We start from the raw sequence: 57,234 nt of genomic DNA, 5'->3' as shown, positions 1-57,234 counted from the left end.
CCGCGTGCCATCTCCGGAGTCAGCACCTCCTGCGCGCCGGTCCCGTACGGGCGGTACACCGGCATCCGGACCAGCAGTTCGCACAGGGCGAGCCGCAGTGCCCACGGGGCGTGGTCCCGCAGCCGCGGGGTGCGGGCGCACAGCCGTGCCGCCGCGCGCGTCAGGCGGTCCACTTCGGCGGCCAGGTCATGCGTGACCACCTCGTACGCGGCACGGCGGGCGGTCGGCTCCCAGTGCCCGCCCCGGTCGCCGTCCTGGCCTGTGAACTCCCGGTAGTGGCCCAGAAGTTCCCGATGACCGACCGGATCGGTGAAGAGGCCGTCGATCCGACGGAGCGCGTCGTAGCCGGTCGTCCCCGCGACCGTCCACCCGGACGGCAGCGGCTCGGTGCGGGCGAGGATCTTCTCCACCACCGTCCAGGCGCCTCCGGTCGCCGTGCTCAGGCGCCGCAGATACGTTTCGGGATCGGCAAGCCCGTCCGGGTGGTCCACCCGCAGCCCGTCCACCACCCCGTCCCGGACCAGCTCCAGCACCTTGGCGTGGGTGGCGGCGAAGACGTCCTCGCCCTCCACCCGGACGCCGATGAGCTCCGAAATGGTGAAGAAGCGGCGGTAGTTGAGCTCGGTGCGGGCGAGGCGCCACCAGCCGATCCGGTACCACTGGGCGTCGAGCAGCTCGGGCAGCGGCAGCCCCTCCGTACCGGCGCGCAAGGGGAACTCGTGCGCCTCTCCGTACGCCAGTACCCCCTCTTCCCTGTCCACCGTCAGCCGGTCCAGCTCGCCCCCGAGCGGCCCGGCGAGGACCGGCAGCAGCACCTTGCCGCCGCCCGCCGCCCAGTCGATGTCGAACCACGCGGCGTACGGCGAGTCGGGACCCTCGCGCAGCACCTCCCACAGCTGCCGGTTGTGGCGCGGCGCCGCCGCCATGTGGTTTGGGACGATGTCGAGCACCAGGCCGAGCCCGGCCGCCCGTGCGGTGCGGGCGAGCCGCCGCAGCCCGTTCTCGCCGCCGAGCTCTTCGCGTACGCGCGCGTGGTCGACGACGTCATAGCCGTGCGTCGACCCCGGCACGGACTCCAGGACCGGCGACAGATGCAGGTGCGACACCCCGAGCGAGGCCAGATACGGCACGGCGCGCTCGGCGGCACGGAAGGGGAAGTCCGGCTGGAGCTGCAGCCGGTAGGTCGCAGTGGGTGTCATGCGAACGTACGTACCCCGCAACGCGGCTTCTGTGCCTTCGGCCCATGCGTCCGCACCCGTCTGCCGCGTTAGCTTCGCCTGATGTCCGGAGCCCTGCACACGTATCGCAAGGTCATCGCTCTCACCGGGCCGCTGCTCCCCGTCGTCTCGTTCCTCGGGCGGCTGCCGACGGCCATGTGCCAGCTGGGCAGCGTGCTGCTGGTCGCCGAGACGAGCGGCAGCCTGGCCATCGCCGGGCTCGCGGGCGGCGCGCTCGCCCTCGGACAGACCGCCGGCGGCCCGCTCCTGGGCCGCGCCGCCGACCGGCACGGCCAGCGGGGCGTGGTGCTCGCCGCGGCGCTCGTCGACGCGGCCGCCGTCACCGCCCTCGTCCTGGCCGCGCTTGCCCACGCGGCGACCGGCTGGCTGGCGCTCCTAGGGGCGCTCGCCGGGGCGAGCGTGCCGCAGGTCGGCCCGCTGGCCCGGAGCCGGACCGTGTCCCTGGCGCGGCGCGCGGGGGCCGACGAGCGGACCGTGGCGGCGGCGCTCTCCTTCTCTGCGGGCTGACCGAACGGCTCGTCCCCGCCGCCCGGTTGGCCGAGTCCATGGCGTTCCTGACCAGTGGGATCGTCGGCGGTCAGGCGCTCGCCCTCGCGCTGTCGGGGCGGCTGGCCCAGGACCACGGGCCGGTGGCGGCCTTCGCGGTCATGGTGGTCGCGGCGGCCCTGTGCGCGGCCCTCTCGTGGTCCGTACGGGGCCTGGAAGGTCCTGGGCGCTCCGAGGGGTCCGCAGGCCCGCAGAGGGCCGCCGCGCGCCCGCTCAGGCCGGGCGCCGCAGCACCGACAGACTCCGCCCCACGAGGGTGACCCGCTCGCCCGCCGTCACCTTGGCGCCCTCGCCCGGCGGCACCCCCTCGCGGCGGCCCGTGTCGACCACCACCTGCCACTGCCTGCCGTGGTTGACCGGGACCAGGAAGTCGATGGTCTCCGCGCTCGCGTTGAACATCAGCAGGAACGAGTCGTCCGCGATGCGCTCGCCGCGCGGGCCCGGCTCCGAGATCGCCTTGCCGTTGAGGAAGACCGTCAGCGCCTTGGCGCTCGCCGCCTGCCAGTCCTGCTGGGTCATCTCTTCACCCTCAGGGGTGAACCAGGCGATGTCCGACAGCTCGTCGTGGGTGCCCTCCACCGGCCGGCCGTGAAAGAAGCGGCGGCGCCGGAACACCGGGTGGTCGCGCCTGAGCCACACCATCGTCCGAGTGAAGGCGAGCAGCGTCCCCTCCGGGTCGCTGCCCGGGTCGGGCCACTTCACCCAGCTCAGCTCGCTGTCCTGGCAGTAGGCGTTGTTGTTGCCGTGCTGGGTGCGGGCGAACTCGTCGCCGTGGCTGAGCATCGGCACGCCCTGCGACAGCATCAGGGTGGCGATGAAGTTGCGCATCTGGCGCTCGCGCAGCTCGACCACACCCGCGTCCTCGGTGTCGCCCTCGACGCCGCAGTTCCAGGACCGGTTGTGGCTCTCGCCGTCCCGGTTGCCCTCCTTGTTGGCCTCGTTGTGCTTCTGGTTGTACGAGACGAGGTCGTGCAGGGTGAACCCGTCGTGGCAGGTGTGGAAGTTGATGGAGGCCAGCGGCCGCCGCCCGTCGTCCTGGTAGAGGTCGGACGAGCCGGTGAGCCGCCCGGCGAACTCGGCGAGCGTGCGCGGCTCGCCCCGCCACAGGTCCCGCACGGTGTCGCGGTACTTGCCGTTCCACTCGGTCCACATCGGGGGGAAGTTGCCCACCTGATAGCCGCCCTCGCCGACGTCCCACGGTTCCGCGATCAGCTTCACCTGGCTCACCACCGGGTCCTGCTGCACCAGGTCGAAGAACGACGACAGCCGGTCCACCTCGTGGAACTGCCGGGCCAGCGTCGCCGCGAGGTCGAAGCGGAAGCCGTCCACGTGCATCTCGGTCACCCAGTACCGCAGCGAGTCCATGATCAGCTGGAGGACGTGCGGCGAGCGCATCAGGAGCGAGTTCCCGGTGCCGGTGGTGTCCTCGTAGTAGCGCGGATCGTCGGCGAGCCGGTAGTACTGCGCGTTGTCCAGGCCGCGGAAGGAGAGCGTGGGACCCAGGTGGTTGCCCTCGGCCGTGTGGTTGTAGACCACGTCCAGGATGACCTCGATCCCGGCCCCGTGCAGCGCCCGTACCGCCTGCTTGAACTCCAGGACCTGCTGCCCCCGGTCGCCCCAGGAGGCGTAGGTGTTGTGCGGGGCGAAGAATCCGATCGTGTTGTAACCCCAGTAGTTGGACATCCCCTCGTCCGCGAGCCGGTGGTCGTTGACGAACTGGTGCACCGGCATCAACTCCAGGGCGGTGACCCCAAGTTCCGTCAGATGGCCGATGACCGCCGGGTGCGCCAGGGCCGCGTAGGTGCCGCGCATCTCCGGGGGCAGCTCCGGGTGGAGCATCGTCAGGCCCTTCACATGGGCCTCGTAGAGCACCGTGCGGTGGTACTCGGTGCGCGGCGGCCGGTCGTCGCCCCAGTCGAAGTACGGGTTGACCACCACGGATGTCATGGTGTGCGGGGCCGAGTCCATGTCGTTGCGGGCGTCGGGGCGGTCGAAGTAGTAGCCGTACACCGCCTCGCCCCAGTCGATGCTTCCGCTGATGGCGCGCGCGTAGGGGTCGAGGAGCAGCTTCGCCGAGTTGCAGCGGTGGCCCTTCTGCGGCTCGTACGGGCCGTGCACGCGAAAGCCGTAGCGCTGCCCCGGCATCACCCCGGGCAGATAGGCGTGGCGCACGAACGCGTCGCTCTCGCGCAGTTCCACGGCCGTCTCCGACCCGTCGTCGTGCAGGAGGCACAACTCGATCCGGCGGGCGGCCTCCGAGAAGACCGCGAAATTGGTCCCGGCGCCGTCGTACGTGGCGCCGAGTGGGTACGCCTGTCCCGGCCACACCTGCATGGGCAAGACTCTTCCACTTCTGATCCGGGTACTGAGGGGCACTTGACGCAGATCCTCCCGGAAAAGAAGTCCGTCCCCTAGGACGCCGGAGTGCTCCGGAGGGTGATCCCCACAGCGGTTACCCCCGTGGGGATGCCGGTACCCGGGGCGATCCGGACGGCCTGCGCCGGACGGATCAGGCCAGCGTCCGGGGCCGGCCGGGGTCCCGGCCCAGGTGGAACCGCTATGAATCAGCTCACTCCCCCCGAACGCGCCGCACGGAACGGATCACGTCAACAGGGGAGTTGAGAAACAGCCTTTCCATCCGGCTGCACCGCCTCCTGCTCGCGGAGTACTCTTCCTTGATCGTTGGAGGGGGACCGGAAGGCGGTGCGCGGGTGAGCTCGGGAGGGCTGGAGCTGCCCCCTGGTGACACGGGTCACGAGGGGGAGTCCGGCGACATCCCGCCCGGCGCGGTCTCCGTGGCGCGTCCGGTGGAGATCGGGGCGGAACTGGACTGGGGCGCGGACGCCTGGAGCGAGGTGCGCACGCGCGCACAGCGGGCCGGCCGGGCGTACATCTGGCTGAACCTGGTGGAGCAGCGGCTGCGGGCCGTGGTGGCGGCCGTGCTGCGCCCCATCTACGAGCCGGTCCACGGCGACGACTGGGTGGTCGCCGCGGCGGGCCCGGCCGGGCAGGAGTGGGTGCAGCGGGCCGTCGCGGTACGGGAGGTCTCGCGCCGCAAGGGGTATCTGCTCGACCCCGCCGACGACAACGTCCTGAGCTTCCTCACCCTGCCGCAGCTGCGCGAGCTGATGGTGCAGCACTGGCCCTGCTTCGAGCCGTACGTGGACGACCGGCGCGACGTCGAACTCGCCCTGGACGAGCTGGAGGTCGCGCGGAACGTGGTCTCGCGCAACCGCGCGCTCAACGAGGCGGTCCTGGCCCAGGCCGAGCGTGCCTCGGCCCGGCTGCTCGACGTGCTGGGCGGCGGCGCGGGCGCGCCCGCCGCGCACCGGCTGCCCATCGACGCCGTCGAGGACCTGGTGGGCGACCGGTACGCGGACGTGGTCTCGGTCCACTCCGACAGGGTGCGGCTGCAGCGCCAGCTCCCCGCCGAGGACCTGTTCAGCCACGCCCGCCGGCTCGACGCGATAGGCATCGGCCTCAATCTGCTGGTCCAGAACTACTCGGGGCGCCGGCTCGTGCGGCTCGCCGAGTCGGGCTGCCGGGTCCGGCTGCTCTTCCTCAACCCGGCGAGCAGCGCGGTCAAGCGGCGCGAGCGCGAACTGGGGCTGAAGAAGGGCGAACTGAGCCGTTCGGTCGAGATGAACATCCTCCACATGCGGCGGGTGCGGGCCCGGCTGCGCGACCCCGGGGCCTTCGAGATCCAGGTGTTCGACGAGACCCCGCGCTTCACCGCGTACCTGGTCGACGGGGACGGCACCGACGGTCTCGCGGTCGTCCAGTCGTATCTGCGCCGGGCGCGGGGGATGGAGGCGCCGGTGCTGGTGCTGCGCGGGGGAGCGCGGCGGGACGTCGTGCGCCCCGACCAGGACACCGAACACGGGCTTTTCGAGACATACCGTGAGGAATTCGAGTCGGTGTGGGCCGACTCGCGGCCCGTTTCCTGACCGGCCGTCGGGCGGTCCGGGTCCCGTTGTCAGTGGGGCGTGCGAGGCTGGTCGTCACTGGGGGAGAGCACCAAAAGGGAGGGCCAAGATGGGGTGGCACCGCGAACCGCTGGTCGGATTCGATCTGGAGACGACCGGTACGGACCCGCTGGAGGCACGGATCGTGACGGCCGCGGTCGTCGGCGTCCGGGGCGGCGAGGCGGTCCGGCAGCGGAACTGGCTGGCGGACCCGGGCGTCCGGATTCCGGCACAGGCCTCGGCGATCCACGGCATCAGCAACGAGCGGGCGGCGTCGGAGGGCCGCCCGGTGCGCGAGGTCGCCGACGAGATAGCGGAGACGATCACGGGCTACTGGGCGCAGGGCGTGCCGGTCGTGGCCTACAACGCGGCCTTCGACCTGACGCTCCTGGCGGCCGAACTGCACCGCCACGGACTGCCGTCGCTCACCGACCGGCTGGGAGGCGCGGCCCCGGGCCCGGTCGTCGACCCGTACACGATCGACCGTGCGGTCGACCGCTACCGCAAGGGCAAGCGGACGCTGGAGGCGGTGTGCGTGGAGTACGGAGTGGTGCTCGACGGCGCCCATGAGGCGGGCGCGGACGCGCTGGCGGCGGTCCGGGTGGCCGTGGCGATAGCCGACCGCCATCCGCAGGTCGCCCGGCTGCTTCCGGCGGAGCTGCACGAGCAGCAGATCGAGTGGTACGCCGCGTGGGCGGCCGACTTCCAGCGCTTCCTGCGCCGGAAGGGCACACCGGACGCGATAGTCGACCCGGCCTGGCCGGTACGGGAACTGGTCCCGGCCCAGGGCTGACGGCACGCGGCGCGGGGCGAGGCACGGGGGTTCAGAACGGGTACCAGCGGACCTCGGGATCCCCGTCCCGCAAGGAGGCGACCCGGCGGCGGAACTCGTCGAGCGCCTTGGGGTTGGCCGGTGCGTGCTGGGCGACCCAGGCGCAGCTGGCCGTCTCCCGGGCGCCGCGCAGCACCGCACACCCGTCCCACTCCCGCACGTCCCACCCGTACGCCTCGGTGAACGCGGCGTACTGCTCGTCCGGCAGCCCGTACCGGTCCCGGGAGAGAGTCATGACCACCAGGTCGTGCTCCCGGAAGTCGGCGGAGAAGGTCTCCAGGTCGACCAGGACCGGGCCGCCGGGGCCGACATGGACGTTGCGCGGCAGCGCGTCGCCGTGGATCGGGCCCGGCGGGAGGTGGGGGGTGAGGGCGGCGGCCGCGTCGGCGAAGCCGTCCCGGCGGGCGCGGAGGTAGGCCGCGTCGGCGGGGTCGATCGCGTCCCCGGCCAGCCGCAGCCAGCGCTCCACTCCGCCGAGCAGTTCGCGGCGGGGCAGGGCGAACGGCGGGGCGGGCAGGGCGTGGACGACACGCAGCAGCTCGGCGAGGTCGTGCGGGCCCGCGGGGCGGACGGCGGCGGGCAGCCGGTGCCAGAGCGTCACCGGGTGGCCGTCGACCAGCCGGGGCGAGGGCTCGGCGGCCCGCACCGCGGGGACGCCGCACTCCGCGAGCCAGCCCGCGATGGCGACCTCGCGCTCGGCGCGCTCCAGGAGTTCGGGGTGACGGGTGGCGTCGCGGCCGACCTTGACCACCAGGTCGCCGGACGCGAAGACGGCGTTCTCGCCGAGGGCGAGCAGCTCGGCGGGGGCTCCGGCGAGGGCTTCCGCATGGCCGGTCACGGGACCGTCCGCGCCCGCCGTGCCCGCCGCACCCGGGGTGCCCGTCTGTGCCGAGCCCGTCTGCGCCGTGCCTGCCTCCGGCGTGTCCGTCCGCGCCGCGCCGAGTCCCGCCGCGGCCAGTACCTCGCGCGCCCGTGCCTCGTCCACTGTTCACTCCCGGTGATCGTTCCGTACCGGGCAAGTCTCGCATTCACGCAGGTCGTCCTGGAGAGGAGGCAGGTCGTCTTGACGAACCGACGGACCGTCAGCACGATGACGGGGGTCATTCGGCAATCCCGGCAAAGGGGTCAAACAATGACATTGGCCACCGCAACGGCGCGGTCGGGGAGGCGTTCCGGCAGGCGCTCCGGCAAACCCCCGGACCACGGGGCCTGGTTCCTGGTCCTGCCCGCGCTGATCCCGATCCTCGTCCTGAGCGTGGGACCACTGCTCTACGGCATCGCCCTGGCCTTCACCGATTCCCAGGCGGGCCGCACCGCGCCCACCCAGTGGACCGGGTTGGTCAACTTCAGGGACCTGCTGCACGACACCCTGTTCTGGGAGTCGTTCAGGATCGGTCTGCTCTGGGCGGTCGGGGTCACCGTGCCCCAGTTCCTGCTGGCCCTCGGACTCGCCCTGCTGCTCGACCAGAACCTCCGCTTCCGGTGGCTGGCGCGGGCACTCGCGATCATCCCCTGGGCGATGCCGGAGGTCGTCGTCGGCATCATGTGGCGGCTCGTCTACAACCCGGACGCGGGAATCCTCAACGAGACGATCGGCGACCTCGGGCTCGGTGACGGACGGGACTGGCTGACCGGACTCGGCACCGCGCTGCCCGCCGTGATCGTCGTCGGCGTCTGGGCGGGTCTGCCGCAGACGACGGTGGCCCTGCTCGCCGGGCTCCAGAACACCCCGCACGAACTGCACGAGGCCGCCGCGATCGACGGCGCCGGCGCCTGGCGCCGCTTCCGCACGGTGACCTGGCCCGCGCTCAGGCCCGTGGCGCTGGCGATCACCGCGCTCAACTTCATCTGGAACTTCAACTCGTTCGCCCTGGTCTATGTGCTGACCAACGGCGGACCCGGCGGCAGGACGAGGCTGCCCATGCTCTTCGCCTACGAAGAGGCCTTCCGGTACGGGCAGTTCGGGTACGCGGCGGCGATGGGCTGTGTGATGGTCGCGGTGATCTCGGTGTTCCTCGCGTTCCACCTGGTGGCGCGGCTCGGCGGGGGTGAGGACGCATGAAGTTCCGTACCGGTCCAACGAGTTCGGCGGGTCCGGTGGGTTCGACCGGATCATGGGGGCGCGCCGGGCAGTATCTGGCGCTCCTCGGCTATCTCGTCTTCCTGGCGTTCCCGTTCCTGTGGCTCATCTCCACGGCCTTCAAGCCCGCGCGCGAACTGGGCTCGCTGCACCCGACGTGGATCCCCAGGCACCCCACCCTCGACAATTTCCGGCAGGCCTTCGACGAGCAGCCGCTGCTGCGCGCGGGGCTCAACAGCCTGGTCGCGGCGGTCTCGGCCGCGCTGATCGCCGTGGTGGTGGCGACCCCGATGGCGTATGTGATGGCGCGCAGACGGGGCAGGCTGGCGACGGCGGTGACCGGCTGGGTGGTGGTCAGCCAGGCCTTCCCCTTCGTCCTGTTGATCATTCCGCTCTTCCTGGTCCTGAAGAACCTCCACCTCATCAACTCCGTCGCGGGGCTGGTCATGGTGTACGTGGTGTGGTCGCTGCCTTTCGCGTTGTGGATGCTCGTCGGGTATGTCAGGGCTGTACCCCTGGAGTTGGAGGAGGCGGCGGCCGTGGACGGGGCGGGGCGGCTGCGCACGCTCGTCTCGGTCACCGCGCCGCTGCTCGCCCCCGGCATCGTGGCCACCGGGCTCTTCGCCTTCATCACCGCGTGGAACGAATTCTTCTTCGCGCTCGTTCTCCTCAAAACACCGGAAAAGCAGACCCTGCCGGTCGTCCTCACCCACTTCCTCGGCGCGGAGGGGGCAGCCGACCTCGGTCCGCTCGCGGCGGCCGCCTTCCTCGCCACCCTGCCGTCGCTGGCCGTCTTCGCCGTCATCCAGCGGCGGATCACCAGCGGGATGCTCGCCGGGGCGGTGAAGAGCTGATGCGCGCACGCCTGTTGATCCTGGCCGGGGCCGTGCTCGCCCTGCTGCTCGCCACCCTCACCGGCTGCTCCGACAGCGGCTCGGGCGGCGGCAAAGTCCGGCTCCGCTTCCAGTCGCTGGCCTGGCAGAAGGAGTCGGTGGCGGCCACCAAGGAGCTGGTGAAGGAGTGGAACGCGGCACACCCCGAGATCCAGGTCCAGTACGTACAGGGCAGTTGGGACACCGTCCACGACCAGCTGCTCACCGCGTTCGAGGGCGGCGAGGCGCCGGACGTCATCCATGACGCGTCCGACGACCTCGCGGACTTCGCCTACGGCGGCTACCTGGCCGATCTGCGCACTCTGCTGCCCTCCGCACTCAAGGAGGACATCCCCGCGCGGAGCTGGGAGACGGCGACGTTCGGGAAGGGGGTGTACGGAGTGCCGTTCCTTCAGGAGCCGAGGGTCCTGATCGCCAACACGAAGATCCTCACGTCCTCGGGGGTGCGGACCCCCACTCCCGAACGGCCGTGGACCTGGGAGGAGTTCCGGCAGGTGGCGAAGCAGCTGAGCGGCAAAGGCCGGTACGGGATCGCCTGGCCGCTCAAGGAGCCCGTGTCGATCACGCTGAACCTGGGGCTCTCCACCGGCGGGCAGGTGTTCCACCGGGAGGCGGACGGCAAGGTGCGGGTGGCGTTCGGGGAGGGTGACGCGGCCGTCCCCTCGGTCGTCCACGACCAGGTCAACGTGGACGGGAGCGCCGCACGGACGACGCTCGGCATGGGCGGGTCCGACACCCTGCCGGGCTTCTTCGGCGGCAGGTACGCGATGGCCGCGCTGGGCTTCTCGTACCGTCAGCAGATCGTCCAGCAGGCGCCCAAGGGGTTCGAGTGGACCGTGCTCCCCGCCCCGGCCGGGAGCGAAGGGCTCGCGCAGGGGGTCAGCCCGCAGACCCTCTCGGTGGCCGAGGACAGCCCGCACAAGAAGGAGGCGGCCGAGTTCATCGGCTTCCTGCTCCAGCCGCGCAACATGGTCCGGCTCGCGCAGGGCGACTGGATGCTGCCGACGGGGACCGCCGCGCTGAAGGACCCGGCCCTGCACACCGAGCGATACGGCTGGGCGACCGGCGCCGCGCTCGCGGGGGCACTGCGCTCGGCACCCGCACAGTCGGTGCGGGGGTACCCGGAATGGAAGGACAAGGTGGCGACCCCCGCGCTCCAGGAGTACTACAGCGGGGCGATCGACCTCGGGCAACTGCGAAAACGCCTGGTCAAGGACGGGAATCTGGTGCTGGCCCGCTATCAGCGCTGAGTTCACGGCCCGGTCCGGGCGTAAATGGATTGCACGAGACGTCTCGTCTCGCTTACGGTGAAGTCATGACCGCATCGAAGCGTGCCCACATCGCCATGTTCTCCATCGCCGCCCACGGGCACGTGAACCCGAGCCTGGAGGTCATCCGGGAGCTCGTCGCCCGTGGCCACCGGGTGAGTTACGCGATCCCGGAGTCCTTCGCCGCCAAGGTCGCCGTGACCGGGGCCGAGCCGGTGATCTACCGGTCGACGCTGCCCACCGAGGAACATCCGGAGGAATGGGGGACCGAACTGATCGACAACATCGAGCCGTTCCTGAACGATGCCATCCAGGCGCTGCCGCAGCTCGCGGACGCCTTCGAGGGTGACCGGCCCGACCTGGTCCTCAGCGACATCACCTCGTACCCGGCCCCGGTGCTCGCCCACCGCTGGGGCGTGCCCTACCTCCAGCTCTCACCGAACCTGGTGGCGTGGGAGGGGTACGAGGAGGAGGTGGCGGACCCGATGTACGCGGAGCTGCGCGCCTCGGAGCGGGGCAAGGCGTACTACGCCCGGTACCGGGCGTGGCTCGACGAGCACGGGATGCACCACACCGACCCCGACCGGCTCGTCGGCCGTCCCGTCCGCTCGCTCGTGCTGATCCCCAGGGCGCTCCAGCCCCACGCCGACCGGGTCGACGAGTCCGTCTACACCTTCGTCGGCACCTGCCAGGGCGACCGCGCCGAACAGGGGGAGTGGCAGCGGCCCGAGGGCGCCGAGAAGGTGCTGCTGGTCTCGCTCGGCTCGACCTTCACCAAGCAGCCCGGGTTCTACCGCGAGTGTGTGAAGGCCTTCGGGGATCTGCCCGGGTGGCATGTGGTGCTCCAGATAGGCAAGTTCGTGGACGTGTCGGAGCTCGGGGAGGTCCCCGCCAATGTGGAGGTGCACCACTGGGTTCCCCAGCTGGCGGTCCTGCGCCAGGCCGACGCCTTCATCACCCATGCGGGCGCGGGCGGCAGCCAGGAGGGCCTGGCCACCGCGACGCCGATGGTCGCGGTGCCGCAGGCCGTCGACCAGTTCGGCAACGCGGACGTGCTCCAGTCGCTCGGGGTCGCCCGCCACGTACCGATGGAGGAGGCCACCGCAGACACCCTGCGGGAAGCGGTTCTGGCGCTGGTCGACGACCCCGAGGTGGCCGAGCGCGCCGAGGCCGTCCGCAGCGCCGTGGCCCGCGAGGGCGGCACCCGGCAGGCGGCGGACCTGATCGAGGCGGCCCTGGCGGGCTGAGACCCGGCGCGCCACCTGCCGGGCCTCACCTGCCGGGCCTCACCCGTCGGTCCACGTCCGGACCCGCCCCGTCCGCAAGGGACGGGACTCGCGTCCTGCAACCTCGCCTCGCTGAACCTCATGAAGGAGCCGCCCCGCCCGCAAGGGACCCGCCCCAACCCGCCAAGGCCCCCAACAGGCAGGGGCCCGAGGAGCATTGCTCCCCGGGCCCCCTGCCCGTACCACCTCACGCGGCTCGCGTCGCGCCCGCCCCCGTGAGGGTCAGACCCGGACCGCCCGGTCCCGGTCCTCGTCGCCGTGGTGGGCGGTGACCGGCGGCACGGCGGCCGACTCGTCGTGGGTGAGGTCCGGCAGCCAGCGCAGCCACTTCGGCAGGTACCAGTTGCGCTCGCCCAGCAGGGCCATGACCGCCGGGAGCAGCACGCCCCGGATGACCGTGGCGTCGATCAGGACGGCGGTGGCGAGCCCGACGCCCATCTGCTTCATCGACTGCATCGACAGCGTTCCGAAGATCGCGAACACCGCGACCATGATGACCGCCGCGCTCGTCACCACACCGGCCGTCGTCACCACGCCGTGCTGGATGGCGTCGCGGGTCGAGCGGCCCTGGAGGCGGGCCTCCCGGATCCGGGACACCACGAACACGTGGTAGTCCATCGACAGGCCGAACAGGATCACGAACAGGAACAGCGGCAGCCAGGAGACGATCGCGCCGACGCCCTCGGCGCCCACCAGCGAGGCGCCCCAGCCGTGCTGGAAGACGGCGGTCAGGATGCCGTAGGCGGCGCCCACCGAAAGGAGGTTGAGGATGATCGCGGTGACGGCGATGGTCAGCGAGCGGAAGCAGAGCAGCATCAGCAGGAAGGCGAAGACCACCACGAAGGCGAAGACCGGGGTGACCGCGCCGACGATCTTGGCGTTGAAGTCCTTGGACCCGGCGACCTGACCGGTGATCGGCGCGTCCAGACCGCGCACCTTGCCCAGGGTGTCGGGCCGGACGTGGTCGCGGAGCAGGTCGAGGCTCTTCTCCGCCTTCTTCTGGTCGGAGCCGCCGATCAGCGGGACGTCGACGACCGCCACGTTCTCCGCGCTGTGCAGGGTGATCTTGATGGGGCCGTCCGAGGCGCCCCGGCCGACCGCCTGCGTACGGAAGTCCGCGATGGCCCGCTTCACCTCCGGCGCGTTGATGTCGGCGGCCTTGATGACGACGTTGGCGGGGCTGGCGCCGCCGGGGAAGGTCTGGTTGACGCGGTCGTAGGTGCCGACGATGGGCAGCGAGTCGCCGAACTCCTGGTCCAGGGTCAGGTTCTGGGTGTGCATGCCGAGCGCCGGCAGGGATATCGCGACCAGCGCGCCCGCCGCCAGCACCAGGGCCGCCTTCGGGCGGCGCAGCACCGCGCCGAGGACGGCGCGCCAGACGCGGCTCTCGCCGCTGTTGTTGCGCTTGCCGCGCTTGAGGCGGTTCAGGAACGGCAGCCGGCCCTTCTCGACGCGCTCGCCGAGCAGCGAGAGGAGCGCGGGCAGCACGGTCACCGAGCCGACCATGGCCACCGCGACCACCATCAGCGAGGCGAGGCCCATCGCCTCGAAGTCCGCGAGCCCGGTGAAGAGCATGCCCGCCATCGCGACGCAGACGGTGACGCCGGAGACGATGATGGCCCGGCCGCTGGTCGCGGCGGCGATGCGCAGGGCCGTCTGGGCGTCGTGCCCGGCCTCGCGCTCCTCGCGCTCGCGGCGCAGATAGAAGAGGCAGTAGTCGACGCCGACGGCCAGACCGACGAGCAGCATCACGGAGTTGGCGGTGTCGCTCATCGCCTGGACGTGGCTGACGATGGCCATCAGACCCATCGTGGCGATGATCGCGGTGAGCGCGAGGGCCACCGGCAGCAGGGCGGCGACCAGTGCGCCGAACGCGATGAGCAGAATGCCGAGGGCGACGGGCACCGCCGAGTACTCGGCCTTCTTGAAGTCGTCGCCGAAGGCGTCCTCGAACGTCTTGCCCATGCTGGCGGCGCCGATCTCCTCGATCCGCAGCCCCTTGTGCTCGCCCTGCACCTTCTTCACCGCGTCGAGCACCGGCTCGATGCGGTCGGGCGCGGTGTCGGCGTCGCCGCGCACGTCGAACTGGACCAGTGCGCTGCGACCGTCCTTGGAGAGGGTCTTCGCCGTATACGGAGAGGTCACCTTGGTGACCTGGCCGGTGGCGTCGACCGCCTTGATCACGGCGTCCACGGCCGCGCGGAACGCGGGGTCGGTCGCCTTCGTCGAGCCGTCGCGGGCCTGGATGAAGACGGTCTCGCCGGCCGGTTCCTCAAGGCCTGCGTCATCGATGATCTTCTGCGCCTGGCCGACCTCGCCGGGCAGTTGGTTGTCCTCGACGTTGATGCGCCCGGCCGCCGAGCCGATGCCCATGGCCAGGACCACGAACAGCACCCAGATCACCACCGCCGCCCAGCGATGACGGGCGCTCCACCCGCCGGCCCGCGCGGCCACACCGCGCACTCTCGTAACTCCATTGACCATGACGAGCCTGCCCCCTGATGAGCGGTGGCAGCCCGGCGCCGCCATCCCCATAAGACGCTAGGGGCAGGATCCGGCCGTCTCCTCGTGCTCCCTGGTGAACCGGATCTCCGGTATCTACTCCCTGCGATGTGGGGGCATCCCCTACAAGTCGCATTCAAGCCCCTTACACGTAAAGCCGATCGAGGGGGAAGTTCCGCTTGCGTGTCGCCACGAGGTGTCCACCAAGCCTGCACAAAGCCCGAGTTGACCTGCGCTGGCCTGTTTTTTATTACGAAACCTTGTTGTGTAAGTCACAGCTGCGTGGCGCTCTTGATCTGCGCTCGTCAATCAGCAAGGGTTTCGAACCAGCCCCGGAAGGTTTCCATCCGGTAGGCCGAACCCCCCACAAAAACTGACGAGGAGACGCCACTTCATGGCAACTCACAAGCGCAAAAGCCGCCTCAAGCTCACCGCCGGAATAACCGCCGTGGCGGCCGCGGCCGGAGTCACCGTCATGACCACCCAGATGGCCGGCGCGGCCGCGCCCGCCGAGGGCACGGTGTACGGGCTCGACGCCAAGGGCGCGATCGACGGCAGCTACATCGTCCTCCTGGACGAGAAGGCCTCCGCGGACGCCAAGCGCAAGCTCGCCGACCAGTACGGCGGCACGCTCCAGCGCGACTACGCCTCCACGGTCAACGGGTTCTCGGCGAGCGGGCTTTCGCGGTCCGAGGCCAAGCGGCTCGCCGCCGACCCGGCCGTCGGCAAGGTCGTCCAGAACAAGAAGTTCCACATCGAGGCCAGCCAGGCCGACCCGCCGTCGTGGGGGCTCGACCGGATCGACCAGGCCGAGACCGCCGGGGACGGCAAGTACACCTACCCGGACAGCGCGGGCGAGGGTGTCACCGCGTACGTCATCGACACCGGTGTGCGCATCAGCCACAAGGACTTCGGCGGCCGGGCCTCCTCCGGCTTCGACGCGGTCGACAACGACAACACCGCCGACGACGGCAACGGCCACGGCACGCACGTCGCCGGAACCATCGCCGGAACCGCGCACGGCGTCGCCAAGAAGGCGAAGATCGTCGCCGTCCGCGTCCTCGACAACCAGGGATCGGGCACCACCGAGCAGGTCGTCGCGGGCATCGACTGGGTCACCAAGAACCACCAGGGCCCCTCGGTGGCCAACATGAGCCTCGGCGGCGGCGCCGACCCGGCGCTCGACACGGCCGTGCAGAAGGCGATCGCCTCCGGCGTGACCTTCGGCGTGGCGGCGGGCAACGAGTCCAGCGACGCGGGCCAGGGCTCGCCCTCCCGGGTCAAGGAGGCGATCACCGTGGCCTCCTCCACCAAGGACGACAAGCAGTCGGACTTCTCCAACTTCGGTTCGGTGGTGGACCTCTACGCCCCCGGCTCGGACATCACCTCCGACTGGAACACGGACGACAGCGCCACCAAGACGATCTCGGGTACGTCCATGGCGACCCCGCACGTCGTCGGCGCCGCCGCCGTCTACCTCGCCGGCCACAAGGACGCCACCCCGGCCCAGGTCTCGGACGCGCTGACCGGCGGAGCCACCGCCGACAAGATCTCCAACCCCGGCGCGGGCACCCCGAACAAGCTGCTCAAGGTCGTCGAGTAACCGTCCCCGGGCAGTCGTGAACGACGGCTCCCGTGCCATCCCCCACGAGGCACGGGAGCCGTCCTATCGTGTGGACATGACGACGATGTACGCCGCCCTGCTGCGCGGGATCAATGTGGGCGGCACCAAGAAGGTCCCGATGGCCGAGCTCAGAGCACTGCTCACCGAGCTCGGCCACGGCTCCGTACGCACCTATCTGAACAGCGGCAACGCCGTCTTCAGCAGCGACTCCGGCGACCCGGACGCGCTCGCCGCCGACCTGGAGCGGGCCATCGAGAAGCACTTCGGCTTCCGCGTCGCCTGCCTGGTGCGCACCGGCGCCTATCTGAAGGCCGTCGTGGACGCCTGCCCCTTCCCGGCCGACGAGCTGGAGGGCAAGCAGTTGCACGCCACGTTCTTCTCCGGCCCCGCCGACCCCGAGCGCTTCGCGGGCATCGACACCAAGGCGTTCCTGCCCGACGCGTTCCGCCTCGGCGACCGCGTCCTCTATCTGTACGCGCCCGACGGCATCGGCCGCTCCAAGCTCGCCGAAGCACTCGCGAAGCCCGCGCTGCTCAAGGGCATCGAGGCGACGGCCCGCAACTGGAACACGGTCAAGGCGCTGGTGGAGATGACCGGAGCCTGAGCGTCCGCCGGGGCCGGGCCGCTGCCCGAAGTGGCCCACCCGTCTGGTGGGCGAATGGCCCGGACCCCGGTGCCAATCGGCCGCTACCTTCGTCCTATGGACACCATCGAGCACACCGGCCCCACCACCGTCGACTTCTACTTCGACCCCGCCTGCCCGTTCGCCTGGATCACCTCGCGCTGGATGCTGGAGGTCGAGCGCCACCGGAACATCGATCTGCGGTTCCGGGTGATGAGCCTGTACCTGCACAACATCGGCAATGAACTCCCGGACTGGTACCGGGAGTTGGTCGACAAGTCGATCCGCCCGGTACGGGTGGCCGTCGCGGCCGCGCAGGACCACGGGGACGGCGTGCTGCGCGACCTCTACACCGCGTACGGCACCCGGATACACCAGCAGAAGAACGAGGACTTCGACGAGGTCATCGCCCAGGCACTGGCCGAGCTCGGCCTTCCGGCGGCGCTCGCGGATGCCGCGCACGACCCCGCGTACGACGAGGCGGTGCGGCACAGCCACGACGCGGGCAAGGACCCGGAGGCGGACGCGTATGTCGGCACGCCGACCATGCACTTCGACGGAACCGTCTACTTCGGGCCGGTGCTGAGATCGATCCCGCGCGGCGAGGAGGCGGCCCGGCTCTTCGACAGCGTGCGCGTGATCGCCTCCAACCCCGACTTCTTCGAGCTGAAGCGGACCCGGACAGGCGGTCTCGACTTCGACTGAACCGGCCCAAGTGATCCGATGAATGGCGGGAGTTGAGTGCTCGCGCGGAGAAAGTTCGGCTCATGCGTTGACCGTCTCGCGTCAGTGCTCCTATGTTTCCCTGGGTCCACCCCAGAGGAGGCAGCATGCCCGCGCTCCGGAGCACGCCCGTACGAGCCGTCCTGACCGGGGTGCTCGCCGCCCTGCTCCTGAGCGGCCCCGGTCTGGTGCCGTCGGCCGGGGCCGGGCCCCGTACCGCCGACGTCTACGTCTCCCCCTCCGGCCGGGACGCCGCCGACGGCACGGCGGGCCGCCCCGTGCGCACCCTGACCCGCGCCCGCGACCTGGCGCGCGAGAAGGCCGCGCACTACAAAGCCGCGCGCTACTCCGGCGACATCACCGTGCACCTGGCCTCCGGTACGTACCGGACGGCCGGGCCGCTCGTCCTCGACGCGCGCGACTCCGGCCCGGCCGGGCGCCGGATCGTCTGGCAGGGCGCCGGTGCCGACACGACCCTGATCAGCGGCGGACGCAGGGTCGAGGGCTGGCGGCCGGTGGCCGGGCGCCCCGGGCTCTGGTCCGCCCCGGCGCCCCAAGGGCTCACCGACACACGGCAGTTGTATGTGGACGGGGTGCGCGCCCAGCGTGCGCGCGGCGAGGTCCCGGTCGGGCTGACCGTGACGGCGACCGGCTACACCGCCACCGCCGACACCCTCGCGCGCTGGCGCCGCCCCTCCGACGCCGAGTTCGTCTACACCAGCGGCGAGGCGCTGTGGAACGTCGCGCGCAACGGCCTCGGTCAGTGGACCGAGCCGCGCTGCCGCATCGCCTCGGCGCGGGGCACCGCGATCACCATGGCCCAGCCGTGCTGGGACAACTCCACCAAGCGCGTGGAGTTCCCCGACCGGCCCGGCCGGACCGTCAGCATGGTGGGCCCGGGCCGTCTCACCAACGGCGGCCGGGCGTCGTACGTGGAGAACGCCTATGAACTCCTCGACCGACCCGGCGAGTGGTACCTCGACCGCTCCGCGCACACCGTCTACTACCTGCCGCGCACGGGCGAGGACCTGAGCCGCGCCGACGTGGAGGCGGCCGCCGCCGAGAAGCTCGTCGACGGGCGCGGCACCAAGGCGGCGCCCCTGCACGACATCGCCTTCCAGGGCCTCCAGTTCGGCTACGCCACCTGGCTGACGCCGTCCGGGCCCGAGGGGTTCTCGGAGATCCAGGCCGGTTACACCCTCACCGGGCCGACGGGCTGGGCGACCCAGGGCCTGTGCGGCTTCGTCGACGGCGGCACCTGCCCGTTCGCCTCCTGGACGAAGATGCCGGGCAACGTGTCCTTCGCGTACGGGCGGCGCATCGGTATCAGTGACAGCGTCTTCGCGCACCTGGGCGCGGCCGGGCTCGACCTGGGCGCCGGGACCACGGACTCCACCGTGCGCGGCAGCGTCTTCACCGACATCTCCGGCAACGGCCTGGAGATCGGCGGCGTGGACGGCCAACCACCGGCCTCCGGCGTGGAGGTGACGAACAATCACCTCTACGCCCTGCCGCGTGAGTACCACGGCGGCGTCGGCATCCTCAACGGCTACACCCAGCACACCACGATCGCCCACAACCAGCTCGACCACCTCGGCTACAGCGCGATCTCCCTGGGCTGGGGCGGCTGGCCCGACAAGATCGGCTCACCCGCGACGCCCAACCCGAGCCACGACAACGCCGTGCGCGACAATCTGGTCTTCGACTACATGCAGCTGCTCGACGACGGCGGAGGCGTCTACACCCAGGGCCTGACCGGCACCTCGATGGCCGACGGCGAGAAGGTCACCGGCAACGTCGTCCACGACCAGTGGGGCCTGGGCAAGAGCGTCTACACAGACAACGGCTGTACGTACGAGACCGTCCGGGGCAATGTGCTGTACGGGGCCGCGTACGCCAATGTCGCCAGCCGCCACACCGACTACCGCGACGCGCTCGGCAACAACGATCCGACCCTGATCGCGGGCAACTGGTGGGAGGAAGGCACCGCCGACAGCTCCAACAAGGGCCTGGTGACCAGCGGGAACCGCCTCATGGCCGGACTGTCCGACGTGCCGCCGGAGGTCGTCGCCAACGCCGGGATCGAGCCCGCGTACCGAGGTGTGCTCACCCGTACGACAGGAGCGGTCTCGGTGCCCGAGGCGCCCGCCCGTGTCGGGACGAGCACGGCGGGGAGCGACGGCCTGTACGTCACGTTCAACCCGAGCTACGTCGACGGCGGTTCACCGGTCACCGGGTACACGGCGCACGCCCTGCGCCCCGACGGTACGGAGGCGGCCCGGGCGAGTGTCGGCGCGGTGGACTTCAAGCGCCTCGCGGTGGTGCGGGTCGGGCAACTCGGGCCGGGGGAGGGGCCGTTCCGGGTGGTCGTGACCGCGCGGAACGCGTACGGGGAGAGTGTGCCGTCGCTCGCGTCGGCGCCGCTTGTGCCGGCGGCGGCGGCCGTGCTGGCCGACGCGCCCACCGGGGCGAAGGTGCGCACCGCCGCCCGCGCGGCGACGGTCGTGTGGACGCCGCCCGCGGCCACGGGTGATGCCGAGGTGACCGCCTACCGGATCACCGTCTCGGACGGCCGGACCGTCCTGGTCGGCGGGCGGGATGTGCTGGTCACCCGGCCGTCGGGGAAGGGGATGTTCCGGGTGGTGGGCTCCCTGAAGCCCTCGACCTCGTACACCTTCGCAGTTGCCGCCGTCACGGCGGCGGGCACCGGGCCGGTGGTCGCGGTGACGGCCACGACACCTGCGGTGTAGGCAGAGTGGTCGTTTGTCTGCGGACCGTGCGTGGCTGGTCGCGCAGTTCCCCGCGCCCCTAGGTGGCACGGGGCTTGCCCCCCCGTCAGTCGCGCCCACGCGGCGGAGCCGCACAATGTCACAGCCCCGCGCCCCTAGGCAGCACGGGGCTCGCCCCCGTCAGCGTTCGCTCCGCCACTCCCCCCTGCTGCGGAGCCGCGCAATGTCACGGCCCCGCGCCCCTAGGTCGTACGGGGCTCGGTCAGTGTTCGCCCCGCCACTCCCCGTCCCGCTCCGCCCAGCGCACCGCCGGTCTTACGGCCAGCCCCGCGGCCGCGAACAGACCCGCCAGGACGGCCCAGCCCGCGAAGCCGTGGCCCACCGCCGTCACCGTGATCAGAGCCGGGCCCGCCATCATCGCGACCGCGCTGCCCGAGCTGTACACCCCCTGATAGACGCCCTGTGCGCGGGAGTCGGCGAGTTCGTAGCCCAGGGTCCAGCCGCCGGCCGAGGACAGGACCTCGCCGAACACCTGGATCACCGCGCCGGCGGCAAGGACCGCCACCGCCCACAGCGGGGAGAGCCCGGCGGAGAGCGCGAAGACCACGCAGGCCGCCCCGAGCAGCAGCCCGGCGCGGCCCATCGCCCGTACCGCGCCGGGCACGTCGGAGACGCCCCGGGTCGCCCGCACCTGGAGCAGCGCCACCAGCACGCAGTTGACGATCATCACCAGCGCCACCGACCAGCGCGGGGCGTCGGTGTTCCCCACGATCCACAGCGGCATGCCCACTTCGAGCAGGCTGAACTGGAGGACGGTCACCGCGTTGAGGACGGTCACCGCCAGATAGGGCAGGTCCCGCACCGCCCGCCAGCGGCTCTCGGCCGGGGTGTCCGCCGTGCCGTCCGCGCCGCGCGCGGCGGCGGAGGCGTTGAGCGGCAGGCTCCGTACGAACACGGCGGGCACCACATAGGTGGCCGCGTTGACGAGGATCAGGGCGAGGTACGCGGCGCGGGTGTCGGCCTGGAGGGCCACCGCGCCGATCGCGCCGCCCGCGCCCATCGCCACGTTGGTGACCATCCGCAGATAGCCGCGCGCCTCCACCCGGGTCGCGGCGGGCAGCACGTCCGCGAAGAGCGCGGACTTCACGCCCCAGCTCGCCTGGTTGAGCGAGGCGTAGCAGATGGCCGCCACCAGGAAGCCCGCATAGCCGTCGACCAGGGAGTACGCGGCCATCGTGGCGCCGCAGCCCAGCCACAGCGCGGCGATCACCCGGCGGCTGCCCCAGCGGTCGGAGGCCCGCCCGGCGGGGATGCCCGCCGCCACCCCGAACAGCCCGGCCACCGTGAGACCGAACCCGACGTGGGTCGCGCCGATGCCGCAGACGCGGGTGAAGTACAGCACGCTGACGGGGAAGAAGAGGCCGTTGCCGAAGGAGTTGAGGGACGTCATCACGGCGAGCCGGCGCAGCACCGGATCGACGGGGAGGACTCCGGCTCTGGTGGCGGGTGGGGCGGGGGTCTGCGCGGTGGCGGTCATGCCGTCACTCAACCCGGTGTGTACACGCCAGGGGCAATCATTTAGTGTCCGGCTAAAGGGTGGGGACCACGGGGGACGGCGGGGGCCGGGAGTGATCGAGTTCAGGTTCGGCGTCGGCGACCTGGCGAGCACGTCGTTCGCGTACTCGCCGTTCCAGGAGACGGTGTTCTCGCTGTGGGGCTGGTGGGACACCTCGCGCTTTCCCCATCAGCGGCCGTGGCTGCGCCGGTTGCGCCCGCTCTACGAGCGCCAGGACACCGGGCTGTTCGCCGCTCTGGTGGCCCCGCACGGCTTCATCCCGGACTTCCTGACGCCCCGGCCGCAGAAGGTGCGGTCCACGTTCGCCGAGCAGCTGGCGCAGTTGCGGGCCACGCCGGTCGAGGTGATCGGGCCGGACGTGCTGCGCACCTTCGGCGACGCGGAGCTGCCGCCGCTGCTGCGGGACGGGCTCGCCGACCCCGCCGCCTTCCTGGAGCGCGTCGCCGACGCGCTCGACCGCTACTGGCACGAGTGCCTCGCCCCGGACTGGTGGCCGAGGGCCCGCGCGGTCCTGGAGGCCGACCTCGCCCATCAGTCGAGGGTGCTGGCCGAGCACGGCGCGGCGGTGCTCTTCCCGGACCTCGACAAACGGCTCACCTGGCACGGGGACCGGGTGCGGCTCAAGCACCCGATGCCGGACAAGTGGCCCGCGGCCGACATCCAGGTCGCGGGCCGGGGCATGGTCCTGATGCCGACGACGTTCGCGCGCGGCGCCATCTCCACCATCGACCCCGGCCTGCCGCCGGTCCTCAACTACCCGGCGCACGGCCGGGGAACGCTCAGCGAGATGCCGCCGCCGGTCAACGACCGCGCCTTGGTCCGCCTCCTCGGCCCGGCCCGCGCCCGGCTGCTGACCCTGCTCGCGGAACCCGCCACCACCACCGAGCTCGCCCGGCGGCTGGAGATCACCCCGGGCGCGGTCAGCCAGCACCTGTCGGTGTTGTACGACGCGGGGCTGCTGCACCGGGCCCGGCGGGGCCGAGGCGTCCAGTACGCCCGCACCTCGCTCGCCGAGGACCTGCTCAGGCGGTGAGCGCGGCGGGTCGCGCCGCCCGCGCCTCCTCGTACCGTACGAGCAGCAGCCGGGCCAGCTCCGGGGCCGCGCCCAGGACATCGGCCAGCACGTCCGCGTCCCGCGCGCCCCGGGCGATCCGGTCCGGCAGGAAGCCGGGGGCGATGACGTACGGGGCGACGGCGACGCGCCGCACGCCGGATGCCCGCAGCTCCCGTACCGCGTCCTCGGTCCGGGGCAGGGCGGCGGAGGCGAACGCAGGTCGCACGGCGCACCAACCGGTGTGCCGCAGCTCCCGCGCTACGTCTGCGATCACTGCGATCGCCTCCGGGTCCGTGGAGCCCGCCGAGGCCAGGACGACCCCGGTCGAGCGCTTGTCGGCGGGGGCGAGCCCCGCCTCGTCGAGGGCCTCCTGAAGGCGTCGCTCCACCGTCGAGAGCAGCAGCGGCGACGGGCCGAGGACGTCGGCGAGGCGGATGTCCAGCTGCGGCGGCGCCTGGGCGAGCACCGCCGGGATGTCGGCCTTGGCGTGGAAGGCACGGGTCAGCAGCAGAGGCAGGGCCACGACCTCCCGTACGCCTTCGAAGGCGAGGCGCTCCAAGACCCTCGGCACCGCCGGGGCGTTGAAGTCCAGGAAGCCGGTCTCCACGCGCAGCCCCGGCCGCAGCGACCGTACGCGCCGCACCAGGGCGTGCACGGTCGCCGCGTGCCGCGGGTCGCGGCTGCCGTGGGCGATGACGAGGAGGACGGGTCCGTGCATCGTGGCTCAGCTCTTCACCAGCAGACCGCGGCTGCGCAGCACATAGCGCTCCAGCGGGCTGAAGATGAGCAGGTCGATCGCGATGCCGACGATCAGGATCAGGAAGATGGCGAGGAAGACGCCCGGCATGTCGGAGTTGTTGCGGCCGTTCTCCAGCAACTGGCCGAGCCCCAGGCCCAGATCGGGCGAGGACGCGATGATCTCGGCTGCCATCAGCGAGCGCCAGGAGAACGCCCAGCCCTGCTTGAGGCCCGCCAGATAGCCCGGCAGGGCGGCGGGCATCACGATGTGCCAGGTGCCGCGCAGACCGGTGGCGCCCAGGGTGCGGCCCGCGCGCAGGTACAGCGGCGGGATCTGGTCGACGCCGGAGACCAGGCCGTTGGCGATCGAGGGCACCGCGCCGAGCAGGATCACCGCGTACATCATCGAGTTGTTCAGACCGAGCCAGATCACCGCCGGGGGCACCCAGGCCACCGACGGCAGCGACTGGAGGCCCGACAGGATCGGACCGATGGCGGCGCGGATGAACTTCACCCGGGCCACGATCAGTCCCAGCGGCGTCCCGATCGCCAGCGCGAGCAGGAAGCCGAGCAGCCCGCGCGACACGCTCGTCCAGACGATGTCGAGCAGGGTGCCCTGGAGCCACAGCTCCTTGAGGCCCGACCAGACCGAGGACGGCGAGGGCAGCTTGGTGTCGTCGGCGACCTCCGCCCACACCAGGCCCTGCCAGACCACCAGGACCAGCGCGATCGCCGACACCGGCGGCAGGACCTTCTGGACCAGGGTCTCGCGCAGCGGCGTGCGGCCGCTCTGCACCGTCTCCAGTGCGTCGAGGCCCGCCTCCAGACCGGCCAGGTCGTGGGTGTCCTTGTCGGCCTTGACGGTCTTGACGGGCTTGTCGCCCGCCGACGTCTCAGTGCTGGCCATGGCGGCGGATCTCCCCACGCAGTTGTTCGGTGATCTCTACGGAGAGCTCCGCGACGTCGGAGTCCTCGATGCGGCGCGGCTGCGGGATGTCCACGGTCCACTGGTGCGCCACCCGGCCCGGCCGGGACGACAGGAGCACCACGCGCTGCGCGAGCCGGACGGCCTCGCGCACGTTGTGCGTGACGAACAGGACGGACAGGTTCGTCTCGCGCCAGATGCGGGTCAGCTCGTCGTGCAGGACGTCCCGGGTGATCGCGTCGAGCGCCGCGAACGGCTCGTCCATCAGCAGCAGTTGGCTGTCCTGCGCGATCGCGCGGGCCATCGCCACGCGCTGGCGCATACCGCCGGACAGCTCGTGCACCCGCTTGCCGTACGCGCCGGTCAGCCGCACCAGTTCGAGCAGCTCCTCGGCGCGCTCGCGGCGCTCGGCCTTGGGCACCCCGCGCAGCCGCAGGGCGAGCTCGATGTTCTTGCCCGCGGTCAGCCACGGGAACAGCGCGTGCTCCTGGAACATCAGGGCGGGCCGCCCGCCGGGCGTCTCGATCGCCCCGGCGGTCGGCTTGTCCAGCCCCGCCACCAGGTTCAGCAGCGTCGACTTGCCGCACCCGGAGGCTCCCAGGAGGGTGACGAACTCGCCCGGCGCGACATCGAGGGTGATGTCGTCGAGCACGAGCTGGGGGCCGGCGGGACCGGCGAACGACTTCGACACGTGCCCGATCCGGGCCGCGTACTCCGTCGCGGCACGCTCCTCGGCCTCAGCGACAGCGGTGGCCATGGTCGTCACCTCCTGGGAACTGGTACGGGTACGGGGTTACTTGACGCCGAAGCCGGCGTCGGCGACCGCGGGCTTGCCCAGGGCCTTGAGGACCTTGTTGAGCGGGGCCAGGTCGTAGATGCCTTCCAGGTCGGGCTTCTTCAGCAGACCGGCCTTGACCGCGTGGTCGGCCTCGATGCCGAGGGTGGCGGCCAGCGGGTCGTCGGTGGTCTTGATCGACTGCCACGCCGGGTCCAGGACGTTCGCGGGCAGCGCCTTGCCGCTGAGCGTCTTCAGCGCGGCGTTCGCGGACGCCTTGGCCTTGTCCGGGTTGGCCTTGATCCAGTCGTTGGTCTTCACCGAGCCGCGCAGCACCGCCTCGACGACGTCGGGGTGCGCCTTGAGGAACTTCTGCGACACGATGATGTTCGTGATCACGAACTCCTTGTCGGCCCACAGGTCGGCCTCGTCCAGGAGGACCTTCGCGCCCTGCGAGACCAGCTTGGACGCGGTCGGCTCCGGCACCCAGGCGCCGTCGATGGAGCCGGACTTGTAGGCGTCCGGGGTGATCTTGTTGTCGGTGCGGACCACGGAGACGTCGCCCTTGCCGCTCTGGGCGTCGACCTTCCAGCCCTTCTCGGCGATCCAGTTGAGGAAGGCCACGTCCTGGGTGTTGCCGAGCTGTGGGGTGGCGATCTTCTTGCCCTTGACGTCGTCCAGGGACTTGACCTTGTCCGGGTTGACCACCAGCTTCACGCCGCCCGACGCGGAGCCGCCGATGATGCGCAGGTTCTGGCCCTTGGACTTGGTGTAGCCGTTGATCGACGGGGACGGGCCGATCCAGCCGATGTCGATCGACCCGGCGTTCAGCGCCTCGATCTCGGACGGGCCCGCGTTGAAGGTGGAGGTCTTCACCTGGGTGCCGCCCAGTTCCTTCTGGAACAGGCCCTCCTGGACGCCGACCAGCGCGGTGGCGTGGGTGAGGTTCGGGAAGTAGCCGATCTTCACGGTGTCCGCCGACAGCTTCTCGCCGTCGGAGGCGGACCCGGCCTTCTGGCTGTCGTCGGACTTCTTCTCGGAGCCGTAGCTGCAGGCGGCCAGGACGAGCAGCGGAAGGGCGGCGACGGCGGCGAGGCCGCGGCGCAGAGCGGTGCGGTTGGCAGGCACGGGAGGTGTTCCTCTCGTTGGCCCGGCGGTCAAGTCCCCCTGGGGACGGGGAAGATGGCCGGGAGAGCGGCAGGTCTTCGTCTGTGCGGATGGAGCGGGTCGTGCGGGTGGAGCCGCAGGGCGCGCGAGCGGTGCGCGTACGTCATCGCGCACATCGGCCGACCCCGCCCTGACCGCTGCCGAGGACGCCGCTGCCGACGCGGCCGCCCTCCTTCGCGAACGTGGAGTAGAAGTCCTGGACGCTCATGGTCAGAAGTCCCACCCGTCGTAGTCGACGTCGGCCTTGACCGGCTCGGGCGAGGCGAACGACTCGCCGACCATGCCCGCGGTGAGCGTGGTGCCGTCGGCCGGGTCGATCAGGATGAAGGCACCGGTGCGCCGGGAGTCGGCGTACGAGTCGAGCGGCAGCGGCTCGGCGGTACGGATCTTGACGCGGCCGATGTCGTTGGCGACCAGCTGCCCCGGGTGCGGATGCAGCGACAGGTCGTCGAGGGTCAGCCGGGACGGGATGTCCTTGACGATCGCCTTGACGGTACGGGTGCCGTGCTTGAGCAGCACGCGGTGGCCCACGGCGAGCGGCTGGTCGGCCACGTGGCAGACCGTCGCCTCCACGTCCTGCGTGGTCGCGGGCGCGTCCCCGCTCGGCACGATCAGATCGCCGCGCGAGATGTCGACGTCGTCGTCGAGGAGCAGCGTGACGGACTGCGGGGTCCAGGCCACGTCCACCGACTTGCCGAGCAGGTCGATCCCGGAGATCTTCGAGGTGCGGCCCGAGGGCAGCACGGTCACGCTCTCGCCGACGCGGAACGTGCCCGCGGCGATCTGGCCCGCGTAGCCCCGGTAGTCGGGGTGCTCCGCGGTCTGCGGGCGGATCACGTACTGCACGGGCAGCCGGGCGTGGCAGCCGGTCAGGTCGTGGCTGACCGGGACCGTCTCCAGGTGCTCCAGGACGGTCGGGCCGCCGTACCAGTCCATGTGGGCGGACGGCTCCACCACGTTGTCGCCGGCCAGCGCCGAGATCGGGATCGCGGTGATCTCCGGCACGCCCAGCTCGGCGGCGTACGTGGTGAACTCCTCGGCGATCGCCGCGAAGACCTTCTCCTCGTACCCGACCAGGTCCATCTTGTTGACCGCGAGCACCACGTGCGGCACCCGCAGCAGGGCGGCGACCGCGGCGTGCCGGCGGGTCTGCTCGACCACGCCGTTGCGGGCGTCGACCAGGACCAGGGCGAGGTCGGCGGTGGAGGCGCCGGTCACCATGTTCCGGGTGTACTGCACGTGCCCGGGGGTGTCGGCCAGGATGAACCGGCGCCGGGGGGTGGCGAAGTAGCGGTAGGCCACGTCGATGGTGATGCCCTGCTCGCGCTCGGCCCGCAGGCCGTCGGTGAGCAGCGCCAGGTCCGGGGCGTCCTGGCCGCGCTTGGCGGAGGCGGCCTCGACGGCCTCCAGCTGGTCGGTGAGGACCGACTTGGAGTCGTGCAGGAGCCGGCCCACCAGGGTGGACTTGCCGTCGTCGACGGACCCGGCGGTCGCGAAGCGCAGCAGGGTGGTGGCGGAGAGGTCCGCGAACTGCTCGATCGTGGTGGACATTTAGAAGTACCCCTCGCGCTTGCGGTCTTCCATCGCGGCCTCGGACATCTTGTCGTCGGCGCGCGTCGCGCCCCGCTCGGTGAGCCGGGAGGCGGCGATCTCGGCGATCACGGCGTCCAGCGTCGTCGCGTCGGAGTCGACGGCGCCGGTGCAGGACATGTCGCCGACCGTGCGGTAGCGGATCAGCCGCTTCTCGGTGCTCTCGCCCTGCTTGGGGCCGCCCCAGTCGCCCGCGGTCAGCCACATGCCCGCCCGCCGGAACACCTCGCGCTCGTGCGCGAAGTAGATCTGCGGCAGCTCGATCTCCTCGCGGGCGATGTACTGCCACACGTCCAGCTCGGTCCAGTTGGAGAGCGGGAAGACCCGCACGTGCTCGCCCGGCGCGTGCCGGCCGTTGTAGAGCTGCCACAGCTCGGGGCGCTGGCGGCGCGGGTCCCACTGGGAGAACTCGTCGCGCAGCGAGAACACCCGCTCCTTGGCCCGGGCCTTCTCCTCGTCGCGCCGCCCGCCGCCGAACACGGCGTCGAAGCGGTGCCGCTGGATGGCCTCGGTCAGCGGCACGGTCTGCAGCGGGTTGCGGGTGCCGTCCGGGCGCTCCTTGAGGACACCGCGGTCGATGTACTCCTGTACGGAGGCGACGTGCAGCCGCAGCCCGTGCTCGGCGACCACCCGGTCGCGGTACTCCAGGACCTCGGGGAAGTTGTGCCCGGTGTCGACGTGCAGCAGCGTGAAGGGGACCGCCGCGGGGGCGAACGCCTTCAGCGCCAGGTGCAGCATGACGATCGAGTCCTTGCCGCCGGAGAAGAGGATCACCGGCCGCTCGAACTCGCCCGCCACCTCGCGGAAGATGTGCACCGCCTCGGACTCCAGGGCGTCGAGGTGGCTCAGCGCGTACGGGCTGTCGGTGCCCTCGGTCAGGGCGGCAGCGGTCGTCGTCATGCGAGACCCCTCTCGGTGAGCAGTGCGTGGAGCGCGGACGCGGACTCCCGCACGGTCTGCTGGTGCGACTCGATCCGCAGGTCGGGCGATTCGGGGGCCTCGTAGGGGTCGTCGACCCCGGTGAGCCCGCTGATCTCGCCCGCCGCCTGCTTGGCGTACAGGCCCTTCACATCGCGCTCGGAGCAGACCTCCACGGGAGTGGCGACGTGCACCTCCAGATACGGGGTGCCCTCGGACTGGTGGCGCTTGCGGACCGCGTCACGGCTGTCGGCGTACGGGGCGATCACCGGCACCAGCGCCTTGACGCCGTTGGAGGCGAGCAGTTCGGCGACGAAGCCGATCCGCTGCACGTTGGTGTGCCGGTCCTCGCGGGTGAAGCCGAGCCCGGCCGAGAGGAACTCGCGGATCTCGTCGCCGTCGAGCACCTCGACCCGGTGGCCCTCCCCGCGCAGCCGCTCCGCCAGCTCGTACGCGATGGTGGTCTTGCCCGCGCTGGGCAGCCCGGTCAGCCAGACGGTGGCTCCGGTGGTGGCCCCGCTCACTTGGTTCTCCTGGGTGTTGGTCATCAGCCGTGCAGCCCGCACTCGGTCTTGTTGCGCCCGGCCCAGCGGCCGGCCCGCGCGTCCTCGCCCTCCGCCACGCGGCGGGTGCAGGGCGCGCAGCCGATGGACGGATAGCCGTCCATGAGCAGCAGGTTGGTGATCACGCCGTGCTCCGCGACGTACGCGTCCACGTCCTCCTGCGTCCAGCGGGCGATCGGGGAGACCTTGACCTTCTGCCGCTTCTCGTCCCAGCCGACCACCGGGGTGTTCGCCCGGGTCGGGGACTCGTCGCGGCGCAGGCCGGTCGCCCACGCGGAGTACGCGGTCAGGCCCTCCTGGAGCGGCTTGACCTTGCGCAGCGCGCAGCACAGATCGGGGTCGCGGTCGTGCAGCTTCGGGCCGTACTCGGCGTCCTGCTCGGCCACGGTCTGACGCGGCGTCAGCGTGATGACGTTGACGTCCAGCACGGCGGCCACCGCGTCCCGGGTGCCGATGGTCTCCGGGAAGTGGTAGCCGGTGTCGAGGAACACGACGTCGACGCCGGGCATCGCGCGCGAGGCGAGGTGGGCGACCACCGCGTCCTCCATGGAGGACGTCACGCAGAACCGCTTGCCGAAGGTGTCGGCCGCCCACTGGAGGATCTCCAGGGCGGAGGCGTCCTCCAGGTCGCGCCCGGCCTGCTCGGCCAGTGCCTTCAACTCCGCGCTCGTACGCTGATCCTGAGTCGTCGTCATATCTGCTCGTCCCCTCCGGTGTCGGCTCGCTGGAGCCCCCGGGCCAGCAGCCCGAGGAACTTCAGCTGGAATGCGCGGCTGCACGCCGCGCATTCCCAGGCACCGTGTCCCTGCTCGCTGGGCCGCAGGTCCTCGTCGCCGCAGTAGGGGCAGTAGAAGGGGGCCGCGCGCTCGCTCATGACAGCGCCTCCTCGGAGGCGCGGGCCGCCCACACGGCGAACCGCTCGCCGCTCTCGCGCTCGGCCTCGAAGCGCTTGAGGAGCCGCTCCACGTAGTCCGGCAGTTCGGCCGAAGTGACCTTCAGGCCGCGGACCTTGCGGCCGAAGCCCGCCTCCAGTCCGAGCGCGCCGCCCAGGTGCACCTGGTAGCCCTCGACCTGCTCGCCCTCGTCGTTCAGGACCAGCTGGCCCTTGAGGCCGATGTCCGCGACCTGGATGCGGGCGCAGGCGTTCGGGCAGCCGTTGATGTTGATGGTGAGCGGCTCGTCGAAGTCCGGGATGCGGCGCTCCAGTTCGTCGATGAGCGTGGCGCCGCGCGCCTTGGTCTCGACGATCGCCAGCTTGCAGTACTCGATGCCGGTGCAGGCCATGGTGCCGCGGCGGAACGGGGACGGCGCGACCTTCAGGTCCAGCGCCTCCAGGCCCGCCACCAGCGACTCGACCTGCTCCTCGGCCACGTCGAGCACGATCATCTTCTGCTCGGCGGTGGTCCGCAGCCGGCCCGAGCCGTGCGCCTCGGCGAGCTCCGCGATCTTGGTCAGGGTGGTGCCGTCGACGCGGCCGACGCGGGGCGCGAAGCCGACGTAGAAGCGGCCGTCCTTCTGCTTGTGGACGCCGAGGTGGTCGCGCCAGACCGCGGGCGGCTGCTGGGGCGCGGGCCCGTCGGTCAGCTTGCGCCCCAGGTACTCGTCCTCCAGGACCTGGCGGAACTTCTCCGCGCCCCAGTCGGCCACCAGGAACTTCAGCCGGGCGCGGGTGCGCAGCCGGCGGTAGCCGTAGTCGCGGAAGATGCCGATGACACCGCCGTACACGTCCGGCACGTCCTCCAGCGGCACCCAGGCGCCCAGTCGCACGCCCAGCTTGGGGTTGGTGGAGAGCCCGCCGCCGACCCACAGGTCGAAGCCGGGGCCGTGCTCGGGGTGTTCGACGCCGACGAAGGCGATGTCGTTGATCTCGTGCGCCACGTCGAGCAGGGGCGAGCCGGAGATCGCGGACTTGAACTTGCGCGGCAGGTTGGAGAACTCGGGGTTGCCGATGAACCGGCGCTGGATCTCGTCGATCGCGGACGAGCCGTCGACGATCTCGTTCTCGGCGATGCCGGCGACCGGCGAGCCGAGGATGACGCGCGGGGTGTCGCCGCACGCCTCGGTGGTCGACAGGCCGACCGCTTCGAGGCGGCGCCAGATCTCCGGCACGTCCTCGATCCGGATCCAGTGGTACTGGATGTTCTGCCGGTCGGTGAGGTCGGCGGTCCCGCGCGCGAACTCCTGCGAGATCTCGCCGACCACCCGCAGCTGCTCGGTGGTCAGCCGCCCGCCGTCGATCCGCACGCGCAGCATGAAGTACGAGTCGTCGAGCTCCTCCGGCTCCAGGATCGCGGTCTTGCCGCCGTCGATCCCGGGCTTGCGCTGGGTGTACAGACCCCACCAGCGCATGCGTCCGCGCAGGTCGTTGGGGTCGATGGAGTCGAATCCGCGCTTGGAGTAAATCGTCTCAATGCGTGTCCGCACATTGAGACCGTCGTCGTCCTTCTTGAACTGCTCGTTCCCGTTGAGCGGCGTGAAGTGACCGACGGCCCACTGGCCTTCACCACGGTGGCGCCCCGGCTTGCGGCGGGTGGTGGTGGAGCCGGGCTTGTCTGGGGTGGCGGCCATGGGGATACGTCCTTCGGGACTGCAGGAGGGCGGCTCTGACCTGCACACTCGCGCTGCGGGCGCGGCGGTGCGCAAGTACGGTAGAGGAGCTGGGGGCGGCGGTGCTGGGGTCTCTCAGCGGGCCGGACAGATGGCGCTGGACATGCGGCCCAGGTCGACGTGTCGTCGACTCACCAAGGCAATTCCAGTTCCGGACATGACGGAAGCGTGTCACGCCCATCTCGGGCCAGTCCACCACTATCCAAAATGTGGACAACAATGTCCCGAATCCTGAGACTCTGTGTTGTGGGTCACCTCGGCCGTCCACCGGACGCGGGACCGGCGCCGCTCCTATCCTGCCTTGTGCCGGGGAGGCGCCGGGGGTGAGGGGGCACGCTCGTGTGGAGTCAGCCGGAGACCTGGGGCCCGGCCGTCGCGGCCTTCGCCGCCGGGGTGCTGGTCCTCAAACTGAAGGACTGGTTCAAGTCGCTCGTCGACAAGGCCGCCGCCCTGCTCTACGACCGGCTCGCGGGCAGCGCCCTGCTCGCCCGCACGGCGCTGCGCCGCTACATCGTCCGCGTCCACGAGCGCCACGAGCGCTTCTCCGTCTCCTTCCGGGTCGACGACCCGCAGGCCATGGACATGTCCTCGGTGTACGTCCCGCTGCGCACCGCGTCCGGCTTCGGCGCGGGCGCGGAGCAGGCCGAGGCGGCTGCCTCGCTGCACGAGGCCCGCCGCGCCGTGGTCCTCGGGGTGCCCGGCGCGGGCAAGACGATGCTCCTGCGCCACACCGTCCTCGCCTGGTGCCGCGAGCGCTACCGCCCGGACGGGCCGCCGCGCCGCGCCTGGTACGGGCGCCGCCGCCCGCCGAAGGCGGACCCGGGGGAGCTCGTCGACGTACCGGTCCTGCTGAAGCTGCACGAGGTGAACCTGGAGAAGGGGGATCTCCGTGACCACATCGTGAAACACTTCGCGGACCATGACTTCCCGGGCGCCGGGAAGTGGACCGACCGGGCGCTCGCGGAGGGCCGCCTCGCCACGCCCACCTCACGCTCCAGGAGTACCTGGCCACGACCCGCCTCGCGGCGGACCCCTCAGGCCTCCTCACCCGCTACCGCCGCGACCCCGCGACCTGGCGGGAGACGGTACGGCTGTGGTGCGGGGCGGAGCCGCGGGACTGTACGGAGGTGGTGGGGGCGGTGCTCGCGCTCGACCCCGTCCTCGCGTTCCAGTGCCTGGCGGACGCGCAGGTGGTGGACGACGCTCTCGCCGACCGGATCGTCCTGACGTTCCGGGACCGGCTGGGGCGGGAGACGGACGCCGACCGCCAGGCGGTGATCGCGGCGTTCGGCGTGGTGGCGGCGGACCGGCGGCCCCGGGGGCGGGCGGTGTTCGACCTCTTGGTGCGGATCGCCTCCGAGGGCGGCGACCGCCGACGCGCGGCGGCGGCGGTCGCCGCGCTGGCTGCCACGAATCTGCCTCGGGCGGCGGAATCCCTCGTCGGGTTCCTCCCCACCGAGCCGGAGGCCGAACCGGCCCTCGTGGGCATGGGCGACCTGGCGGTCCCCGCGTTACGGACGGCCGCGCTGCGGGGACAGGGGGAGGCGCTGCGGGTGCTGTGGCGGATGCGGACACCGCGTGCGGCGGTGGCGCTCTGCGCGTTCTCGTTGGACCCGTCGTCGACGGACGTCGCGTTCTACCTCGGCGACCTGCTACGGGAGCGGACGATCGAGAAGGCGCTGCGAGAGGTGCCGCAGGGGGCGTTCGCGCCCGGCTATCTGTGGGTATGGAAGCCGTTCGCCGTCGGGGCGGATGATCCCCTCGTCCGGCGAGTGAGCGTGATCGCGGCCGCGATCGCTGAGCGGCGGATGGATCCGCCGCTGGGAGTGGAGATGGATCCGCGGATCCTCGCGGCGCTGAGCCTGACGCAGTGGGACGCGCGTCAGTCGTCGAGGCTCGCGCCGTCCAGGCTGAACGAGCTGATCACCCCCGCGCTTGGCGAGAGGCCGACGAGGAGCGTGCCGCCGTCCGGCGAACTGGCCGCGACCGCGGAGGCGGGGCTGCGCGAGGCCGGTGGTCTGCCCCTCGCGCCATCGTGGATGCTGCACCTGCTTCCGGCCGAGCTGCGGCTGAGAGCCATCCGGGTGCTCACGCGACAGAACTCGATCTCCACCGCCACATGGGAACGGGTCAACGAACCCATTCAGCACCCGGATTACGCCTTCGGCCGCAGCTGGCACTTCCGCCTCGGGCTCGCCCTCATCCTGGCGGTCTCCGTCGCTGCCGCCGAGCGTGCGGCCGACGCGGCCGTCGGCTGGCATCCGTGGGGGCCGGTGTGGCTGGGCTGGGTGGCCGTGCTGCTCATCGTCGGCGGGTGGGGGCTGCTCCTCGCGACCGAGCCGATCGGGCTCGTGATGCTGCCCCCCGTCTGCGTCTACGCCACCGTCGCCTGGCGCGACTGGTGGGGGACCGTCCCGGCCGTGGCGCTCGGCATCGCCGTCGTGGGCGCCTGCGCCGCGCTCGCCCTACGGGGGGAGGTGCTCACCGTCCGCGCCGATGTCTCCGTCGACCCCCTCCGCCGCTTCGTCCAGGACCACCTGAACCCGTGACTCAGGCCCCCGGCCAAGCCCCCGGCGCCGCCACCTCCGCCTGCTCCTCCACCTTCGTGTCGAACAACCGGAACCCCCGCCGCAAGTAGTTGTCCATCGCGTGCTCCCCGTCCAGCGAGCACGTGTGCAGCCACACCCGCTTCGTCGCCGGGCGGTCCGGCCAGCGCTCCGCCAGGTCCCAGGCGCGGGCGATGCCGTACGACAGGAGGTGGCCGCCGATGCGGCGGCCCCGGAACGCGGGGATCAGGCCGAAGTAGACGATCTCCACCGCGCCCTCGTCCTGCGCGTCGAGCTCGACGTAACCCGCCGGGGTGCCGTTCTCGTACGCCACCCACGTCTCCACGCCCGGCCTGGCGAGGAACTCCTGCCACCGCGCGTACGACCACGACAGCCGGTCGATCCAGCGGATGTCGCCGCCCACCGCCGTGTACAGGAAGCGGCTGAACTCGGGCGAGGGCACCGCCGCCCGGACGATCCGGACGTCCCCGGCGGGCTCGGCCGCGGGGCGCAGGTCGCCCGGGGAGGTCTGTTCCAGGGACCAGGTGGTGACGTCGATGTTCATGCACGTCAGAGAATCACGGCCGCCGCCCCGACCCCAAGCCGGGGCCGGAGCGCCCCCGCTCAGTGCGGGTGGTGGCGGGCCCCGAGCACCGCCGGGGCCGTCGAGTGGGGGAGCAGGTCCGCCGGGTGGGGCGGCCGGACCACCTCCACCTCCACGTCCTCCGCGAACCGGTACGGCCGGTGGGCGAGCACCTCGGCCAGATGGCGCCGCAACCGGGACATCTCCGCCCGTACCGTCACCGTACGCGTCGGGTCCTCGAAGATGTCGTGGGCCAGCTGCGCGGCCGTGCGCCCGGCGCGGTGCAGGGCCAGTACGTAGAGGAGCTCGGCGTGGCGCGGGCTCAGCTCCTGGGCCCAGCTGCCCGCGTCCCCCGAGACCGTCACCGACCAGCGGCGCGGGCGGCTCAGATCCAGCACCACCCGCCGCGGTATCGCGTCCGCGAGCCGCACGTCGTCGCCCACCGCCTGCACCAGCCAGCCGCCCGGCAGCGGCTCGACCGCGCACATGCCGAGCGAGGGCAGCCAGACGCGGCCCGCCCGGAACGACTTCGGCAGCGGCAGCCGGTCCACCGGCGGCATCCCCGTCACCGCGGCCGTCCAGCCGTTGGTGTCCACGGCGAGCGCCCGGCCGCCGACCCGGCACAGCACGGGAGCCGCGACCGTCCGCAGCCGCTCCACGGCGGCGAGATGGCGGGTGCGCAGCTCGGCCTCGGCGAGGCGCGACACGGAGGTGACGAACGCGAGCGTCGCCGGGTGCATCGTCGACAGCGGGCCGCTCACGTCCACCACGCCGAGCAGCCGCCCGTCGCGCGGGTCGACGATCGGCGCGCCCGCACACGTCCAGGTGTGGTGGGTGGAGACGAAGTGCTCGGCCGAGTACACCTGCATCGGGCGGCCGGTGATCAGCGGGGTGCCCACCCCGTTGGTCCCCACCACGCCCTCGCTCCAGTCGGCCCCGACCTGGAACCCCAGCGCGTCGGCGCTCCTGAGGACGGAGGCGTGGCCCTCGCGCCACAGCAGCTTCCCGTCGGCGTCGGAGACGACCATGATGTGCTGCGCGGCGTCCGCGACCGACACCAGCGCCTCCCGCAGCACCGGCAGCACCTCCCTGAGCGGGGAGGACTGGCGGCGCCGCTCCACCTCCGCCAGCGGCAGCAGCCCGGCGTGGCAGGAGCCGTCCGGATCCACGCCGTGGCCGAGCACCCGGCGCCAGGACGCGTGTATCTCCGCGCGCGGGGCGACCTTGGAGGGCAGGCCGGCGAGCGCGGCCGCCCGCATGCCCTTCAGCAGCCGGGTGGCTTCCCGTACGTCCATCGCGGCCAGCCGGGCCGGGTCGAGGGGGGTGGTGTCCTGCACTGGGTCCTCCTGTCGGCACCGGCGTTCCGAGGGGGAGTTGAACACGGGTGCCACGAATTCATCGTGCCCGCCCGGGCGTTCGCGCGCGGCGATATGCCGCACAAGGCTGCAACCCTTTGCAACTCTCGCGAACGGCCGTGCGTGTGTACGAAGGTGGTGGAACACCGGACGTCCGGTCGTCATGGCCCACAAGGGCGCATGAGAGTGCGGGGGTGGTGCCGTGTCGGCGCAGCACCACCCCCGACGCACGTTCCGGTCAGGGCGCCCGGGCCGCTGAGGGCCCGGGCGCCCGCCCTTCCCAAGCCGCCGGTCAGGCCTGTCCCGAGTCGGGCACAGCCGCCGGTCAGACCTCCGCGCGCGCCCGCTCCACGACCGCGCCCAGGTCAAGCGTGTGCGGCAGCGTCCCGAAGGCCGTGCCCCAGTCGCCGCCGAGCCGGGACGCGCAGAACGCGTCCGCCACCTCCGACGGCGCCCAGCGCACCAGCAGCGACCCCTGGAGCACCAGCGCCATCCGCTCCACGAGGCGGCGCGCCCGGGCCTCGATGCCGTCCAGGTCCGCCAGCTCCGTCAGCAGGTTCTTGATCGCCCCGTCAAGGCGGTGGTCCGCGCCGCGCGCGCGGCCGACCTCCTGCAGGAAAGCGTCCAGGGCGTGCGGCTCGCGCTGGAGCGCCCGCAGTACGTCCAGCGCCTGGACGTTGCCCGAGCCCTCCCAGATCGAGTTGAGCGGCGACTCGCGCAACAGCCGGGGCAGCCCGGACTCCTCCACGTACCCGTTGCCGCCCAGACATTCGAGGGCCTCGGCGACGACCGGCGTACAGCGTTTGGTCACCCAGTACTTGGCGGCCGGCACCGCGAGCCGCAGCAGCGCCCGCTCCTCCTCCGCGTCTGTGCTCTGGACGGCGTCCTGAGCCGCCGCGAGCCGCAGCGCCAGCGTGGTCGCCGCCTCCGACTCCAGGGCCAGATCCGCCAGCACGTTCTTCATCAGCGGCTTCTCGATCAGCACCCCGCCGAACGCGCTGCGGTACGCGGCGTGGTGGATCGCCTGCGCCACGCCCTGCCGCATCAGCGCCGCCGAGCCCACCACGCAGTCGAGCCGGGTCGCCGCCACCATCTCGATGATGGTGCGCACCCCGCGCCCCTCGTCGCCGACCCGGCGCGCCCACGTCTCGTCGAACTCGACCTCGCTGGAGGCGTTGGACTTGTTGCCCAGCTTGTCCTTGAGCCGCTGGATCCGGAACGTGTTGCGGGTCCCGTCGTCCAGGACCCGGGGCACCAGGAAGCAGGTCAGCCCGCCGGGCGCCTGCGCGAGCACCAGGAACCCGTCGCACATCGGCGCCGAGCAGAACCACTTGTGCCCGGTCAGCAGATACTCGCCGGCGTCCCCGAGCGGCTTCGCCTGGGTGGTGTTGGCCCGGACGTCGCTGCCGCCCTGCTTCTCCGTCATGCCCATCCCGAAGAGCACCCCGGCCTTGCCCGCGGCCGGCCGCAGCCCCTCCTCGTACACATGGGAGGTGAGCCGGGGCTCCCACTCGGCGGCCAGCGCCGGATCGGTCCGCAGCGCGGGCACGGCCGCGTGCGTCATCGACAGCGGGCACCCGTGGCCCGCCTCGGCCTGCGTCCACACCAGGAACCCGGCGGCGCGCCGCACATGGCCGCCCGGCCGCCCCCAGGCGTCGGTGAGCCCCGCCCCGACGGCGTGCCCGAGCAGCCGGTGCCAGCTCGGGTGGAAGTCGACCTCGTCGATCCGGTTGCCGTAGCGGTCGTGGGTGCGGAGCTTGGGCGGGTTCTCGTTCGCCAGGACGCCCCACTCCTGCGCCTGGGCGGAACCCGCGGTGCGCCCGAGGGCGCTGAGCTCGTCCCGCGCCCCGTCGACGAGATCGGGCGCCAGATGCCGCTCCACCCCCTCGGCGAGAGCGCGGTCGGACAAGAAGACGTCGTATCCCACCAGGGGCGGAGCCTGGTTGGTCACTGTGTGGGTGGTGGCTGCCATGCCGATACGGTAAGGAGGTGCAGCCAGCAAATGAAACACCCGAGCGGCCATCGGGCCGACTCCACCGGGCCCCGAGCAGACTCCACCGGGCCCGTGTCCTCTACCGCAACGTATCGAAGCGGAAGATGGCCTGGCTGCTCCTGAAGGACACCGTCAACTCGTGCATCGAGTACCGCATCCTCGGGCTCGCGGCCGAAGCGGCCTTCTTCACCCTGCTCTCGCTGCCTCCGCTGCTGCTCAGCCTGATCGCGCTGCTCGGCTACGTCGACGGCTGGACCAACACGGACACCGTCGCCAGCATCAACAAGAACATCCTCACCGCCGCCCAGTCGGTCCTCTCCGACCGGGGCGTCCACGATTTCGCCGAGCCGCTCCTGGCGGACGTCACCAAGGGGAAACGGCCGGAAATCGTCTCCCTCGGCTTCGCCTTCGCGCTCTGGTCGGGCTCCCGGGCCGTCAACGTCTTCATCGACACCATCACCGTGATGTACGGGCTCGACGGCCACCGGGGCATCGTGCGCACCCGGATGCTCTCGCTGCTGCTCTACATCGTGGCCCTGCTGATCGGCGCGGTGGTGCTGCCGCTCGCGGTGGTCGGCCCGGACCGGGTGGTCGAGCTGATCCCGTGGGGGACGGATCTGATCAGTGTTCTGTACTGGCCCGTGACGATCCTCCTTTCGGTGGCATTTCTGACCACCCTCTTCCACGTCTCGGTGCCGGTCCGCTCGCCGTGGATCGAGGATGTGCCGGGCGCCCTGGTCGCCCTGGCGATGTGGGTGCTCGGATCGTTCCTGCTGCGGATCTACCTCACCAACACGGTCGAGGGCCCCACGATCTACGGCTCACTGGCCGCGCCCGTCGCCGTGCTGCTGTGGATCGGCGTCTCGGCCTTCGCGGTCCTGGTGGGCGCGGCCGTCAACGCGGCGATCGACCGGGTGTGGCCGTCGGTCGCCACGGCCGCCGCCCGCGCCGCCAACGAGCGGGCCAAGACGGCCCAGGCCGCCGAGATCGTGGCCCGCGCGGCCCAGGCCCGGGCCGCCTACCAGGCCGACCCGGACGACTACGACCCCGCCGACCCCGGGATGCCGTCGGAGTACCCGGAGCGGTGGTCGCGCTTCCTCCCGCCGGACGACGTGAGGTCCCGGCTGCACGGGACGCGGGACCCTCATGGGCGCGACAAGCCCTAGCCGTCCGCCAGCGCCTCGGTGATCGCGGACAGTGAGGTGGTGACGAGCGTCGCCCCCGCCGCCCGCAGGTCCGCCGCCGAGGCCGCCCCGTCGGCGATCCCGACGTACGGGACGCCGAGCCGGGCGGCGGCCGCCGCGGCGCCGGGCATGCGGCCGACGACGAGCACGTCGGCGACGGTCCCGACGGCTTGGAGGATGGCGTCCTCGCCCATCTGGGTCCTGGCCCGGACGCCCACGGGCAGGTCCCCGAGGGCCCGCCGCACCGCGTCCTGCGCACCGCCGGTCACGACGACGACCCGCCGCCCGGAGCCGGTGAGGGCCCGGATCGCCTCGTGGGCGTGGGGGCGGGAGAGGGTGCCGTCGTGGTCGATGAGGACGGTGCGGGTGGGGGTGAGGAGGGTGCGGAGGGGGGTGAGGGAGGGATGGAGGGTGACGCGGGCGAGCAGGACCGTGCCCTCCAGTTCGAGGGCCATCGGTTTGTTCAGCCGCGCGTCCACCCTGACCTGCGCGAGGTCGAGCTGGGCGAGTCCGTGGTTGCGCACCAACGGGCCGAGCTCACGGCTGACCCAGTGGATGACGTCCTCGACGCGGCGGACCCCGGACCACGAGGCGTCGGCCTCGGCCGTGAAGGCCAGCCCGTCGACGGCGCTGGGGAGGGGGAAACGGAGGGTCGTGGCGGGACGCTCGTTGGCAGCCACGATCCGCCGGAACCAGACGACGGATCCGGCTTCCTCGAACCGCTCGTACCCCTCGGCCTCGCGTGCGCCGAGCGTCCGGTACAGCGGGTCCGGTAGGCAGACCTCGACCGCGAAGTACTGAAGCGCGTCGGTGTGGGGCGGGATGCCGAGCAAGGACCTCGCCCGGTCCAACCTGCTGTCGAGCTGCACCAGGACACGCAGCTTCACGGACGCGAGTACGTCCGGCGGTACGCCCCGCAGCAGAGCGCCGGGCAGCCCGTTGACGAGCTCCTTCAGGAGGGCGGGCCGGATGTCGGCAGGATCCACGACGAGGAGGCTGTGCCCGGGATGGCGCGAGATCCCGGGGGTGACACCGAAGAGGCTCCCGACGACGTCGACCACCTCGATCGGGACGCGGTGGCCGAGGTCCGATCGCACCTCGATGACCACGATCGGGCGATCCACCCTGCCCCGCAGCGCGTCCCGCCGTTCCGTCACCGTCCGCAGCAACTCCGCGAGCGCATCCCGGTGCCGCGCCGCCCATGCGCCCGGCATCCCCTCCAGCGGCTCGCCCACCCACAGGCCGAGCGCGCTCTCGTACCGCTGGAAGGCCAGGGCCGGGTCGCCCGAGGACTCGGCCGTCTCGGCCTGGAAGGCGAGCTGTTCGGCGGCGAGGAAATCGACGTGTGCGCCCTTGAGCGTCATCCGGTACGTCCCGTCGACGGCGCTCCTGACCGGGTGGCCCATGCGCATGAGGCGGCCCGCGACGGCGTGCACGGTGTCCAGCCACTCCGGCTCCCACAGCTCCGTGCCCGCGACCCGCTCCCCGCGTGCCAGCACCAGCGCGCACAGCATGCGCAGTTCCGGCCCGTCGGCGTCGGGGGCCGGGTTGCCGTCGACATAGGCCTCGGGCGAGCCGAGCAGACGGTAGACGCGGCGGGTTCCCACGGGGGTGGTGAGCAGTTCGGCTGCGGCCCGGTGGCGCTCCGCGGACGACGGCGCGAGCAGCCGCAGAATCGCGTCGCAGAGCTCCTGGGGCAGGTCCGGTCGCCGCACCGCGAGTGCGGCGGAGGTCGGCCGACGCGGGCCGCCGGCCAGGGCGTACAGGACCACACCGACCGCAAGGAGGTCGTCTGGCGGACTCACCGGACCGGGTCGGATCCCGGGAGCGCGCAGCAGAGCACCCCGGTCGCGGGACAGCAGTACGTTGTCCGGCGTCAGGTCGCCGTGGGCCAGTCCGGCTTCGTGGAGCGCGCCCATACCCGAGAGCAACTCCTGTGCTGTCCGTGCGAGAGCGTCAGCCGGGAGGCCGGACGGATGCTCAGCCAGCACCGACCGGACGGTGGGTTCGCGCACCAACTCGGACACCAGGCACAGTGCGCCCTCGGTCACGAACGGTTCGAGGTTCAGCACCAGCTGGGGGTGGCGGACGCGGGCGATGCGCCGGGCCTCGTGGAGCAAGGACATCAGCGTCGACGGCGCGTGGCGGAACAGCGTCACCAGTACGGAGCCTCCCGAAGACAGGTCCTCGGCCTCCCACTGCTCACCGGAGCCGCAGGACTCCCGGTGCTTCAACCGGTACCGCCCTGCCAGCACCCGCCCCGCACCATCATCCTCCGGCCCGCGCAGCATCCGTACGCTCTCCCGGCTCACCAGCGCGAACGGATCCCCCGGCACCGCCCCCACCGGCCCGCCCCGCGCGGCCACCAGTACGCGGAACTCGCCCGGGACCGCTCCCGCCATCGCCTCGATGCGGGCGTTCACCCGGCCCAGCAGACCGGTCGTGCGGACGTGGGCCGTGTGCGGCAGGGTGCCGAGCAGGACCTCGCGCACTCCGGGCCGGAAGTCGTACGCGCCCGGCGGCCCCGGCACCGCCGTGAGCATGCCGCTCAGGACCACCTCGGCCAGGTGCTGCGGCTGCGGGTGCGGCTCCACGGCCGCGTGTACGAGCCGCATCACCGGCAGGTGCGCACACCCCACCGCCAGATGCGCCGCGAGCCGGAACGCGGCCGGGGACGCCACCGACCGGAACCGCAGCACGAGTTCGTCGGCGGGCACGTCGAGGACCGGCGCCGCCGCCTCCCCGCGCGGCGGCCGCACCCCCAGCACCGCCGCCGCCCCCGGCACCTGCGCCCCGCCGCGCGCCCCCACCAGCTCCGCCCAGTTGCGCAGCCAGCGCGCCGACGGCTCCAGGACCGGCACCGGGATGCCGCCCGGCACGGTCGCGGCCGCGTCGCTCTCGTACGGGAGGAAGGTCAGCGACGTCCCGGCCGCGCCCGGGCCCGGCGCGCTCAGCAGCCCGGCGGCGGGCGCGAACGCCGTGTACTGCCACAGCCGTTCCGGCAGCGGCTGGACCACGGCGACCGGCAGGGTCCGGGCCCAGCCGCGCAGTGTGCGGTACCAGCGGCGCCCGGCCGGGCCGTCCCGCCACTGCGGGCCCATGCAGTCGCTGAGGACGAGCACGGCCGTTCGGCTGGTCGCGGCCGGACGGGCCGGGAGCCCGCCGTCGGCGGCCAGCGGCAGCACCTCCACCGTGCGGAACGCGCCCGTCTGGGCCAGCGCCCGGTGCAGATCGCGCAGCAGCGGCCGCCACATCGCCATGGTCGGACCCGCGTCGAAGACGATCCGCAGGTGCAGCCAGCGCTCCGGGCGTGGGCGCAGCACCGGGAACCACCACTCGGGGCGGGCACCGGCCAGCGCGCCCCGGTGGGCGGTCGCCGTCTCGTCGAACTCCCTCTCGTACGCCGACGGCACCCGCCGCTTCAGCGGGCGCACGGCCCGCTGGAGCGCCAGGGGATGCGCGAGCATCGCGGGTGCGGGCGCAAGCAGGGGCGCGTGCTCACCGCCGCGCTCCGGCGCGGGCGCGGGGGGCGGGGGCGTGCGCAGCGGTACGCGTTCGGAGGCGTCGGGCGGCTCGGCGGTGGTCGGCTCGGCGGGCTCCTGGGGTTCGTGGGCATCGCGCTCCCGTACGTCATCGGGGAGCGGAGGCAGCGGCAGCCGCGCGTCCGTGCCGCTGCGGATCTCCGGTTCCGGCCTCATGTGCTCCGCCAGCCACAGCGCTTCGGCGAGCTCCCGCCCCGTCGGCGCACGGCCGCCCGCCGCGGCGAGCACGCGCCGCAGCCGGTCCGCGAGATGCCGTTGCCCGGCGGGCTCAGAACTCATCGGGCCGCAGGCCCTCCGGCTCCAGCGCCTGGCTCAGATACGGCATCAGATGCTCGGCCAGTTGCTCGCGGGAGGCGCCCTGGAGGCCCGAAGCGCGGGTCAGATAGACCGCGTTGAGCAGTTGGTCGGTGGCCAGCTCGCCGCCGGACGCGCGGTGCAGGAACTTGTCGACCAGCTCAAGGGCGTCCTGGTCGAGGCCGCCCAGATGCGCCTCCACGATTGCCTTGAGCTGCCGCTGGTCCGGCTGCTTGAGCTCCAGCGTCACACAGCGGCGCAGGAACGCGGGCGGGAACTCGCGCTCGCCGTTGCTGGTGAGCACGACGAAGGGGAAGGCGTGGCAGCGGATACGGCCCCGGTGCACCGTGACCCGCTTGTCGTTGCCCGCGACCATGACGTCCGCCTTGGAATGGCGGTGTGCCGTGCGGACCAGCTCCGGAATCTCGAACTGGCCCTCCTCCAGGACGTTGAGCAGGTCGTTCGGCAGGTCCAGATCGCCCTTGTCGATCTCGTCGATCAGCAGGACCCGGGGGCGCTGGTGGGGGAGCAGGGCGGTGCCGAGGGGGCCGAGCCGCAGATGCTCGGCGATGTCGCTCGGGGCCCAGAAGCCTTTGGGCCGCTCCTCCCGCGCCGCGTACAACCGCGACAGCGGATCGTACTGGTACAGCCCGTCGTCCAGCGTGCTGCGGCTGGTCACGTTCCAGCGCAGCACGGGCCCCAGCATCAGCTCGCGCGCCACCGCGTACGGCAGGCTCGACTTGCCGCTGCCGGGCGGGCCCGTGACAAGCAGCGGGCGCCTCAAGTACAGCGCGGCGTTGACCAGTTCCACGCTCCGCTCGGTGACCACGTACGTCTGCGCGCGGTGCGTGCGGTCCGGTGACGAGGCCGCGTCGTCGGGGTCCTCGGGCGGCGGCGGCAGCACCGGCTTCCCGTTGAAGGCGCGCCAGGGCGGCGGCGGAGGCAGCTGGGTGATGCCGTCGTGCGGCTCACCGCCGCCGGTGTACACGGGCCACAAGGACATACGGGCTGCTCCAGATCCTTCAGCTCAGCGGGGACCGGTCGGGCGGGGCGACGGCCGGGAAGCGGCGCGGGTCCTCCCAGACGAGGGTGAGCCCGGCCGCCCAGTGCGGCCCGCTCCCGTCGTGCATGAACGCCTCCTTGCGCAACTTCAGTACGTGGTCGGGGAGTTCGCCGGGCGCGAGGTCGGCCAGCCGGCGGGCCAGCTCGTCCAGGAAGCCGCTGCCCCGGCACCCGCCGTCGCAGGCGGCCCCGGTGCAGCCGGTGTGCGGCCAGAGCACGATCGGCGAGGGCGCGTCGATCGCGGCCCCGTGCGGCTCGGTGGCCGCCCGCGCCGGGTCCGGCGGCCGGGCGAACCCCACCGGCCCGTACACGTCCTGGAGTTGTATGGAGAGCTTGTCCGGGCGCGGTGTCCTGCCGCACTCGATGCGGTGCACGGGGGAGCCGCGGCGGCCGTCGAGGGTCTCCCACATCTGGCGCAGGGTCCACTGGAGCCTCGGGTTCTTGCGGCGCAGCCGGTCCATGACGACCACCGGCGACACACAGCCGAGCGGCGGCTCGATGCCCTTGCGCCGCACCCACTGGTCGACCGGCTTGTGCAGCCAGTTGCGCGGCAGCGCGAACGCGACCAGCGCCCGGCCCCGGTCGTCGAGGTCCCCGAACGCGTCGTCGACCCGGTCCAGGACCCACTCGCGCAGCTGTCTCTCGCCGGTGACGGTGGTCGCGTCGACGAGCCTGCGGCTGCCGTCCCGGTACGCGTACACCTCGACAAGCAGCGCGTTCCTGCCCTCGCCGCTGCGGTTGATCTCCACCAGGACCGGCGACCAGCCCGGGTCGGGGGCCCGGCCGGGGCCGCCGCCCGGGTCGTCGAAGCGGGCCCGGTAGGAGCGGGCCCACTCGCGCAGCCCGCTCCCGAGCGCGGGGTCCGGCGCCGGACCCTCGTCGGCCGCCGCCGCGAGCCGTACCGCGAACTCGGCCAGCGGCAGCGCGCCCGCCCTCGGCACCGACTCCGCCAGCAGGTGCCACACCGCCTCCCACAGGTTCGCGAAGCCGCCGTCCGGGGGCGCCAGGCCCAGCGGCCCCACCGCCTGCCGGAACAGCCGGTCCGGGTCGGCCGCGCCCTCCGGCACGCGCGCCAGGAGCGCGGCCAGGGCGCGCTTCTCGGCGGCCTGGTGGCCGGGGGTCGGCACGTGCTCGGCGAGCGGCGGCCAGGACCGGGCGAGGACCTGTGCCGAGACCATCCGCACCGGGTCCATCGAGGAGACCATGCCGATCACCTCGCCGCCCTCGGCCAGGTGCACGCCCGCCCCGCTGAACCCGCCGCTCACCGGCGTCCCGTACCCCTTCCAGTCCTCCAGCTGGGTCCACTCGTTGCCGGTCAACTCGGCCGCGCTGACGCGCAGTTCGCTGATGACCCCCTCGTCGTAGTCCTGGGGGAATCCGTGGGCGAGGAGCTTGGGGGGCGGGTACGCGTACGGCGCGTCGGGGCGCGCGAAGCGGGCGGGCCGGACCGGTACGGCCCCGGCCAGTTCGAGCACGGCCCAGTCGCCGGGGTCCCGGGTGCCGCCCGCCCAGCCGCCGCGCGCCACCACGCGCGCCGCCACCGGCTCGCGCCCCGGCAGCCCGGGGAAGCGGACCTCGGCCCGCTCCTCCTGCCAGACCACATGGGCGCAGGTCAGCACATGGCGGTCGGTGAACAGGAAGCCGGCGCCGACCGCGCCGCCGCACTCGATGTACGCGTGCCAGGAGGGTGACGCCATCACTGAGCTGCCGTGGCTCCGAGGTCCGGGGCGGTGGTGGGTGCGCCGGTCCCCGGCGACCAGGACAGCTTCACCAGGAGGTGGCCCTCGACCGCCGTCTTGGCGATCACCGCGCCCGCCTCGGCGGTCAGCTTCACGCCGAACTCCAGCTCCACCGCGTCCGGCTTGAGCCGGCCGTCCCGGAAGACGTGCAGCGCGGACTCGGCGGCCGCCCGGATGCCTTCGAGGGCGCTGTCGAACGTACGGGCCGCCTCGGACACGGAGTTGTCGCCCCGGCGCACCAACTTGGCGCCGGAGGCGTGTCGTTCGACCTCCACCACGACCTGCGCGCCGTCGTCGGTCTGGAACTCCATCAGCGCACCCATCGCCGCCCCCTCGCAGCCGTGCCGGACCGGGCGACCATTGTGGCGGAGCGCCCCCGCCGCTGTCCGGGTTAGCCTCGAAGACATGTACCGAGAGCGTGCCTCGCGGCTGGCCGGCGCGGTGGTCTGGGCGCGCACGGTGGAGCCGGGCGCCGTCCGCCCCGTCCTGCCGGACGGCTGCATGGATCTGCTGTGGCGCGACGGGAAGCTGTTCGTCGCCGGTCCCGACACGCACGCGTACGTACCGGACGCGGCCGCCGGGGCCCGGTTCGCGGGCGTGCGGTTCGCGCCGGGCGCGGGCCCGGCGGCCCTCGGCGTACCGGCGCACGAGCTGCGTGACCGGCGCGTGGACCTCGACGCGCTCTGGCCCGGCGGCGAGGTGCGCCGCCTCGCCGAGTGGATCGCCGAGGCACCGGACCCGGCCACCGCCCTGGAGGCCGTGGCGCTGGCCAGGGCCGGGGAACCGGACCCGCTGATGCGGGCGGTGGCCGAGCGGCTCGCGGCGGGCGCCCCGGTCGCCGCGACGGCCCAGGCGGTCGGGCTCGGCGCGCGCCAGCTGCACCGCCGCTCCCTGGACGCCTTCGGCTACGGCCCCAAGACCCTCGCGCGCGTCCTGCGCCTCCAGCGGGCGCTCGGTCTCGTCCTTGCGGGCGTACCGTACGCGGAGGCGGCGCTCGCCGCCGGGTGCACCGACCAGGCGCACCTCGCCCGCGAGATGCGCGCCCTGGCCGGGACCACCCTCACCGCCTACGCCGAGGCGGCGAAGAGCGAGACGCCCACCCCGTCCGGGTCGTGGAGCGTCGCGTAACGCTGCCCCCAGAAGGCGTCGAAGGGCTTGAGGTGACCGGAGTAACCGGCCGCCACCAGCTCCTCGTACACCCGGTCCACCTCGTCGGGACCGTCGCAGACGAAGGCCAGGTCGGCGTGGCCGCCGCCCTGCGGGCGGGTCCAGTCCGGGTCGAAGGAGCGGATCACCTCCTCGGTGTCCCACAGGATCCGGGTGCCGCCCGGGAGCGTGTGCTCCACGTGCGGCTCTGCGTCGGCCCCGGCCGGGATGTCCAGGCCCAGGCGGCGGTAGAAGGCGAGCGAGGCGGCCATGTCGGAGACGACCAGGCCGATGGAGTCGAATCGTGCGTTCATGGCTTCAACGTAGGCGGGGCCGGGCCACGGGTCTTGTACGAAACGGACATGCGCGCGGGGCACCGGGCCTCAGAGGTCGTTGCCCGCGTACGACAGGTTGAAGCTCTTGTTGGCCAGCGGGAAGTCCGGGACGATCGTGTCCGCGAGCGCCACCGGCAGGGCGGGCCAGTTGAAGAACGACGGGTCGACCACCTTCACCCGCGAAAGCCGCCCGTCCGGGGCGAGTTCGGCGCGGGTGACGATCGTGCCGCGCCAGCCCTCGGCGATGCCGGTGCCCGAAGCGGCCCTCCCGCGCCCCGGCAGCGGCGCCACCGCCGCGCCCGGCCGCAGCTCCCCGGCCAGTGCGGCCGCCAGGGCGACCGAGCCCGCCGCCTCCTCCGCGCGCACCTGGAAACGGGCGAGCACATCACCCGTCGTACGGACCACGAGCTCCGGCGGCCGCACGCCGGGGGCGAACGGGTGCGAGACCCGCGCGTCGGCGGCGAGCCCGCTGGCCCGCGCCACATAGCCGAGGCACCCGAGGTCCCGGGCGTCCCGCACATCCAGCCGGGCCGTCCCGGTGAACCGGTCCCGGACGGTGGCGTGGCCCAGGGCGAGCGCCGCGATCTCCTGTACGTCCGCGCCCACCTCGGCCAGCTCGGCCGGGTCGGGCACGGTCCGCAGCCGGGCGCCGCCCGGGACGACCCCGCCGCGCAGCAGCCGGTGCCCGGTGGTCGCGTCGTTCAGCCGCAGCAGCCGCTCGCGGACGCGCAGGGCGTGCGCGTGGAGCACCGAGTGGCCGACGTCGTTGCAGAGCGCGCCGAGGTCGGTGACGTGGTTGTGCAGCCGCTCCAGTTCGAGCAGCAGGGCCCGGGCGTGCTGGGCGCGGGGCGCCACCTCGGCGCCGGTGGCCTCCTCGACGGCCAGGCAGTACGCGAGGGCGTGGCCCACGGCCGTGTCGCCGCTGACCCGCTCGGCGAGCGGCAGCCCACCGGTGGCCGTACGCCCCTCGAAGAGCTTCTCGATGCCCTTGTGGACGAACCACAGCCGGGCCTTGAGCCGGATGATCGTCTCGCCGACCACCGAGAACCGGAAGTGCCCCGGCTCGATGAGCCCCGCGTGCACCGGCCCGACCGGGATCTCGTACACCCCGTCGCCCTCGACGGCGAGGAAGGGGTACGGGCCCTCCTGCTCCGCGAACGGCGGCGCGGCGCCCGCGTCCGGCCGCATCGGGTACCAGCCGCGCGGCCAGTGGAAGTGGCGCACCAGGCGGTGGGGGAGCGGATGGCCGAGCGGGACCACCCCGTGCAGATCGCGCATCTCGCGTTCGAACCGGCCGGCCGGGAAGGACAGTCGGGCGAGCGTGGGAACGGCGGGCCGCGCGGGGGCCAGGCGTACGTGGAGCTCGGTGCGGGTGTCGGGCGGGCCCGTGACGAAGAGGTACACCACGCGGACCGCGTCCTCGTCGTGGTGCGCGCCGACGAGCGCGAGCCGGTGCCCGGACGCCAGCAACTCGGCGGCGCGGCCGGGGAGTTCACGCACGGAGACGTCGAAGTCCGTACGGGTGGGAGTGGGGCTGGTCATGGGGTGATCACTGCCCTCCGGCGATGTGCGCGGCCGCGGTGAGCAGCGGGGCCAGCGGTTGTACGGTCAGGCCGAGCGCGGCGCAGCAGAGCAGGCCGACGGCGAGGGGGGCTCCGGCGGCGGGGCCGATGCGGACGCCGCCGCTTTCTGTGAGGTTGCCAGGTGCGGGGCCGAGCAGCATGCGGGCCGTGCGTACGGCCAGTGCGGCGTACGCGGCGAGTGCGAGGCCGAGCGCGGCGGCGACCGGCAGGCCCATCCCGCTGGCGAACCCGGCCCGTACCAGGGCGAGTTCGGAGGCGAACAGGGCGAAGGGCGGCAGCCCGAGCAGCGCCACCACGGCCAGCGCCAGGGCCGTCCCCAGTCCCGGGGCCCAGGCGATCAGCCCGCGCACCCGGCCGATCCGGGACGTACGCCGCAGCTGGAGCAGGTGCCCCGAGGCGCAGAACGCGACCGTCTTGGCGAGGCCGTGGCCCGCGATGTGCAGCAGTACGGCGGCGGTGGCGAGCGGGCCGCCGACGGCCGCGCCGAGGGCGATGAGCCCCATGTGCTCCATGCTCGAATACGCCAGCATCCGTTTGTAGTCGCGCTGGGCGAGCAGCAGTCCGGCGGCGAGCGCGAGGGTGAGCAGGGCGGCGGTGGCGAGCAGGCCGCGCGCGAAGCCCGGGCCGAGGACGGCGTCGGCGATCACCTTGTAGCGCAGTACGGCGGTGAACGAGACGGCGAGCAAGACGCCCGACATCAGCGCCGAGACGGGCGCGGGGGCCTGGCTGTGGGCGTCCGGCAGCCAGGCGTGCAGCGGGACGAGCCCGGCCTTGGCGCCGTAGCCGAGCACCACCAGGGCGATGCCGAGGCGGGTGACGTCCGGGTCGAGCCGGTCGGCGTGCGCGACCAGCACGTGCCAGTCGAGCGCGCCCGCCTCGGGGATTCCGGCGCGGCGGGCCGCGTAGTACACGAGGACGGTGCCGAGGAAGGCGAGCGCGATGCCGGCCGAGCAGATCACGACGTACTTCCACGCCGCCTCGACGGAGGTGCGGGTGCGGCGGTGGCCGACGAGGAACGCGGTCACCACGGTGGTGGCCTCCACGGCGACCCACAGCACGCCGAGGTTCCCGGCGAGCACGGCGAGCGCCATGGCGGCGAGGAAGGCGTGCACGAGGAGGTGGTAGCGGTGTGCCGTACGGTCGGCGGCGCGCCCGGCCGCGCGCTCGCCGTCGAGGTACGCGGGCCCGGCGGCCACGGCGAGGGTGGCGACGGCGCCGACGACGAGCAGCATCCAGGTGGTGAGGGCGTCGGCGCGGAGGGCTCCGCCGTATGCGGTGGCGGGGGTGGTGCGGTGCACCAGGGCCGCGCCGGTGGCGAGGACGACGAACGGCGCCACGAGCCCCGCGTACCGGCAGATTCCCCCACCCCACCCCTTCCCTGAACCCTCCGGGGGTGGGGGTGGGTTGAGGTGGGGAGGGAGGGTTTCCCGGGGGCTTCGCCCCCGGCCCCCCAGCGGGGCCTGCGGCCCCTGCACCCCGCTTTCGCGGCTCCGCCCCGAACCCCGCACCTCACTGTTGCCATCCGTTGTGGGCAGGCGTTCCGCAAGGGCGGAACGGGTGGGCACAACGGACCCACGGTTCGCAGGCGAAACGGGGGTTCGGGGGCGTCTCGCCCCCGGGATCCTTACCCGTGCGTCCGCCCCCCGCGCCGCCACCGCATACACCCCCGCCACGCCCAGCGGCGCAGCCACCGGTGCCGTCAGCAGCAGGGTGGTGGGAAGCATCCGTACCTCCGTAACGCCCACGAACGGGCCAGTTCAGTCGTGCAGCTCATGCAAATCGTCGACATGCCCCACCGACCCGAACGCGTCCCGCATCCGCACCGCCAGCACCCGCAGCACCACCACCGCGAGCAGCAGGTCGAAGGACACGCCGAGTTCGACGATCAGCGGGACCCCGGACGCCGCCAGGAAGGCGATCGCCGTGATGCCGTTGTCGAGGAGCAGGAAGCCGATCACCTGCGCCGCCGCGTGGCGCCGCGTCGCCAGGACGAAGAAGCCGATCAGGACCACGGCCAGGCCCACCGGGAGCGCCCGCGTCACCGGCGTCGGATGGAGGGCGACGAGCGGACGGGCCACCGCGTACGCGAGCAGCGTGAGGGCCGCCGCCGTGAGCAGCGAACCCGCGCCGTTCACGACCGGCGGCGACGCGGACGCGTCCGGCCCCGTGGGCGCGCGCCGCAGCAGATACGGCAGCACCCCGGCCCGCAGCACCCCGATCCCCACCGCCACCGCGACCAGGTCCGCCCGCCCCTCGTGCAGCCCCAGCAGCGCCGCGACCGCCGCGAGGGCGACGCTCTGGAGCGCGAACACCCGTACCACCGCCGACAGTTCGCGACGCCACAGCATCACCACCGCCGCCAGCAGGAACGCCCCGCAGGCCAGGTCGAGGAGCTGGGTGAAGAGGCTGATGCCCATGGCGGGTCACGCTCCGCTCAGGAAGTACGACGTCATCACGGCAAGGAGCGACAGGAGGAAGGAGCCCGCCAGCAGTTCCGGCACCCGGAACAGGCGCAGCTTCGCCCAGAAGACCTCCGCCGCCGCCAGCGCCGACCCCAGCAGTGTCGTTTTGAGTACGAAGGTCGCCGCGCCGAGCGTCAGGGCGCCCGGCGACGGCGTCGTCGCGATGCCCCACGGCGCGAAGAGCGAGACCAGCAGGCCCAGCAGCACCGTCAGGCGCATCTGGGCGCCGAGCTCCACCAGGGCCAGGTCCGGGCCCGCGTATTCGAGCACCATCGCCTCGTGGACCATGGTCAGTTCGAGGTGCGTGGACGGGTTGTCGACCGGCAGGCGCCCCGTCTCGGCCAGGACGGCCACCGCGAGCGCCGCCGTCGCGAGCAGCCCGGCGGGCGAGGCGAGCCGGGCCGGGTCGCGTACCGCGCCCGTGACGATCGCCGCCAGGTTGGTGGAGCCGGTCGGCAGGGAGAGCGCGAAGACCGACAGCAGGATCGTCGGCTCCACCAGCGCCGCGATCGTCATCTCGCGCGACGCCCCCATGCCCCCGAACGCGGTCCCGGTGTCGAGCCCGGCAAGCGCCAGCGCCACCGTACCGAGGGCGAGCAGCGCCACCACCACGATCAGGTCCGAACTCCCGCTCACCGGCGTCCTGGTGGACGCCAGCGGCACCAGCGCCGCCACCACGGCCGTGGTGGCCACGAGCAGCACCGGCGCGGTCCGGAACGCCGGCCCGGTCCCGATCGGGGTGATCGCCTGTTTGCGGAGCTGTTTGCGCAGGTCCCGCCACGGCTGGCCGACCCCGGCCCCGGCCCGGCCCTCAAGTCGCGCCCGCACCTGCCGCATCACCCCGGTGAGCAGCGGCGCCCCGGCCACCACCAGGGCGACCTGGAGGGCCGTCGCGAGCAGCCCGGACGCGCCCGTCCCCTCGCTCACCAGCCCACCGCCAGCACCACCAGGAGCGAGACCAGGCCGAAGAAGCCGTAGCCGAGGTAGAGGTGGACCGAGCCGGACGCCAGGCGCCGCGACATCCGGCCCGCCCGCGCGAGCCCGGCCAGGACCGGCCGGTAGAGCCGGTGCTCGATCCGGTCCGGCACCCGGTGCCGGAACCGCACCCGCTCCACCAGATACGCCGACTCCCGTACGGGCGTGACGCTGACGTCCTGTTCGGGCGCGAGCACCTGGTCGAAGACGCGCTGCAGCGGCTCGGCGAAGGAGGTCGCGGTGTAGGCCATGCGCGGTGTCGGCGCGCCCCCGCCGCAGTCCCACAGCCGGGCCCGTGTCCGCCGTGGGCGGCGCGCCACCGTACGGACCAGGGCGGCCGTGCCCACGACGGCCGCCGTCAGCGCCGCCGCCACCCACAGCGGCGCGAGCGCCGCCGGGACCGCCGTCAGCCGCAGACCGGCGCCGCCCCCGACCGGCGGCGCCGTGCCCGCGACCCGCACCGCCCGGTCGAGCCCCGGACCCAGCACCCCGGGAAACAGGGCGAGTCCGGCGCAGGCGGCGGCGAGCAGCCCCATCCCGGCGAGCAGCGGCGGAGGGCTCTCGTCCGCCGCCGACGCCGCGCCGCTGCGCGGGCGCGCGAAGAAGCCGACGCCGAGCGCCTTCACGAACACCGCCGCCGAGAGCCCCGCCGACAGGGCGATCACCGCGACCGCGAGCGGCAGCACGACCGCCGTGGCCACGCCGGGCACCGCGAGGCCGTGGATCAGCGACTGGAGCAGCAGCCACTCCCCGGCGAAGCCGTTGCCGGGCGGCAGCGCCACCGCGCCGAGCGCCCCCAGCGCGAAGAACGCGGCGGTCACCGGCATCCGGGCGCGCAAGCCCCCCAGCGCGTCGAGGTCCCGGACGCCGGTGGCCCGTACGACGGAACCGGCCGCGCAGAACAGCAGGCCCTTGAAGGCGGAGTGGTTGACGAGGTGGAGCAGCGCCGCCGCCAGCGCGAGTCCGGCCAGACGGCGGTCGCCGTCGGCCGCGAAGAGGCCGCCCGCGCCGACCCCGATCAGGACCAGGCCCATGTTCTCGCTGGAGGAGTAGGCGAGGAGGCGCTTGAGATCGGCGGCCATCGCGGCCTGGAGCACCCCGTACACGGCGCTCACCCCGCCCGCCGCGAGCAGCCCCAGCCACCACCACGGCGAGCCGCCGCCCAGCAGGTCCATCCCGAACCGCACGATCCCGTACACCCCGAGGTTGACCATCGTGGCGCTCATCAGCGCCGAGACCGGGCCGGGCGCCTCGGCGTAGGCGCGCGGCAGCCAGGCGTGCAGCGGAACGATCCCGGCCTTGGAGGTGAAGGCGGCCGCGAGCAGCACGAACACGGTCCCGCGCGCGGTGGGCCCCATGGCGGGCGCCCCCGCCCGCAGCGCCGCGAACGACTCGCCGCCGCAGCGGGCCGCGTACAGACCGAGCCCGGCGAGCAGCAGCACGAAGCCGAGCTGGGTCATCACGGCGTACCAGACCCCGGCCTCCCGTACCGCCGGGCGCTCCCGGTGCTCGCCGAGCACGAGCACCAGCGAGCCGACCGCCATCAGCTCCCAGAGCAGCAGGAACGTGCTGACCGACGCGGCGGCGGGCACCAGGACGAGCACCGCGCAGAAGCACGGCAGCAGCACCGGGAAGCCGGATCCGGGCCGGTCCGCGAACCCCGCCCCGTACACCGCCACCGCGAGCACCACCGCACCCGCCACCGCCATGAACAGGCCGGACAGCGCGTCGACTTCGAGGCGCGCCCCGCCCAGCGGCAGCAGCCAGGGGTACGCGGCCGACCAGCGGGCGCCGCCGAGCGCGGCGCAGCCCGCCGTCAGGCCCGCCGCGCCCACCCCGGCCGTCGCGAGGGCCCCGGTGACCCTCACCGGCCCGTCACCGTGCGCAGCGCCTCGACGATCCGCTCGGGCCGGGGCGGGCAGCCGGACACGGCCAGGTCCACGTCGACGACATCGGCGACCGCGCCCTCGACCCCGTACCCCCCGGCGAACTCCCCGCAGTCCAGGGCGCAGTCGCCGACCGCGATCACCACGCGCGGCTCGGGCATCGCCGCGACCGTGCGGCGCAGCGGCTCCTTCATGTTGCGCGTGACCGGGCCGGTGACCAGGGCGACGTCGGCGTGCCGGGGCGAGGCGACCAGCCGGGCGCCGTACCGCTCGGCGTCGTACACCGGCCCGAAGGCCGCCGCGATCTCGATCTCGCAGCCGTTGCACGACCCGGCGTCCACACAGCGCACCTGCGCGGACCCCGCGAGCAGCGGGAAGTCCCCGGGGACCGGCCGGGGCGGGGCGTCCTCGGCGACCCGTCCGGTGTCGCGGATCTTGCGCAGCAGGCTCATGCCCGGCACAACCCGCCGCGCACCGCCGCCGGTTACGTCCGGAGCGCGAGCTTTGACAAGCTTTGAGCCCCTCCAGGGGAACGGTTGGGGCGCGCATTCCGTTTCCGCACCCCGTTGGCGCACTCTTCCTGCCGGGCGGCGTCCGGCCGCGTAGCGTGGGCGCATGGCTGCCGCCGATCAAGCGACCCGGACCGTGCCGAGCCGACCGGCCGCGCGCCCCCCGCACCGGGACACCGTCCGCCTCGCGCTGGTCGGCGCCGTCCTCGCGCTCGCCTGCGGCGCGGTCCAGCTGGCCACCGGCGCCTGGCGGCTGCCGCTCGGCTGGGACGAGACCGTGTACGTCAGCCAGGTCGACCCCCGGGTCCCCGACGCCCTCTTCAGCGAGCCCCGGGCCCGGGGCATCAGCTGGCTCGCCGCGCCCGCCGCCCAGCTGACCGGCTCGGTGCCGGTGCTGCGCGCCTGGATGCTGCTGCTCGCGGCGGCGGGGCTCACGCTCGCCTTCCGCCCCTGGCTGACCCTGGTGGGCCGCCGGGTCGTGCTGCTCGCCGCCGTCCTCTTCGCCGGTCTGTGGGTGGTGCAGTTCTACGCGGGCGAGGTCATGCCCAACCTGTACGTGGCGTACGGGGCGGTCGCCGGGGCGGGCTGGTTCCTGCACGGCGCGAACGACCGGGAACGGCGGCGCGGACCGCTGCTCGCGGTGGCGCTGAGCGTGGCCTTCACGGCCCTTGTCCGGCCGTACGACGGCGGCTATCTGGCGGTGGCCCTGCTCGCGGCGGTCCTCGCGGTACGGGCCTGGCGGCACCCGCGCCTCGCCGTCGCGGTGCTCGGCGGCCTGGCCGTCGGAGTGCTGCCCTGGGTGATCGAGGCGTATCTGCGCTTCGGCGGCCTCCTGGAGCGGGTGCGCGGCGCGGGCGAGGCGCAGGGCGGGCTGAGCCTGCACAACGCGCTCGGCATGAACCTGATGACCCTCAACGGCCCGCTGCTGTGCCGCCCCTGCACCTCCGGCTGGCCCAACCCGCACGTGAGCGCGGTGTGGTGGCTGGCCCTTCCCCTGCTCACCGCCCTCGGCGTGCTGTGCGCGGCCCGCGCGGGACGGGTGCGCACGGCGCTGCTCGCGGTGTGGTGCGCGGCGGCGCTCGGCGTGCCCTACCTCTTCGGCATCGGCTACGCGGCACCGCGCTTCCTGATCCCCGCGTACGCGCTGCTCGCGCTGGTCGTCGCGGAGTGCGCGGCCGGAGCGGTGGAGGCGGCGAAGGGGCGGTGGCGACCGGTCGTGGTGGCCGCCGTCGCGGCGTGCCTGGGGCTCCAGCTCTGGGGCCAGTACGGGATCATGGACCGGCGCACCGCACGCCAGCAGGCGCTGCGCTCCGACGACGAGTGGCTGGTGGCCCGGCTCGGGGAGTACGGCATCCGCCCGCCCTGCACCATCGTCGGCGAGCAGTCCCAGCCGCAGGCCTTCTACGGCGGCTGCTCCTCGCAGGCCAGCGACCGCGCGGACCGCACCCAGACGGTGCCGGGCATCGTGGCGGCGGCCCGGCGCACCCCGCTGGCCCTGGTCCAGTCGGCGCCGAGCCCGCCCGCGTACGCCCGGTCGTGGCCCGCCCGCAAGGTGGTCACGCCCAGGACCGGGACGGTCTGGTACGTCTTCCTGGCACCCGCTCCCGGGTCCGCGCTCCGCTAAGCTATTTGCATGGGAGCGCAAGTCGAAGGCTGGGATACGGAGAGCGCCGACCGCGCCGTAGCGGTGCTGAAGGCGGTGGCCGACCCCTCGCGCTACCGGCTGCTGTGGGCGCTGAGCGGCGCCGAGCTGCCGGTGAGCGCCCTGGCCGAGCTCCTGGGCGCGCACGTCGCCGCGACCTCCCAGCACCTGGCCCGG

Annotated in this window: 48 protein-coding genes (2 of these 48 cut by a window edge); 18 read left to right on the top strand and 30 right to left on the bottom strand. The window is 72.9% G+C overall.

Features of this window, described 5'->3' with window-relative positions:
* On the bottom strand, positions 1-1,199 hold the 5' portion of the coding sequence (treY, locus tag QIY60_RS02560; protein WP_283140919.1) for a malto-oligosyltrehalose synthase. Its footprint begins 1,222 nt before the window's first position; only the first 1,199 of its 2,421 coding nucleotides appear in the window; its start codon is at positions 1,197-1,199; the stop codon falls past the left edge of the window.
* Between the two features lie 81 nt (positions 1,200-1,280).
* Between treY and QIY60_RS02555 the strand changes: the two genes are divergently transcribed.
* Positions 1,281-1,745 carry a hypothetical protein gene (locus QIY60_RS02555; protein WP_283140918.1) on the top strand — a complete coding sequence of 155 codons (465 nt, stop codon included), beginning with the start codon at positions 1,281-1,283 and terminating at the stop codon, positions 1,743-1,745.
* Positions 1,746-1,997: 252 nt separating this feature from the next.
* Here the strand turns inward: QIY60_RS02555 and glgX are convergent, their stop codons facing one another.
* Positions 1,998-4,118 (bottom strand): glycogen debranching protein GlgX, encoded by a 2,121-nt coding sequence (gene glgX, locus QIY60_RS02550; protein WP_283140917.1) that lies wholly within the window; start codon positions 4,116-4,118, stop codon positions 1,998-2,000.
* Between the two features lie 377 nt (positions 4,119-4,495).
* On the opposite strand from glgX, the gene QIY60_RS02545 reads away from it, so the two are divergent.
* Positions 4,496-5,731 (top strand): SAV2148 family HEPN domain-containing protein, encoded by a 1,236-nt coding sequence (locus QIY60_RS02545; protein ID WP_283140916.1) that lies wholly within the window; start codon positions 4,496-4,498, stop codon positions 5,729-5,731.
* Between the two features lie 88 nt (positions 5,732-5,819).
* Positions 5,820-6,542, top strand: a complete 723-nt coding sequence (locus tag QIY60_RS02540) for a 3'-5' exonuclease (protein WP_283140915.1) — start codon at positions 5,820-5,822, stop codon at positions 6,540-6,542.
* A gap of 31 nt (positions 6,543-6,573) precedes the next feature.
* Here the strand turns inward: QIY60_RS02540 and QIY60_RS02535 are convergent, their stop codons facing one another.
* Positions 6,574-7,419, bottom strand: a complete 846-nt coding sequence (locus QIY60_RS02535) for an aminoglycoside phosphotransferase family protein (protein WP_283145797.1) — start codon at positions 7,417-7,419, stop codon at positions 6,574-6,576.
* A gap of 294 nt (positions 7,420-7,713) precedes the next feature.
* Between QIY60_RS02535 and QIY60_RS02530 the strand changes: the two genes are divergently transcribed.
* The 4 genes from QIY60_RS02530 to mgt all read left to right on the top strand — a co-directional run bounded on the left by QIY60_RS02530 (position 7,714) and on the right by mgt (position 12,069).
* Entirely contained in the window at positions 7,714-8,643 is a 930-nt protein-coding gene (locus tag QIY60_RS02530; RefSeq protein ID WP_283140914.1) for a sugar ABC transporter permease, read from the top strand.
* Complete coding sequence (locus QIY60_RS02525) at positions 8,640-9,515, top strand: carbohydrate ABC transporter permease (protein WP_283140913.1); 876 nt, start codon at positions 8,640-8,642, stop codon at positions 9,513-9,515. The genes QIY60_RS02530 and QIY60_RS02525 overlap by 4 nt, the downstream gene beginning before the upstream one ends.
* The gene (locus QIY60_RS02520; RefSeq protein WP_283140912.1) at positions 9,515-10,804 is read left to right on the top strand and encodes an extracellular solute-binding protein; all 1,290 of its coding nucleotides are present in this window, start codon (positions 9,515-9,517) and stop codon (positions 10,802-10,804) included. The genes QIY60_RS02525 and QIY60_RS02520 overlap by 1 nt, the downstream gene beginning before the upstream one ends.
* Before the next feature lie 65 nt (positions 10,805-10,869).
* The gene (mgt, locus tag QIY60_RS02515; RefSeq protein ID WP_283140911.1) at positions 10,870-12,069 is read left to right on the top strand and encodes a macrolide-inactivating glycosyltransferase; all 1,200 of its coding nucleotides are present in this window, start codon (positions 10,870-10,872) and stop codon (positions 12,067-12,069) included.
* Between the two features lie 261 nt (positions 12,070-12,330).
* On the opposite strand, the gene QIY60_RS02510 is transcribed toward mgt, so the two are convergent.
* Positions 12,331-14,592: an MMPL family transporter gene (locus QIY60_RS02510; protein WP_283140910.1), complete on the bottom strand. Its 2,262-nt coding sequence runs from the start codon at positions 14,590-14,592 to the stop codon at positions 12,331-12,333.
* A gap of 412 nt (positions 14,593-15,004) precedes the next feature.
* On the opposite strand from QIY60_RS02510, the gene QIY60_RS02505 reads away from it, so the two are divergent.
* The 4 genes from QIY60_RS02505 (at position 15,005) to QIY60_RS02490 (ending at position 20,329) form a co-directional block, all read left to right on the top strand.
* On the top strand, positions 15,005-16,213 hold the full coding sequence (locus tag QIY60_RS02505) for a S8 family peptidase (protein ID WP_283140909.1): 1,209 nt from the start codon (positions 15,005-15,007) through the stop codon (positions 16,211-16,213).
* A 76-nt stretch (positions 16,214-16,289) separates the two neighbouring features.
* Entirely contained in the window at positions 16,290-16,838 is a 549-nt protein-coding gene (locus QIY60_RS02500; protein WP_283140908.1) for a DUF1697 domain-containing protein, read from the top strand.
* Positions 16,839-16,934: 96 nt separating this feature from the next.
* Entirely contained in the window at positions 16,935-17,561 is a 627-nt protein-coding gene (locus QIY60_RS02495) for a DsbA family protein (RefSeq protein ID WP_283140907.1), read from the top strand.
* A 125-nt stretch (positions 17,562-17,686) separates the two neighbouring features.
* Positions 17,687-20,329 carry a fibronectin type III domain-containing protein gene (locus QIY60_RS02490; protein WP_283140906.1) on the top strand — a complete coding sequence of 881 codons (2,643 nt, stop codon included), beginning with the start codon at positions 17,687-17,689 and terminating at the stop codon, positions 20,327-20,329.
* A 241-nt stretch (positions 20,330-20,570) separates the two neighbouring features.
* Here the strand turns inward: QIY60_RS02490 and QIY60_RS02485 are convergent, their stop codons facing one another.
* Positions 20,571-21,845: an MFS transporter gene (locus tag QIY60_RS02485; RefSeq protein WP_283140905.1), complete on the bottom strand. Its 1,275-nt coding sequence runs from the start codon at positions 21,843-21,845 to the stop codon at positions 20,571-20,573.
* Between the two features lie 91 nt (positions 21,846-21,936).
* On the opposite strand from QIY60_RS02485, the gene QIY60_RS02480 reads away from it, so the two are divergent.
* Entirely contained in the window at positions 21,937-22,917 is a 981-nt protein-coding gene (locus QIY60_RS02480; RefSeq protein WP_283140904.1) for a DUF5937 family protein, read from the top strand.
* Here QIY60_RS02480 and QIY60_RS02475 read toward each other — a convergent pair.
* The 11 genes from QIY60_RS02475 to QIY60_RS32715 all read right to left on the bottom strand — a co-directional run bounded on the left by QIY60_RS02475 (position 22,907) and on the right by QIY60_RS32715 (position 32,380).
* On the bottom strand, positions 22,907-23,656 hold the full coding sequence (locus QIY60_RS02475) for a sirohydrochlorin chelatase (RefSeq protein ID WP_283140903.1): 750 nt from the start codon (positions 23,654-23,656) through the stop codon (positions 22,907-22,909). The two genes, QIY60_RS02480 and QIY60_RS02475, sit on opposite strands and share 11 nt — an antisense overlap.
* A gap of 6 nt (positions 23,657-23,662) precedes the next feature.
* Positions 23,663-24,583, bottom strand: a complete 921-nt coding sequence (locus QIY60_RS02470) for an ABC transporter permease (protein ID WP_283140902.1) — start codon at positions 24,581-24,583, stop codon at positions 23,663-23,665.
* Positions 24,570-25,358 (bottom strand): ABC transporter ATP-binding protein, encoded by a 789-nt coding sequence (locus QIY60_RS02465; RefSeq protein WP_283140901.1) that lies wholly within the window; start codon positions 25,356-25,358, stop codon positions 24,570-24,572. Before QIY60_RS02465 ends, QIY60_RS02470 begins: the two co-directional genes overlap by 14 nt.
* A gap of 36 nt (positions 25,359-25,394) precedes the next feature.
* Complete coding sequence (locus QIY60_RS02460) at positions 25,395-26,504, bottom strand: aliphatic sulfonate ABC transporter substrate-binding protein (protein WP_283140900.1); 1,110 nt, start codon at positions 26,502-26,504, stop codon at positions 25,395-25,397.
* A 249-nt stretch (positions 26,505-26,753) separates the two neighbouring features.
* Positions 26,754-28,094 carry a GTP-binding protein gene (locus QIY60_RS02455; protein ID WP_283140899.1) on the bottom strand — a complete coding sequence of 447 codons (1,341 nt, stop codon included), beginning with the start codon at positions 28,092-28,094 and terminating at the stop codon, positions 26,754-26,756.
* On the bottom strand, positions 28,095-29,033 hold the full coding sequence (gene cysD, locus QIY60_RS02450; protein WP_283140898.1) for a sulfate adenylyltransferase subunit CysD: 939 nt from the start codon (positions 29,031-29,033) through the stop codon (positions 28,095-28,097).
* Positions 29,030-29,599: an adenylyl-sulfate kinase gene (cysC, locus tag QIY60_RS02445; RefSeq protein ID WP_283140897.1), complete on the bottom strand. Its 570-nt coding sequence runs from the start codon at positions 29,597-29,599 to the stop codon at positions 29,030-29,032. The genes cysD and cysC overlap by 4 nt, the downstream gene beginning before the upstream one ends.
* The gene (locus QIY60_RS02440; RefSeq protein ID WP_283140896.1) at positions 29,599-30,309 is read right to left on the bottom strand and encodes a phosphoadenylyl-sulfate reductase; all 711 of its coding nucleotides are present in this window, start codon (positions 30,307-30,309) and stop codon (positions 29,599-29,601) included. Before QIY60_RS02440 ends, cysC begins: the two co-directional genes overlap by 1 nt.
* Positions 30,306-30,488 (bottom strand): hypothetical protein, encoded by a 183-nt coding sequence (locus QIY60_RS02435; protein ID WP_283140895.1) that lies wholly within the window; start codon positions 30,486-30,488, stop codon positions 30,306-30,308. The genes QIY60_RS02440 and QIY60_RS02435 overlap by 4 nt, the downstream gene beginning before the upstream one ends.
* A complete protein-coding gene (locus QIY60_RS02430) occupies positions 30,485-32,182 on the bottom strand; it encodes a nitrite/sulfite reductase (RefSeq protein ID WP_283140894.1) in 1,698 nt (565 codons plus the stop codon). The genes QIY60_RS02435 and QIY60_RS02430 overlap by 4 nt, the downstream gene beginning before the upstream one ends.
* A 114-nt stretch (positions 32,183-32,296) precedes the next feature.
* Positions 32,297-32,380 (bottom strand): putative leader peptide, encoded by an 84-nt coding sequence (locus tag QIY60_RS32715; RefSeq protein ID WP_310591794.1) that lies wholly within the window; start codon positions 32,378-32,380, stop codon positions 32,297-32,299.
* A gap of 180 nt (positions 32,381-32,560) precedes the next feature.
* Here QIY60_RS32715 and QIY60_RS02425 point away from each other — a divergent pair, with 180 nt between their 5' ends.
* Positions 32,561-33,448 carry a hypothetical protein gene (locus QIY60_RS02425; protein WP_283140893.1) on the top strand — a complete coding sequence of 296 codons (888 nt, stop codon included), beginning with the start codon at positions 32,561-32,563 and terminating at the stop codon, positions 33,446-33,448.
* Positions 33,361-34,770: a hypothetical protein gene (locus QIY60_RS02420; protein ID WP_283140892.1), complete on the top strand. Its 1,410-nt coding sequence runs from the start codon at positions 33,361-33,363 to the stop codon at positions 34,768-34,770. The genes QIY60_RS02425 and QIY60_RS02420 overlap by 88 nt, the downstream gene beginning before the upstream one ends.
* A 1-nt stretch (position 34,771) precedes the next feature.
* Here QIY60_RS02420 and QIY60_RS02415 read toward each other — a convergent pair whose 3' ends face one another.
* From QIY60_RS02415 to QIY60_RS02405, 3 genes are all read right to left on the bottom strand, one after another.
* Positions 34,772-35,332: a GNAT family N-acetyltransferase gene (locus QIY60_RS02415; protein ID WP_283140891.1), complete on the bottom strand. Its 561-nt coding sequence runs from the start codon at positions 35,330-35,332 to the stop codon at positions 34,772-34,774.
* Positions 35,333-35,391: 59 nt separating this feature from the next.
* Complete coding sequence (locus tag QIY60_RS02410; protein WP_283145796.1) at positions 35,392-36,645, bottom strand: helix-turn-helix domain-containing protein; 1,254 nt, start codon at positions 36,643-36,645, stop codon at positions 35,392-35,394.
* Positions 36,646-37,030: 385 nt separating this feature from the next.
* Positions 37,031-38,677 carry an acyl-CoA dehydrogenase family protein gene (locus QIY60_RS02405; RefSeq protein WP_283140890.1) on the bottom strand — a complete coding sequence of 549 codons (1,647 nt, stop codon included), beginning with the start codon at positions 38,675-38,677 and terminating at the stop codon, positions 37,031-37,033.
* Between the two features lie 17 nt (positions 38,678-38,694).
* Here QIY60_RS02405 and QIY60_RS02400 point away from each other — a divergent pair, with 17 nt between their 5' ends.
* Entirely contained in the window at positions 38,695-39,864 is a 1,170-nt protein-coding gene (locus tag QIY60_RS02400; protein ID WP_283140889.1) for a YihY/virulence factor BrkB family protein, read from the top strand.
* Here the strand turns inward: QIY60_RS02400 and QIY60_RS02395 are convergent.
* From QIY60_RS02395 to QIY60_RS02380, 4 genes are read right to left on the bottom strand one after another with little or no spacing between them, the layout of a single operon-like run.
* Positions 39,861-43,703, bottom strand: a complete 3,843-nt coding sequence (locus QIY60_RS02395) for an SAV_2336 N-terminal domain-related protein (protein ID WP_283140888.1) — start codon at positions 43,701-43,703, stop codon at positions 39,861-39,863. The two genes, QIY60_RS02400 and QIY60_RS02395, sit on opposite strands and share 4 nt — an antisense overlap.
* Positions 43,693-44,721: a MoxR family ATPase gene (locus tag QIY60_RS02390; RefSeq protein ID WP_283140887.1), complete on the bottom strand. Its 1,029-nt coding sequence runs from the start codon at positions 44,719-44,721 to the stop codon at positions 43,693-43,695. The genes QIY60_RS02395 and QIY60_RS02390 overlap by 11 nt, the downstream gene beginning before the upstream one ends.
* A 19-nt stretch (positions 44,722-44,740) precedes the next feature.
* The gene (locus QIY60_RS02385; protein WP_283140886.1) at positions 44,741-46,477 is read right to left on the bottom strand and encodes a trypsin-like peptidase domain-containing protein; all 1,737 of its coding nucleotides are present in this window, start codon (positions 46,475-46,477) and stop codon (positions 44,741-44,743) included.
* Positions 46,477-46,842 (bottom strand): CU044_2847 family protein, encoded by a 366-nt coding sequence (locus tag QIY60_RS02380; RefSeq protein ID WP_283140885.1) that lies wholly within the window; start codon positions 46,840-46,842, stop codon positions 46,477-46,479. Before QIY60_RS02380 ends, QIY60_RS02385 begins: the two co-directional genes overlap by 1 nt.
* 82 nt (positions 46,843-46,924) lie before the next feature.
* On the opposite strand from QIY60_RS02380, the gene QIY60_RS02375 reads away from it, so the two are divergent.
* Complete coding sequence (locus tag QIY60_RS02375; protein WP_283140884.1) at positions 46,925-47,647, top strand: helix-turn-helix domain-containing protein; 723 nt, start codon at positions 46,925-46,927, stop codon at positions 47,645-47,647.
* On the opposite strand, the gene QIY60_RS02370 is transcribed toward QIY60_RS02375, so the two are convergent.
* The 7 genes from QIY60_RS02370 to QIY60_RS02340 form a co-directional block, all read right to left on the bottom strand.
* Positions 47,587-47,979: a VOC family protein gene (locus QIY60_RS02370; protein ID WP_283140883.1), complete on the bottom strand. Its 393-nt coding sequence runs from the start codon at positions 47,977-47,979 to the stop codon at positions 47,587-47,589. The genes QIY60_RS02375 and QIY60_RS02370 overlap by 61 nt on opposite strands.
* Before the next feature lie 69 nt (positions 47,980-48,048).
* Positions 48,049-49,542: an NADH-quinone oxidoreductase subunit C gene (locus QIY60_RS02365; RefSeq protein WP_283140882.1), complete on the bottom strand. Its 1,494-nt coding sequence runs from the start codon at positions 49,540-49,542 to the stop codon at positions 48,049-48,051.
* A gap of 7 nt (positions 49,543-49,549) precedes the next feature.
* Positions 49,550-50,920, bottom strand: coding sequence for a proton-conducting transporter membrane subunit (locus tag QIY60_RS02360; protein WP_283140881.1), 1,371 nt, complete (start codon positions 50,918-50,920; stop codon positions 49,550-49,552).
* A gap of 420 nt (positions 50,921-51,340) precedes the next feature.
* Positions 51,341-52,000: a hypothetical protein gene (locus QIY60_RS02355; protein WP_283140880.1), complete on the bottom strand. Its 660-nt coding sequence runs from the start codon at positions 51,998-52,000 to the stop codon at positions 51,341-51,343.
* A 6-nt stretch (positions 52,001-52,006) separates the two neighbouring features.
* Positions 52,007-52,972, bottom strand: coding sequence for an NADH-quinone oxidoreductase subunit H (locus QIY60_RS02350; RefSeq protein ID WP_283140879.1), 966 nt, complete (start codon positions 52,970-52,972; stop codon positions 52,007-52,009).
* Positions 52,969-54,888 (bottom strand): proton-conducting transporter membrane subunit, encoded by a 1,920-nt coding sequence (locus QIY60_RS02345; RefSeq protein ID WP_283140878.1) that lies wholly within the window; start codon positions 54,886-54,888, stop codon positions 52,969-52,971. The genes QIY60_RS02350 and QIY60_RS02345 overlap by 4 nt, the downstream gene beginning before the upstream one ends.
* Positions 54,885-55,358 (bottom strand): oxidoreductase, encoded by a 474-nt coding sequence (locus QIY60_RS02340; RefSeq protein ID WP_283140877.1) that lies wholly within the window; start codon positions 55,356-55,358, stop codon positions 54,885-54,887. Before QIY60_RS02340 ends, QIY60_RS02345 begins: the two co-directional genes overlap by 4 nt.
* Positions 55,359-55,521: 163 nt before the next feature.
* On the opposite strand from QIY60_RS02340, the gene QIY60_RS02335 reads away from it, so the two are divergent.
* Together QIY60_RS02335 and QIY60_RS02330 are read left to right on the top strand one after the other, a co-directional pair.
* Positions 55,522-57,039 (top strand): hypothetical protein, encoded by a 1,518-nt coding sequence (locus QIY60_RS02335; protein WP_283140876.1) that lies wholly within the window; start codon positions 55,522-55,524, stop codon positions 57,037-57,039.
* A 9-nt stretch (positions 57,040-57,048) separates the two neighbouring features.
* Positions 57,049-57,234, top strand: partial view of a metalloregulator ArsR/SmtB family transcription factor gene (locus QIY60_RS02330; RefSeq protein ID WP_283140875.1) — the beginning only. Its footprint extends 231 nt past the window's final position; 186 of the gene's 417 nt are visible here — the first part of the coding sequence; it begins with the start codon at positions 57,049-57,051; its stop codon lies off the right edge, out of view.

Origin of the sequence: Streptomyces sp. BPTC-684, from assembly GCF_030028635.1 — a bacterium.
Classification (GTDB): Bacteria; Actinomycetota; Actinomycetes; order Streptomycetales; family Streptomycetaceae; genus Streptomyces; species Streptomyces noboritoensis.
Note: the sequence above shows the minus strand (reverse complement) of the source record. Positions and strands in the feature narration are given on the sequence as shown.

Bases quoted from the DNA above. Each gene is read 5' to 3' on its own strand.
- QIY60_RS02555 (WP_283140918.1), top strand. From the start codon at position 1,281: ATGTCCGGAGCCCTGCACACGTATCGCAAGGTCATCGCTCTCACCGGG.
- glgX (WP_283140917.1), bottom strand. From the start codon at position 4,118: ATGCAGGTGTGGCCGGGACAGGCGTACCCACTCGGCGCCACGTACGAC.
- QIY60_RS02540 (WP_283140915.1), top strand. From the start codon at position 5,820: ATGGGGTGGCACCGCGAACCGCTGGTCGGATTCGATCTGGAGACGACC.
- QIY60_RS02530 (WP_283140914.1), top strand. From the start codon at position 7,714: ATGACATTGGCCACCGCAACGGCGCGGTCGGGGAGGCGTTCCGGCAGG.
- QIY60_RS02525 (WP_283140913.1), top strand. From the start codon at position 8,640: ATGAAGTTCCGTACCGGTCCAACGAGTTCGGCGGGTCCGGTGGGTTCG.
- QIY60_RS02520 (WP_283140912.1), top strand. From the start codon at position 9,515: ATGCGCGCACGCCTGTTGATCCTGGCCGGGGCCGTGCTCGCCCTGCTG.
- mgt (WP_283140911.1), top strand. From the start codon at position 10,870: ATGACCGCATCGAAGCGTGCCCACATCGCCATGTTCTCCATCGCCGCC.
- QIY60_RS02510 (WP_283140910.1), bottom strand. From the start codon at position 14,592: ATGGTCAATGGAGTTACGAGAGTGCGCGGTGTGGCCGCGCGGGCCGGC.
- QIY60_RS02505 (WP_283140909.1), top strand. From the start codon at position 15,005: ATGGCAACTCACAAGCGCAAAAGCCGCCTCAAGCTCACCGCCGGAATA.
- QIY60_RS02500 (WP_283140908.1), top strand. From the start codon at position 16,290: ATGACGACGATGTACGCCGCCCTGCTGCGCGGGATCAATGTGGGCGGC.
- QIY60_RS02495 (WP_283140907.1), top strand. From the start codon at position 16,935: ATGGACACCATCGAGCACACCGGCCCCACCACCGTCGACTTCTACTTC.
- QIY60_RS02490 (WP_283140906.1), top strand. From the start codon at position 17,687: ATGCCCGCGCTCCGGAGCACGCCCGTACGAGCCGTCCTGACCGGGGTG.
- QIY60_RS02485 (WP_283140905.1), bottom strand. From the start codon at position 21,845: ATGACCGCCACCGCGCAGACCCCCGCCCCACCCGCCACCAGAGCCGGA.
- QIY60_RS02475 (WP_283140903.1), bottom strand. From the start codon at position 23,656: ATGCACGGACCCGTCCTCCTCGTCATCGCCCACGGCAGCCGCGACCCG.
- QIY60_RS02470 (WP_283140902.1), bottom strand. From the start codon at position 24,583: ATGGCCAGCACTGAGACGTCGGCGGGCGACAAGCCCGTCAAGACCGTC.
- QIY60_RS02465 (WP_283140901.1), bottom strand. From the start codon at position 25,358: ATGGCCACCGCTGTCGCTGAGGCCGAGGAGCGTGCCGCGACGGAGTAC.
- QIY60_RS02455 (WP_283140899.1), bottom strand. From the start codon at position 28,094: ATGTCCACCACGATCGAGCAGTTCGCGGACCTCTCCGCCACCACCCTG.
- cysD (WP_283140898.1), bottom strand. From the start codon at position 29,033: ATGACGACGACCGCTGCCGCCCTGACCGAGGGCACCGACAGCCCGTAC.
- cysC (WP_283140897.1), bottom strand. From the start codon at position 29,599: ATGACCAACACCCAGGAGAACCAAGTGAGCGGGGCCACCACCGGAGCC.
- QIY60_RS02440 (WP_283140896.1), bottom strand. From the start codon at position 30,309: ATGACGACGACTCAGGATCAGCGTACGAGCGCGGAGTTGAAGGCACTG.
- QIY60_RS02435 (WP_283140895.1), bottom strand. From the start codon at position 30,488: ATGAGCGAGCGCGCGGCCCCCTTCTACTGCCCCTACTGCGGCGACGAG.
- QIY60_RS02430 (WP_283140894.1), bottom strand. From the start codon at position 32,182: ATGGCCGCCACCCCAGACAAGCCCGGCTCCACCACCACCCGCCGCAAG.
- QIY60_RS32715 (WP_310591794.1), bottom strand. From the start codon at position 32,380: ATGTCCGGAACTGGAATTGCCTTGGTGAGTCGACGACACGTCGACCTG.
- QIY60_RS02415 (WP_283140891.1), bottom strand. From the start codon at position 35,332: ATGAACATCGACGTCACCACCTGGTCCCTGGAACAGACCTCCCCGGGC.
- QIY60_RS02410 (WP_283145796.1), bottom strand. From the start codon at position 36,645: ATGGACGTACGGGAAGCCACCCGGCTGCTGAAGGGCATGCGGGCGGCC.
- QIY60_RS02405 (WP_283140890.1), bottom strand. From the start codon at position 38,677: ATGGCAGCCACCACCCACACAGTGACCAACCAGGCTCCGCCCCTGGTG.
- QIY60_RS02395 (WP_283140888.1), bottom strand. From the start codon at position 43,703: ATGAGTTCTGAGCCCGCCGGGCAACGGCATCTCGCGGACCGGCTGCGG.
- QIY60_RS02390 (WP_283140887.1), bottom strand. From the start codon at position 44,721: ATGTCCTTGTGGCCCGTGTACACCGGCGGCGGTGAGCCGCACGACGGC.
- QIY60_RS02385 (WP_283140886.1), bottom strand. From the start codon at position 46,477: ATGGCGTCACCCTCCTGGCACGCGTACATCGAGTGCGGCGGCGCGGTC.
- QIY60_RS02380 (WP_283140885.1), bottom strand. From the start codon at position 46,842: ATGGGTGCGCTGATGGAGTTCCAGACCGACGACGGCGCGCAGGTCGTG.
- QIY60_RS02375 (WP_283140884.1), top strand. From the start codon at position 46,925: ATGTACCGAGAGCGTGCCTCGCGGCTGGCCGGCGCGGTGGTCTGGGCG.
- QIY60_RS02370 (WP_283140883.1), bottom strand. From the start codon at position 47,979: ATGAACGCACGATTCGACTCCATCGGCCTGGTCGTCTCCGACATGGCC.
- QIY60_RS02365 (WP_283140882.1), bottom strand. From the start codon at position 49,542: ATGACCAGCCCCACTCCCACCCGTACGGACTTCGACGTCTCCGTGCGT.
- QIY60_RS02355 (WP_283140880.1), bottom strand. From the start codon at position 52,000: ATGGGCATCAGCCTCTTCACCCAGCTCCTCGACCTGGCCTGCGGGGCG.
- QIY60_RS02340 (WP_283140877.1), bottom strand. From the start codon at position 55,358: ATGAGCCTGCTGCGCAAGATCCGCGACACCGGACGGGTCGCCGAGGAC.
- QIY60_RS02335 (WP_283140876.1), top strand. From the start codon at position 55,522: ATGGCTGCCGCCGATCAAGCGACCCGGACCGTGCCGAGCCGACCGGCC.